At 42.2% G+C, this 42,260-nt stretch carries 33 protein-coding genes, 2 tRNA genes and 1 pseudogene; 7 read left to right on the top strand and 29 right to left on the bottom strand.

Translation table 11 applies throughout. The features are described 5' to 3' along the window. The coding region (locus tag ACJV2T_RS05830) for a hypothetical protein (RefSeq protein WP_419399399.1) at positions 1 to 239 on the top strand (239 nt) is incomplete at its 5' end. 389 nt (positions 240 to 628) lie between these two features. Continuing rightward, a complete protein-coding gene (locus tag ACJV2T_RS05825) occupies positions 629 to 1,402 on the top strand; it encodes an SIR2 family NAD-dependent protein deacylase (RefSeq protein ID WP_119527788.1) in 774 nt (257 codons plus the stop codon). 25 nt (positions 1,403 to 1,427) lie between these two features. Here ACJV2T_RS05825 and ACJV2T_RS05820 read toward each other — a convergent pair whose 3' ends face one another. From ACJV2T_RS05820 to tgt, 14 genes are all read right to left on the bottom strand, one after another. Continuing rightward, positions 1,428 to 3,371: an alpha-glucosidase gene (locus ACJV2T_RS05820; protein ID WP_419399398.1), complete on the bottom strand. Its 1,944-nt coding sequence runs from the start codon at positions 3,369 to 3,371 to the stop codon at positions 1,428 to 1,430. Between the two features lie 49 nt (positions 3,372 to 3,420). Then, complete coding sequence (locus tag ACJV2T_RS05815; protein ID WP_415683120.1) at positions 3,421 to 3,801, bottom strand: type II toxin-antitoxin system YafQ family toxin; 381 nt, start codon at positions 3,799 to 3,801, stop codon at positions 3,421 to 3,423. Further along, a complete protein-coding gene (locus ACJV2T_RS05810) occupies positions 3,791 to 4,102 on the bottom strand; it encodes a type II toxin-antitoxin system Phd/YefM family antitoxin (RefSeq protein WP_415683121.1) in 312 nt (103 codons plus the stop codon). The genes ACJV2T_RS05815 and ACJV2T_RS05810 overlap by 11 nt, the downstream gene beginning before the upstream one ends. Before the next feature lie 194 nt (positions 4,103 to 4,296). Further along, entirely contained in the window at positions 4,297 to 5,265 is a 969-nt protein-coding gene (locus ACJV2T_RS05805; protein WP_004119821.1) for a ketopantoate reductase family protein, read from the bottom strand. 242 nt (positions 5,266 to 5,507) lie between these two features. Further along, a complete protein-coding gene (locus ACJV2T_RS05800; RefSeq protein ID WP_419399400.1) occupies positions 5,508 to 6,554 on the bottom strand; it encodes a ribokinase in 1,047 nt (348 codons plus the stop codon). Between the two features lie 46 nt (positions 6,555 to 6,600). Then, the gene (rbsD, locus tag ACJV2T_RS05795) at positions 6,601 to 6,996 is read right to left on the bottom strand and encodes a D-ribose pyranase (protein WP_415683122.1); all 396 of its coding nucleotides are present in this window, start codon (positions 6,994 to 6,996) and stop codon (positions 6,601 to 6,603) included. Positions 6,997 to 7,289: 293 nt separating this feature from the next. Further along, a complete protein-coding gene (locus ACJV2T_RS05790) occupies positions 7,290 to 8,228 on the bottom strand; it encodes a D-ribose ABC transporter substrate-binding protein (protein WP_415687035.1) in 939 nt (312 codons plus the stop codon). A 264-nt stretch (positions 8,229 to 8,492) separates the two neighbouring features. Then, positions 8,493 to 9,494, bottom strand: coding sequence for an ABC transporter permease (locus ACJV2T_RS05785; protein ID WP_415683123.1), 1,002 nt, complete (start codon positions 9,492 to 9,494; stop codon positions 8,493 to 8,495). A gap of 171 nt (positions 9,495 to 9,665) precedes the next feature. Next, positions 9,666 to 11,159 (bottom strand): sugar ABC transporter ATP-binding protein, encoded by a 1,494-nt coding sequence (locus tag ACJV2T_RS05780; RefSeq protein ID WP_415687036.1) that lies wholly within the window; start codon positions 11,157 to 11,159, stop codon positions 9,666 to 9,668. A 216-nt stretch (positions 11,160 to 11,375) separates the two neighbouring features. Next, positions 11,376 to 12,386, bottom strand: a complete 1,011-nt coding sequence (locus tag ACJV2T_RS05775) for a LacI family DNA-binding transcriptional regulator (RefSeq protein WP_119527778.1) — start codon at positions 12,384 to 12,386, stop codon at positions 11,376 to 11,378. A 394-nt stretch (positions 12,387 to 12,780) separates the two neighbouring features. Next, positions 12,781 to 13,242, bottom strand: a complete 462-nt coding sequence (locus tag ACJV2T_RS05770) for a nucleoside deaminase (RefSeq protein WP_419399397.1) — start codon at positions 13,240 to 13,242, stop codon at positions 12,781 to 12,783. A 54-nt stretch (positions 13,243 to 13,296) separates the two neighbouring features. Beyond that, positions 13,297 to 14,067 (bottom strand): alpha/beta hydrolase, encoded by a 771-nt coding sequence (locus ACJV2T_RS05765; RefSeq protein ID WP_415687619.1) that lies wholly within the window; start codon positions 14,065 to 14,067, stop codon positions 13,297 to 13,299. A gap of 156 nt (positions 14,068 to 14,223) precedes the next feature. Continuing rightward, positions 14,224 to 14,306, bottom strand: a tRNA-Leu gene (locus tag ACJV2T_RS05760). Between the two features lie 75 nt (positions 14,307 to 14,381). Continuing rightward, positions 14,382 to 15,707: a tRNA guanosine(34) transglycosylase Tgt gene (gene tgt / locus ACJV2T_RS05755; protein ID WP_415683127.1), complete on the bottom strand. Its 1,326-nt coding sequence runs from the start codon at positions 15,705 to 15,707 to the stop codon at positions 14,382 to 14,384. 184 nt (positions 15,708 to 15,891) lie between these two features. Between tgt and ACJV2T_RS05750 the strand changes: the two genes are divergently transcribed. After that, positions 15,892 to 17,706 carry a S1C family serine protease gene (locus ACJV2T_RS05750; protein WP_419399396.1) on the top strand — a complete coding sequence of 605 codons (1,815 nt, stop codon included), beginning with the start codon at positions 15,892 to 15,894 and terminating at the stop codon, positions 17,704 to 17,706. A 159-nt stretch (positions 17,707 to 17,865) separates the two neighbouring features. On the opposite strand, the gene ACJV2T_RS05745 is transcribed toward ACJV2T_RS05750, so the two are convergent. Then, entirely contained in the window at positions 17,866 to 19,644 is a 1,779-nt protein-coding gene (locus tag ACJV2T_RS05745; RefSeq protein WP_419399395.1) for an ABC transporter ATP-binding protein, read from the bottom strand. Next, positions 19,641 to 20,639: a 23S rRNA (guanosine(2251)-2'-O)-methyltransferase RlmB gene (rlmB, locus tag ACJV2T_RS05740; RefSeq protein ID WP_004106172.1), complete on the bottom strand. Its 999-nt coding sequence runs from the start codon at positions 20,637 to 20,639 to the stop codon at positions 19,641 to 19,643. Before rlmB ends, ACJV2T_RS05745 begins: the two co-directional genes overlap by 4 nt. 228 nt (positions 20,640 to 20,867) lie before the next feature. On the opposite strand from rlmB, the gene ACJV2T_RS05735 reads away from it, so the two are divergent. The 3 genes from ACJV2T_RS05735 (at position 20,868) to trpB (ending at position 26,466) form a co-directional block, all read left to right on the top strand. Then, a complete protein-coding gene (locus ACJV2T_RS05735; protein ID WP_419399394.1) occupies positions 20,868 to 23,858 on the top strand; it encodes a cation-translocating P-type ATPase in 2,991 nt (996 codons plus the stop codon). A 242-nt stretch (positions 23,859 to 24,100) separates the two neighbouring features. Then, positions 24,101 to 24,682: a dCTP deaminase gene (gene dcd / locus ACJV2T_RS05730; RefSeq protein ID WP_119487447.1), complete on the top strand. Its 582-nt coding sequence runs from the start codon at positions 24,101 to 24,103 to the stop codon at positions 24,680 to 24,682. A gap of 590 nt (positions 24,683 to 25,272) precedes the next feature. Continuing rightward, the gene (gene trpB, locus ACJV2T_RS05725) at positions 25,273 to 26,466 is read left to right on the top strand and encodes a tryptophan synthase subunit beta (RefSeq protein WP_415683131.1); all 1,194 of its coding nucleotides are present in this window, start codon (positions 25,273 to 25,275) and stop codon (positions 26,464 to 26,466) included. A gap of 168 nt (positions 26,467 to 26,634) precedes the next feature. On the opposite strand, the gene ACJV2T_RS05720 is transcribed toward trpB, so the two are convergent. From ACJV2T_RS05720 to ahpC, 3 genes are all read right to left on the bottom strand, one after another. Next, complete coding sequence (locus tag ACJV2T_RS05720; protein ID WP_415683132.1) at positions 26,635 to 27,537, bottom strand: LysR substrate-binding domain-containing protein; 903 nt, start codon at positions 27,535 to 27,537, stop codon at positions 26,635 to 26,637. A gap of 42 nt (positions 27,538 to 27,579) precedes the next feature. After that, positions 27,580 to 29,253 carry an alkyl hydroperoxide reductase subunit F gene (ahpF, locus tag ACJV2T_RS05715; protein ID WP_419399393.1) on the bottom strand — a complete coding sequence of 558 codons (1,674 nt, stop codon included), beginning with the start codon at positions 29,251 to 29,253 and terminating at the stop codon, positions 27,580 to 27,582. A gap of 135 nt (positions 29,254 to 29,388) precedes the next feature. Continuing rightward, positions 29,389 to 29,952: an alkyl hydroperoxide reductase subunit C gene (ahpC, locus tag ACJV2T_RS05710; RefSeq protein WP_004119771.1), complete on the bottom strand. Its 564-nt coding sequence runs from the start codon at positions 29,950 to 29,952 to the stop codon at positions 29,389 to 29,391. 360 nt (positions 29,953 to 30,312) lie between these two features. Between ahpC and ACJV2T_RS05705 the strand changes: the two genes are divergently transcribed. Further along, positions 30,313 to 31,491, top strand: coding sequence for a lipase family protein (locus ACJV2T_RS05705; RefSeq protein ID WP_419399392.1), 1,179 nt, complete (start codon positions 30,313 to 30,315; stop codon positions 31,489 to 31,491). 282 nt (positions 31,492 to 31,773) lie between these two features. On the opposite strand, the gene ACJV2T_RS05700 is transcribed toward ACJV2T_RS05705, so the two are convergent. The 10 genes and pseudogenes from ACJV2T_RS05700 to ACJV2T_RS05655 form a co-directional block, all read right to left on the bottom strand. Then, positions 31,774 to 31,847, bottom strand: a tRNA-Gly gene (locus ACJV2T_RS05700). A gap of 128 nt (positions 31,848 to 31,975) precedes the next feature. Beyond that, the gene (locus ACJV2T_RS05695) at positions 31,976 to 32,854 is read right to left on the bottom strand and encodes a M48 family metalloprotease (RefSeq protein ID WP_419399391.1); all 879 of its coding nucleotides are present in this window, start codon (positions 32,852 to 32,854) and stop codon (positions 31,976 to 31,978) included. A gap of 105 nt (positions 32,855 to 32,959) precedes the next feature. Beyond that, the gene (locus ACJV2T_RS05690; RefSeq protein WP_419399390.1) at positions 32,960 to 34,438 is read right to left on the bottom strand and encodes an FAD-dependent oxidoreductase; all 1,479 of its coding nucleotides are present in this window, start codon (positions 34,436 to 34,438) and stop codon (positions 32,960 to 32,962) included. A 308-nt stretch (positions 34,439 to 34,746) separates the two neighbouring features. After that, on the bottom strand, positions 34,747 to 36,978 hold the full coding sequence (locus ACJV2T_RS05685; protein ID WP_419399389.1) for a heavy metal translocating P-type ATPase: 2,232 nt from the start codon (positions 36,976 to 36,978) through the stop codon (positions 34,747 to 34,749). Between the two features lie 375 nt (positions 36,979 to 37,353). Then, entirely contained in the window at positions 37,354 to 37,593 is a 240-nt protein-coding gene (locus ACJV2T_RS05680) for a hypothetical protein (RefSeq protein WP_419399388.1), read from the bottom strand. 165 nt (positions 37,594 to 37,758) lie between these two features. Then, positions 37,759 to 38,550: a hypothetical protein gene (locus ACJV2T_RS05675; protein ID WP_419399387.1), complete on the bottom strand. Its 792-nt coding sequence runs from the start codon at positions 38,548 to 38,550 to the stop codon at positions 37,759 to 37,761. Positions 38,551 to 38,560: 10 nt separating this feature from the next. Further along, on the bottom strand, positions 38,561 to 39,655 hold the full coding sequence (locus tag ACJV2T_RS05670; protein ID WP_419399386.1) for an HNH endonuclease family protein: 1,095 nt from the start codon (positions 39,653 to 39,655) through the stop codon (positions 38,561 to 38,563). 3 nt (positions 39,656 to 39,658) lie between these two features. Continuing rightward, complete coding sequence (locus tag ACJV2T_RS05665) at positions 39,659 to 40,831, bottom strand: adenine-specific methyltransferase EcoRI family protein (protein ID WP_419399385.1); 1,173 nt, start codon at positions 40,829 to 40,831, stop codon at positions 39,659 to 39,661. A gap of 6 nt (positions 40,832 to 40,837) precedes the next feature. Beyond that, positions 40,838 to 41,011, bottom strand: a complete 174-nt coding sequence (locus ACJV2T_RS05660) for a hypothetical protein (RefSeq protein WP_419399384.1) — start codon at positions 41,009 to 41,011, stop codon at positions 40,838 to 40,840. A 1,114-nt stretch (positions 41,012 to 42,125) separates the two neighbouring features. Next, positions 42,126 to 42,260, bottom strand: a pseudogene (locus ACJV2T_RS05655) (cell filamentation protein Fic); the annotation flags it as partial.

Below are 42,260 nucleotides of genomic sequence, written 5' to 3'. Positions count from 1 at the left end.
AGCAGCAAGAGATAAACTTACACCAACCCACGCTAAAACGCAAACCCACCAAAAATAAACACCCCAAAACCATTGAAAACAAGCCAAAACACCGGCGTGTCGAAAAACGCAAAAAAGCACCCAAAAACCAACACAAAACCAGGAACAATAATCAAAACCAACAAAAAATAATCAAAAATAGCCCCAAAAACCTCAAAACCGGGAGTGTCGCATCGACTTGCTTTTCGCTTAAAGCGTAGCGCGAAAAGCAACCCGATGCGGTAGCGCTTGCTTATGCAGAAAGCACAGTGTGCTTTCCGCGCAAGCGCGCAAACAATTACGCTTTCTTTAAACTAATTAAGAAAGCGTAATCTGACGACCAAAGAAGATTAACTTAAAGTGAGCTTAATGCGGTAGCGCTTGCTTTACAACGCTCGCACAAACTCAGCAGCAGTACACACAAAATATATGAGCTCTATTTATGAAATAAGAAATACCTATATAAATAGATACTTATTAAATAAACTTTTATAAAGAATACAAAGCTAATAAAAACACAAAAAGCGTAAAGCGCATAAAGAGAAAAATAAGAAAATAAGAAAATAAGAATAGGATATTAACAGACATTAATAAAAGAAGGAGCAGAAGAATGAGCAACAAGCAATCGAGCAACAAAGCACATCACATTGTTGTGCTCACAGGCGCAGGAATATCTACCAGCGCGGGTATTCCAGATTTTCGCGGTCCAGACGGCGTATGGACTAAGCACCCAGAACAAATGAGCGTTTATGACATAGACGCATTTTTAAGCAGTAAAGAGGAACGCATATATTCTTGGAGATGGCAAAAAGAGTCGCCCGTTTGGAACGCACAGCCGGGAACAGCTCACAAAGCACTTGTAAAACTCGAGAAGGCAGGCATGCTCGACCTCATAGCCACACAAAATTTTGATGCGCTTCACGAAAAAGCTGGCAATAACCCAGATATTATAGTGAATTTGCATGGAAGCATTGGAACTTCGCACTGCATGAGCTGCCACGCGAGCTATAAAACTGCCGATATTATGGCAGATTTAGACGAGCATCCAGATCCACATTGCAGGCGCGCTCTGCCGTACCGCAGCAATATGCCTTGTAACGGTCTCATAAAAACAGACGTTGTTTATTTTGGAGAGGCACTTCCTGAAGGCGCTATGGAACGCAGCGCGCAAGCAATAGTTAAAGCGGACGAGCTGTGGGTTATTGGTTCCACTCTGGAAGTATTTCCAGCTGCCAGCCTTGTGCCGTTAGCCGCGCGCGCAGGAGTGCCTATTACGATAATGAACTTGGGCTCTACACAATACGACTATTTGGCAGAGCGTATTATTCGCGAAGATATTGCGAAAGCTCTGCCAAAATTAGTAGACGAAACTATTGCAAAGTGATTATTGCAAAGTAACGCTATTAAAACTATTGCAAAGTAACAGCTATACCTTCCCAAGGCGCAAGCGTACCGTTTTTAAGCGATGTAAGCGCGTGATTCACGTCGTAAGTTGTAACCATTACGTCGTGCGTTGTAAAGCTGTTAGAAGCGCGATTTTGCAATAATTGCGCGCTCTGCGTAGGTATAGGCACGGTTGAATCAGTCATATTAACCATTACGAGCATACGTTCTGTAGATTCCGCATTAGATTCCGCATTAGATTCCGCAGAATTTGCAGTAGATTCCGCAGCAGTCTCTGCAGAATCTTCCTGCTTTGCGCAATCAGATGTAAGCTCGCGCACGAAAGCGTACACGCACTCGTCGTCCGCATCGACCAAATTCCAAGAGCCAGCAGAAACAATCGGCTCCGAATGGCGCAACGCAATCAAATACTTATAGAAAGAGTAAACGGAATCTGAATCTTCCATCTGCTCAGCCGCATTAATATCCACATAATTAGGATTCACGCTAATCCACGGCTCTGCGTTATTTTTCGATGCGACATTAAAAGGCATAAATCCCGCGTATTTAGACGCATTCCACTGCATTGGAGTTCGAGAATTATCGCGGCCGCGCTTTGCAAGCGCATCCATCATCGACTCAGCCGACTGAATATGTGCTTCTTCTACGCGCTGCTTAAACATATTCAACGCTTCCAAATCGCGATACTGCTCGAGACGCGTAAAGTGCGCGTTAGTCATACCAATTTCCTCGCCTTGATACACGTAAGGAGTACCGCGATGCATGTGAAGAAGCATTGCAATCGCCTTAGCGGAACGCACGCGCATCTCCTCGCTAGACTCACTACCCCAGCGAGAAAGCGCACGCGGCTGATCGTGATTATTAAAGAACAAACTCGCCCAGCCAGCATCCGCTACCGCTTGCTGCTGCTCAGCCATCACGCGCTTTAATGCCGTAAGCTTAAGCGGTACAGGATTCCACTTAGTTCCGTTTTCGCAATCAATATCCACATGATTGAACAGGAATAACATGTCGAGTTCACTGTGAGCAGGGTCAGTAATATAAGTATTACGGTGCGGAGAAATTCCCGGAGCTTCGCCAACAGTTAAGAAACCTTCGCGCCCTTCGAAAACTTCTGCACGCATCTCACGCAAGAATTCGTCTAAACGAGGACCGTCCGAGCAGAACGGGAATGGCGAAGAATAGCCGTCAGCACCAGCCGGCAAATCTTCAATCTGGCAGCCAGTCTCCCCAGGCAAACGTCCTTCAGAATCAACATGCTTAGAAATCTGCGTAATCACGTCCATACGGAAGCCGTCAATTCCGCGATCCATCCACCAATTCATCATTTTGTACACGGCAGCGCGAACCGCAGGATTTTCCCAATTCAAATCTGGCTGCTTTGGAGAATACTGGTGAAGATAGTATTCTCCGCGCTTCGGATCGTAAGTCCACGCGGAACCGCCGAAATACGAACCCCACTTATTAGGCTCCGCACCCGGCTCACCAGGCATACAACCTTCACGCGCAGGTCTCCACCAATACCAATCTGCGTAATCGCTCGAAGCATTCCTAGAAGCCTGGAACCAAGCATGCTCATCTGAAGTGTGATTTACTACTAAATCCATCACGACTTTAAGGCCACGCTCGTGAGCTCCAGCCAGCAGCTCGTCCATATCTTCCAAAGTGCCAAAAAGTGGATCAATATCCTGATAGTCGGAAATATCGTAACCGTTATCGTCTTGTGGAGACTTGTAAACAGGGCTGAGCCAGAGCACGTCAACACCTAAATCAGCCAAATAATCGAGGCGAGAAGTAATTCCCCTCAAATCACCAATGCCATCTCCATTAGTATCTTGGAAGCTTCGCGGATAGATCTGATACACTACTGCATTCGCCCACCAAGGGTTTGGCGTAGCGCCGTTCGTGCGCACGGATTGCGGCAAGTTTGCTCTGTCAAAAGTAGTCATTTAATCCCCATTAATTATTTTTATAATCTATATTCTATTATTTTATATTTCAGCTATCTTTGGATTTTGCAAGCAACGCTAAAGTATTACTTACCATCTCAGAATACTTGTGAATAATTTTAGAATTAGTATGAGCATTGGAGAATAATTCATCATGATTCCCCGCTCTTACCAAGACTAAAGAAACAGACAAGCCATCAACCCAATAAATAAGTAGTAAATTTTGCTGCACATGCAACTCACGGTAACCTTTCCAACTACCAGTAAGAGCATGATCACGATATTTACTCTTTAATAGCTGTTGATTATTATCTATGAGAGCCTGAAATACAGCAAGAAAATCTTCAGTATCAATATGCTTTTTACGAATCTTTTTGTAGTCATTATCAAATGACTTGATTGTAAGAAGACGTCTCTTTTCACAGACCATTTAAGTAATCCATCATATCAGAAGCGGTATGTGATTCATGAGTGAATTCGCGATTTTGAACTTGCGCGCGAGCTTCTTCGTTTTTATTTTCAATGGCTTCTTCAATATACTTTTGAAGTTGTTCCTCAAGCGATTGGTAGCGCTCAAAATCTTCGCGGTCAATAATGAAGTACATTGGTTGATTATTTTTTAAAACCGTAACTGGCATACCAGAACTCACTTTAGCAAAAGCCTGTGCAGATTTACCATTACTAAAAGCACTAATAGGAACCATAGTGCTTATTGGAGCGACTGTAACCATATTTATTACCCTAACTTTTCTACAGACAATCCACGCATATACTTAATACATGTATATTTACTATACTTTTCACAAGTGTATATGAAAGTCACTATACTTGTACAGTTAAAAGAATAAAAAAGCGGCCCGCAGTAAAAACCGCGAGCCGCGCCTCCTTCTCATTCATTGCAAGAGTTATAGGGATACTCTCTAAATTATTGCTGATTATGAAGCTTGAACGCGAGTTCCGCCAGATGAACTCCGTGCGTTAAGAATTCGTGAGTGCGGCAAACGTAATCATTTTCGCGACCGAGCTTTGCAATATATCCGTTGATGTAATCGACTTCAGTCTTTCGTCCGCGACTCATATCTTGGTACATAGAAGGATAGTGCAGAGGATTTGCAACACGACTTACGTAATCGATAGCCTCCAACTCCTGCTGACGCGTATTAACCATACGAATTCCAGCACGATCGCACACGTCGTACGCTTCGTTAATAAGCTGTCGAGCCATATCCATAGCGCCAGGATACGAAATAAACTGACCCATTTGAATCTGATACATTGTGCACAAAGTGTTAACTACAGAATTGAAAACTACCTTCGCCATGCACGTACCCTTGAAATCTTCCGTAATAGTAGGATTCAAGCCTGCAGCTTTAAAGTCGTCTCGCATAGCAAGCTCAACATCGCTCACCTGCTCGTTCAACGCGCACATGTTCATGGTGCCAACGCCAACTTTACCAATAAAATCAACGTCGCCCGGACCGTTCAAAACGGTTGCAATCATGGCAGTTCCACCATAAATATGGTCATCCGGGAAATATTGCTGCAACTTTTCAAAATGTCCCCAACCATTCATAGCAGCAAACACAACCTGATGCTCTTTAAACAAATGCTTACAACGCTCCAACATTTCCGCAAGCTGCATTTGCTTCATAAACACAATCCACACGTCTGGATCGCCATCATAATCTTCAGGCGTATACATATTAATCGGCACTAAATGACGGTTTTCATGGTCGCGGCTCACCATTACGCCGCCTTGCTCGCGAACCTTATTCACATTTTCATCCCAGGCATCAATGAAATCAACATGAATACCAGCCGTTTCCTGCAACAAAACGCCATAGCGATATCCCATAGCTCCCGAACCGATCATTGCATATTTCATGCCACTCATAGTGACACCTCCTTTTAGATAAAAATGTGCTTAGGCGAAATTCGTGTATACATGAAAATTCGTCGAAGCGACTGTAAATATAGTAAAAAGCAGTAAGGCTGATTGTAGTGACTAAAATCAGCCAACTGCTTTTTGGTTTTTATAGCATATTACACAGTTTTAGAAGAATGTCAAAATTCTGTACATCGGCAAGGCGCGAACGTCAACTGAATATACTTACAATTTATGCATGCATCACCTACTTACAACTGAAAAAATTGACGAATTTGAGCAACTGTACCGTAAGAAGCTTGTGCACCAAATCCAGTAGCAGCATATGCAGCTACATAAGAAGCGAGTGACGCTGCATCAACCAACCGCATATCCACAGACAAACACGCAAGCACAGTACCCATAAAAGCATCACCACAACCCGTAGTATCAACGGCATTGACATGCTGAGCCATAATTCGATGCACCGAATTATCAGCATAATCCAAAACCATAGACCCACGTGAGCCAAGTGTTACTATCGCCTCATTAAAGCCAAACTCATGCATTGCATGAAGCGTATGCTTCCAATCAAATGAATCCCAATCACCGCTATCTGGTTCTGAAATATGCAATAGCTGTGCCATTTCATGCTCATTAACCAGTAAGATATCTGCAGATCGTATAAGATCTTGCGGTAATGTATCCAAAAAAGGCGAATTATTAAGCAAAACTTTTACGCCATGCTCATGCGCTAAGCGAGCGCACATCGTAACCGATTCTAATGGACTTTCCAAGCAAAGCCCTAATACTTTTGCATTAGTAATAGCAGCTTGCACAGATGGCGACTGAATATAATCAATATCAACTTGCGAGTTAGATCCAGGTGCATAAACAATAGTATTTTCGCCACTTTGCTCATCCACTGTAATCACTGTTGCGCCACTGTTGCAATTGGGTACATGACGTACATACGTCGTATCAACACCAGATTCTCGCAAAGCACCAGTAAGAAAATCAGCATTAGCATCATCGCCTACAGCACCGAACATACATACGTGCGCACCAAGCTTTGCAGCAGATACTGCCTGATTACCTGACTTACCTCCAGGCAGTATTCGTATTTCGTTACCTTTAATGGTCTCACCAGGCATAGGAAGACGATTAGCAACAATAGTATAATCCGCATTCATAGAACCAACTATCGCTACAGTAGGCATCTTCATATTTCGTAACGCAGGCAATGTCTCGTGTTGCAAAGCCACGTTAACAGGCTGAATGACTTTAATCTTTTCTAAACTCTCCAACGAGTCAAGCATATGATAACTACACATAATTCTCCCTAAATATTGCGCAAAACAAAGCTTAGAATGGAACACCACAACGTAGCAACACGTTAGAATACGGAGTAGTCTCACCCGTTCGAATCACGAATTTAGCTTGCGAAACAAGAGCCTTAAATCCTTGTTCGCCATCATGCGGCACATAAGTCAATGGCACACCAAGCAAATCCTTGACCCATGTTTCTGGAACATCATCACGAGCTTCTTCCGCCATAATACCAGATTCAAGAACAAGATCATCCTTTATTGATGCAAGCACATCAGGAAATCGCGGTATCCCAAAAACCAAAGCTAAATCAATAACTTCTACGCCCGCTGGGACAGGCAAGCCACAGTCAGAAACAACAAATTGGTCCTTATGCCTCAATTTTGCAATAGCAGCTGCTAATTGTGCGTTCAAAATACCATGAGTTAACATAATTCACCCCATATCGTGGCTCATAAAAGTGACATCAACAATGATCATCACTTTTATAACAAGTGCGCCACCACGAACATATATGATAAAAATCTTATTAAGAAAACAATGGCGTTGAGAACACTAAATCATACGGTATTAATAAATTTTACTGTTGCGATTATTTTCACGAAAGCATCATGAATGCTCTCAGCGCCATATAAATTTTGCATTAGCTATATTAATCTATAAAATTACTCAACATAAACTTTAATGTTTATACACAGAATTACATAGTTTTATGCAAATATGTATTACTCAAAATCACCCACATTCTTTACTGTCACTGTTTTCACAGTAATTGGCTCAGTCTTTGGAACACTTTTCCCCTTAATAGCTTTTACAGCAGCAGCAACGGCAGCACGACCAAGTTCCTTTGGCTGCTGAGCAATTGTTCCAGCCATTGCGCCGGCCTTAATAGCTTTCATACCGTCAGCAGTTCCATCGAAACCGACTACTTTAATTTCTTTACCAGCTTTAGCTCCTAATGCTTGAATGGCACCTAATGCCATCTCGTCATTTTCGGCGTAAATGCCGGTTGCATTCGGGTGCGATTGCAATAAATTAGTAGCCACATTTAATGCTTCAGCACGGTCAAAGTTAGCAGTTTGTTCTGCTACAACTTTAATATTTGAATATTTCTTAATACGATCTTTGAATCCTTTGCCACGGTCGCGAGTAGAAGCCGCTCCAGGAATACCTTGCAAAACCAAAACTTCACCCTTTTTGCCCATACTATTAGCTAGCGTGTCAGCAGCCTGAGCACCACCAGCAACGTTATCGGAAGCAATATGCGAAGTAACTTTTTCACCAGTTACAGAACGGTCAACAGAAATCACAGGCAAGTTCGCGCTTAGCAACGGGGCAACTGCAGGACCAGCAGCATCAGAATCTACAGGGTTAATAATAACAGCTTTTGCACCTTGTGATTGAGCATTCTGCGCTTGATCCTGCTGCTTTGCAGAATCATTCTGAGCGTCGGAAACTTGCAAATCAACACCAAGTTTCTTTGCTTCAGCTTGGGCACCATCACGCAAATCCACAAAGAACGGATTGTTCAAAGTAGAAACTAGCAATGCGACTTTATCGCCACCATTAGTACTACCACATGCACTCATGCTGACAATAAGTGCAGATGCTGCTGCAAACGCGCAAGCAATCTTTACGCCTCGACGCATAATTGGATAATTCATCATATCTCCTTTGATTATTGCCCTGTGCTACCGCAAGTTTTAGTTCGATAAATCCACAATGTTGCAGTGGCATAAGGCTGATGTTTCACCATCTCTTTACCTTATTGTTACGTAGTTTTGAGTTATAAAGTTCAGTTATAATATTCCAAAATCGTTTCAATTCTTGCTGAAAATATTGATTACTCGCCACTTACGAATCAACATTTGCAAGATTCATCTCCTTCCTACGAGAAGATCAAGTTTATAAAAAGTATTAATTTGCTGTCAGTGCGTATCTTCCTTGCGGCGCAAAGTGTCAAGGCTCACAGCAAAGGCAATAACCAAACCAATAACTACTTGCTGCCAGAAGGAGGAAACATTCAAAATATTCAAGCCATTACGAATTACAGCCAACAAAATTGCTCCTACGAAAGTGCCAGAAATCTTACCTTTACCTCCCGAAAGCGAAGCACCACCGATAACAACAGAAGCAATAGCATCCATTTCATAGCCAGTGGCAGCTTGAGGCTGAGCGGAATGTAAACGACCGGCAATAACTAAACCAGCGATGGCAGCGAAAATACCGGAAAAAACAAACACCATAATTTGTGTTTTATGAATATTGATGCCAGAAAGGCGAGAAGCCTCCATATTTCCACCAACAGCATACATAGAACGACCAGTAGTGGTGAAGTTCAGTATTACTGCAGCAAAAACGCCCATGATAATCATCATCACAATTGGCATTGGAATACCTAATATGTTGGCACCAAAGAAATTCACCATGCCAGAGGTGGAAATAGGACGACCATCTGAAATAACAAGGGTAAGTCCACGCGCAACAGACATCATTGCCAATGTAGCAATAAACGACGGTAACTTAAGAAAAGCGTTTGCAACACCTGAAATAAGGCCAAAAAGCGCACCGGTTACTATGCCTACAACAACAGTTAACACTGGTGGCAAACCCATAGAAACGCCTGTATACGCAACCAACATACTAGAAATTGCAGCCACTGCACCTACTGACAAATCAATACCAGCGGACACGATAACAAAGGTTTGACCGAATGCCAAAATAGCAACTGTCGCAGCTTGAATACCCACATTGAGAATATTCACACTTGTCAAAAATGCTGGCGTGGCGCACGAAAGCGCAGCACACAAGATAATCAAGCCGATAAGAGCGCCATTGCGTGATGCAAACTTTTTCGCTGCAGGCAAAAATCCTTTATCAACTGCACCGTATCCCAAATGCTCAGATTTTGCACTACTCGTAGCAGCCATAATTTATACTCCTTTAACAAATTTTGCTATAACTCACTGCACTGCTGTGTGCAATAAATTGTTGTATGCAAGTTTTACGTTTGATTGATAACTTTAATTTTTAAGATTTCAATATGACTCATGTATCAGTTTCATATTGAAAGCAGTAAGGTTTTACTCATTCCTGTATGCTCAAATACCAGATGTATTAAGGTGAGTCACTGCAAGTTCCATCACACTTTCCTGCGTAGCCTCGCTTGCAGCTAATTCACCGCTGATTCTGCCGTTCGACATCACCAATACGCGATCTGACATGCCAAGCACTTCAGGCAAATCTGAGGATGCCATCAGCACAGCACCTCCATTTTCTACGATACTGTTAATCAACTCGTAAATTTCTACACGAGCACCAACATCAACACCACGAGTAGGCTCATCCAGCAACAGCACTTTCACGTTCGCCATAGACCATTTGCCGAACACGATTTTTTGTTGATTACCGCCAGATAGCGAACCAGCGAGTTGATCAATGTTTGCCATACGAATACGCAATTTTTTTGCAGTTTCTTCCTCGCGAGCACGCTGCCCTTTCAAATCCGCAAATCCTGCATGTGCTGTAGTAACTAATGTAGAAATTCCCAAATTTTCTGCAACAGATGCTTCAAGAATCAACCCTTGTACTCGACGATCTTCTGGGACTAAACCAAGACCAGCTGCGATGCTTCCTGCAATATTCGCTTTTGCAATAGATTTACCATCAACAGTTATTGAACCTGAATCATAACTATCTGCACCAAATATTGCACGAAGAACTTCGGTACGACCAGCACCTACCAAACCTGCAAGACCCACAACTTCGCCAGCATGAACGCTGAAGGATACATTTTCTAACGTACCTTTTCGCGTTAAGCCTTCTACTTTTAGCAGCTCTTTGCCTTGACTACGTTTGCCATGAGGGAATTGATTTGTAATATCACGACCTACCATGAGTTTTACAAGTTCCTTCTCAGGAACTTGCGCATCAACAGTATCGACGTATTTGCCATCGCGAAGTACAGTTACAACATCACCAATACGCGCAATTTCATCTAAATGATGAGAAATAAACACCATTCCAACATTTTTGGATTTTAAATCTTCCATAATGTTAAATAACTGTTCACATTCTGGTTTTGTTAGAGCAGCTGTTGGTTCATCAAGAATAAGGATAGATGCATGTTGCATAAGTGCTTTTGCTATTTCTACCATTTGTTGACGAGCTACACCAAGTTGTCCCATTGGCTTATTGACATCTTCATCTAAACCGATAACTTGCAATGCAGATTCCGCACGAGCACGCATCGTCGCCCGACTAACAAAACCAGCTTTCGTAGGAAGCATACCAAGGAACAAATTTTCCATAATAGAAAGTTCTGGCACCAAATTTAACTCTTGGTGAATCACAGCAATGCCCAATTTGCGAGCAGTATCCACATTAGGAATTCGCACTGTTTCACCATTGATCTCAATATGACCTTTATCTGGCTGATAAATGCCACTCATCATCTTAATAACTGTTGACTTGCCCGCACCATTTTCACCAAGGAGAACATGCACTTCACCTGGTTTTACTGTTACAGACACATTGTCAACTACCGTAGAATTACCGAATATTTTCGATACTCCTACTAGCGATAGTTCCGTCATGTCCTACCTCTTTCTTCGCTACAGCACCACTGCTGCCACGAAAATGCAATAAATTACGCTACATTACGCTTGTACTTTGGATGAGAATTATGCCGCACTGTGCATGCAAAAACGTAACAACAACGGTACGCTCAGGCGATTGCTGCACACGCTTACAAAATCACGGTACAAAAATCAATAACAATAGTGTCAAGCTATAGAATAACAGCCTTACAGCTACGCATTTCCTAACGATTCACGCGGAATATACATAGTTTCTACTCGCTGCGATTGAACATCAACATTATGTTCTAACATATCCAAAAAAAGTGCGGCACTAGTACGACCAATGCGCTGAACTTGTTGCGAAATAGTAGAAATACGCGGCGTTGCTAAGCGGAATATTTCAACATCATCAAACGAGATAAGTGAAATATCACTGCCTATCACTAATCCTTCACGAGCCATTACATCCATCACTCGCAGCGCATCTGGCGAATAACCGACAATAAGCGCTTTTACACCAACGCTAATCATGCGATGCAACACGCTAGCACATGAGGATTGTTCAAATCCCGTAGATTCTACAAATACATGTTCTTCGCCAAATATCTCCGAAGCCACTGTACGAAATACTTGTTCACGTTCTTGCAGTGACGGTGAAGCGATAATTGGACCAGACACGTAGCCAACTGAGCAAAAACCATGTTGTTTAACATCCAATAATGCGTCACGAATACCTTGCTCTGGATCCGAATCCACAACTGGCACATGCATCAAATCGCCAGTCCGAGGCTCCACATGTCGATCCATAAACATAAGTGGAAGATGCTGCTCCATCAACATTCTCATAGCATCAGTTTCCTCACCCTGAGGCACAATAATCGCACCATCAATGCGTTGAGAAAGAATACTTGTAATGAATGAATCTTGACGAGCTGCACTCTCAGAAGATGTTCCAATAAACGCACAATAGCCGGCATCAAACAACGAGTCTTGCACAGTATACGCAAGCTCAGCAAAATACGCATTGCGTATATCTGGCACAAGTAGCCCCACTGTCTTAGTGCGAGATGACCGCATCGCCTGAGCGCGAGAATCTGGTATATAACCTAGTTCCGCAACTGCACGCTCAACTTTCGCCTTAGTGTTTGCCGATATACGACCCGTATTATTCAATGCGCGAGAAACAGTTGATACTGATATACCAGCACGTTGCGCAACATCGCGAATCGTAATGTACGACATGACACCTCCAGCTCATCTCTTATGCTCAACCAGTGTTAACAATTTTGCACTGTTATCGATATGTTTTGATTTTAGCTTGTACTCCATGTTTTATACTACGTTTTTCCATATACTCCTCTCGTTGGAGAAAAACAGCACTATGCAACCATGCATAAGAGCCTCTGTGCAATCTTATTCTCAATGAGCAGCTTCATCAGCGCTGAATAGAATCCGCAAATTGAGATAACGTTTCCACAATTGTCGGTTTCTTCAACTTACCTCATGCGGTAACGTTACCGCAACTATAACATTTTGCTAGAATGAACACAAGGGAAACACGCTAAAAAAAAATTACTTTTCCTGCACTGCGTTATCTTGAATTAAACGCAACATTAAAAAATAATGCAACACTTATCTAACGGTGATTTTCAAAAAAGTTTCGCAAGAGTTGAGCACACTCAGATTCGCATACTGAGCCAATAACTTCCGGACGCGAACCAACATGAGGATCTCGCAAAATATCCCACACAGACCCACACGCACCAAGTTTGGCATCCCATGCGCCGAAAATCACGCGTTTAAGACGCGTTTGCAGCACAGCCCCAGCACACATAGGGCAAGGTTCAAGAGTTACTACCAAAGTGCAATCAGATAGATTCCAAGATTTGCGCGAGATAGCAGCATCTTTCATAGCAAGCACTTCAGCATGAGCCAAAGGATCAGCGCTCTGCTCGCGCATATTTGCGCCTTTGCCAATAATATTGCCGTCGCCATCAAGCACAACTGCTCCAACTGGGACTTCGTCTGCAGAAGCAGACTCTCGAGCCAAATTCAAGGCTTGATTCATTGCAAATACTATCTCATCGCGCATATTCATGAAATCACTTTACAGATTAATTTACAGATTAAGAAAAAACAAAATCGAATAAATTTACATAAGCCCAGAAGAAATATCGTGAGTTACAAACCATTTGCGAATATCGCCAATTTCGTTCATATCAACAGCATGATCCAGTCCGCGATAACGACGTTCTTCTAGCCAAGTATGCTCTTCAAGCCACGCGGCAGCAGCCGAAAATTCGTAAGGAGGAATCACGTCATCTTCTAATCCGTAGCCGAAAAATACAGGCGTATTACGTTCCGCTAAATCGTCGTCTTTCAAAGCAATTTCAGATGCAGAAGTAGGAGCATTAGGAGCTATAAACCCAGAAAGCGAAACAGCTGCACGATAACGCGCAGGATTCAAACGCAAAACGTGCACTGCGAGCGCAGCTCCTTGCGAAAAACCAAATGGCACAATGTTGCGATTTGCTGGAATATTTTCACGCACCCACTCGTCGATTGATACGGCGGCAGCATACATGTCGTAATCTAAATCTTCTCGCTGCGGCACAGCATCGTGGAACCAACTGTAAGAGCCTTCTGCCAGCTTAAGCGGAGCGCGTAAAGCAATTGCATCATTGTACGGCGCCACTACTCGCAACAAATCCAATAAATCTTCCTCGTTAGAACCCCAACCGTGAAGGAGCAAAAGCAGCGGATGCGTTGGATGAGCTGAAGCATTACCTTGCGAATACTGAGCATTCGTAACTTTTAAAGGCTCACCAAAATGGCCCGGCACAACGTGAGATTCGCGGCCAATATGCGGTTCGTAAGAATTGTTATTTACATTATTGATATTTAGTTCATCGTTAGTGTTCATTACATCACCGTCGCTTGTAATAAATAGAAGTTTGTACAACATTCGCACTTTTTGCACTGCAGTTGCAATATAGCTGCTTTATATTTGCACTATACTTGCACAAAAGGCCAGAATCGTAAGAGGCAAAACCCTTGCAATTCCAGCCTTTTTGACGAGTGCGAACGGCGGGACTTGAACCCGCACGAGCATACGCTCACTGCCACCTGAAGACAGCGCGTCTACCATTCCGCCACGTTCGCATACAAAGTGTAAGGCTATCATATTTGATATAAATTCGCAATATTTAGCCTAGCATTTTGCGCTCAAAACTACTCTCAGCCTTTTGAACCGTTTTCGTAATAATGAGCAAGAGTTTCATCGCGAAACTCTTCAAAATATCCGCCGTCAATAGAAGCTCGAATATCGTCTAGCAGCTTCACAAAGAAACGCTCATTATGAATGGTCGCAAGCGTAAATCCATTCATTTCACTAGCGCGCAACAAATGATCCACATACATTCTGGAATAATGCGTGCAAGTGTAGCAATCGCAGCCTTCTTCAAGCGGACGCTGATCATGCTTAAACTCAGCACGTTTTACGTTGTAGCGACCATGTCGAGTGAAAATTGCACCGTTCCTTCCGCAGCGAGCAGGAGCAACACAGTCGAAAGTATCTCCACCATTTTCAACACACGCAAAAATATCGTCAACTGCAGCAATACCAAGCACGTGACGAGGTCGATTTTCCGGCATAGCATCGCAAATCCATGCACAAGTATCACCAATAATTCGCTTCTCAATAGCACCGCCGATTCCGACTCCATCAAAATCTAAAGAAGCAATCTCTTCAGCTGCATGCCTACGCAAATCCTCATAATTCGCGCCCTGCACAACGCCATACAACGCTTGATAAGGCTTACCAACGCGCTCCTGCGTTAAACGCTGATGCTCAGCGACACAACGCTTAGCCCAGCGGAAAGTGCGCTCTACTGACTCCTCCTGGTAACGACGCGTATTCATCAAAGTAGTAAGCTCATCGAAAGCAAACATAATATCCGCACCAAGCTTATGCTGTATTCCCATAGAAATTTCAGCACTAAAACGGTGCTTGGCTCCGTTAAGAGGAGACTTAAAAGTTACGCCATCCTCGTCAACAAAAGCCATGCGCTCCTTACCGGCTGCAATAACGTCGTCCGACTTCATGCCAGTAACGTCCATTGCAAGCGTCTTCTTAAAACCAGCACCCAAAGAAAGAACCTGAAAACCGCCAGAATCCGTAAAGGTTGGCTTATCCCAGTTCATAAACTTTCCCAATCCGCCAGCTTCGTCAAGAACATCCGCACCCGGACGCTCATACAAGTGAAAAGCGTTTGAAAGCATGCACTGCGCGCCCAAATCCTTAATGCTTTCTGGCAATACTGCCTTCATTGCAGCTTGAGTTGCAACAGGCACAAAAGCTGGGGTCTGAATATCTCCGTGAGGAGTGTGAATTACGCCGGTGCGCCCATAGCGAGCGCCGTCACGACCTTTACCTTCAGCAGTATTGGAAAGTCGCGTTTTGGTTGTAAAAGAAAATTCTTTGCGGTCACCAGGTTTCCCCGGCTCAGCTCCGCGTGGATGTTCAAGAAGACTTGTCATAACATTTACTTTATTAGAAGGCATGACGAGCGTAAATCAAAAAACACGCACAATTTATATTTTCATGTGACAATATCCAATTAATTTGCAAATTTATGAAATTTATAAAGCAAATTATTTAAAAAATTATAAAAAAACATACTAGCTATTACATAGATAACGGCATGGTTTATTATGGTGTGTTAAGAGTCTTTTGTAAGGAGGATGAATGGCTGACGATATGTATGGTGCAAATCAGCAGGAATCCAATGAAACTGCAAATAATGGATATTACGAGCAGCAGGAACAGCCGACGCAAGCAACGCAACCAGCACAACCAACGCAAGCAGCACAAACAGCACAAACATATAGCCCAGCTCCTGAATTCGGAGCTTACGGTCCAAAAAATAACGAAAATGAAGCTGGCACAAACACTACACAGTATCCAGCTAACAATTACGCCGTAAACCAAAATAACGATGCGAATAATACAAATATCAGCAATGCTCCTACGCAATACACCGGATCGCAAAATTACTACGAAAATAATAATTCTAATAGCTTCGGAAATACGTATAATTACGGCACAGACAATAATTCTTACCCAAATAATGAAGTTGGCAATCAAACACCAGCACAACAGAATTTTGGAAATAATGCAAGTAACGAAAAAAATGAAAATATAGCAAAAACGAGCATTATTAACACAAATGCAGAAAATAAAAACGCTAAAAACAATGCGAAAAACACAAATAAGAAAGGTAACAAAAGAAAAACAAAAAGCTCTTCATCAACTGTTTTTGTTGCCATTCTATCCTCTGCAATTTCTGCAATAGTTTGCGTAGTTGTAGTTATGTTTGCAATCTCGCAAGGTCTTATTTCAATTCCACAAAGCAGTTCTTTATCAAGCATCGGATCTAATTCTTCTGGCCCTGGAACCGCAGTAGTTAAAGGCGGTCAAGCTCCAGATTGGCAAGGAGTTGCAAAAAATGTTTCTGGAGCCGTTGTTTCTATACAAACTCGTTTAGAGAAAGGCATGGGAAAGGGTTCTGGAGCAATCATTGACTCAAAAGGTTACGTTGTAACAAATAATCACGTAATTGCTGATGCAAAAGAAATTCAAGTAACGCTTTCTAACGGTCAAATTTATTCAGCCACATTAGTTGGAGCGGATAAAACTACTGATTTGGCAGTACTTAAATTGGACAATTCACCAAATAATTTAAAGGCAGTCCAATTTGCTGACTCTAATCTACTTTCCGTTGGCGAACCGGTTATGGCAATCGGAAATCCGCTTGGATATGACGATACGGCTACTACAGGCATTGTTTCTGCTCTGAATCGTCCAGTATCAGTTATGGATGACCAAAGCCGCTCTGAAGTTGTAACTAATGCTGTACAAATTGACGCAGCTATTAATCCAGGAAATTCGGGCGGTCCAACTTTTAACGCTGCCGGAAAAGTAATAGGCATTAATTCTTCTATTGCAGCAACCTCAATTCAAGGGGAAGCTACAGGATCTATCGGTATCGGCTTTGCAATTCCAGCAAATTTGGTAAAACGAGTAGTTACAGAAATTATTAAAAATGGTTCTGTAAAGCATGTAGCTCTGGGAATCATGATTAAAAGCACAGCAGTTGAGTCTGAAGGAATTACTCGCGGAGGAGCTCAAGTTGTTTCTGTAAATCAAGGAAGCCCTGCTGAAAAAGCTGGCCTCAAAGCCAATGACACTATTGTTGCATTTGACGATAAGCCTGTATCTAATAATTACGCACTTCTCGGATATGTGAGAGCAACAGCGTTCAACCAAAAAGCTACGATTACAATAGTTCGTAACGGCAACACACTTAAGTTGCAAATCACATTCAACCAAGAAGAAGCTGCTGTTAATGGCACAAATAAGCGAGAAAAGCAGTTAAAGCAAAACCAAAAGAAGCCTAGCAAAAAACGCAACAGTAAGTCGGATGATGACGACGATTTACAGCAGCGCGGAGATGACGACGGCGACGATGGTGGAATATTTGATCCATTCGGTTTCTGGTAAATAAAACCGCATGTTTTACATTAAAAAGTAAAACATTGTAATAAAAAATGCCCCTAAATAAGTTACTTAACTTACGCAGGGGCATTTTCATAGTGTAATTAAATGTAATTAAATATACTGAAATATATTTAACTGTATTTACATGTTTATATAAATGCGCTAATTATTTTTGCGCTCGTATACAATAATTCTTCCTTCTGAGGTTTTTGCTTTCCAAGATGATTTTGTTTTAGCAATAGTACGCTCAGTGTAATGGTCAATATTGTAATTTAACGAAACAAAGTAATACCAAGGTTTGCTTGATTCCGTAACGAAGAATTCTGGCTCTTTCTTTGCCTTGCAAACAGCCATCTCATTTGATGCCTGTTCTTGAGATGGCCGCTCATTTGTAATAAACGAGCTATTCTTATAACTGCAATCAATAAGATTCTTTGAGAAATAAGGATTTACTGTAATAAGCTGCCACGAGTATTGATGAATATCTTCAAATTCCGGAACAATAACATTACCTTGCTTATCGGTTTTTTCGTTTTGATGCAGCCAAGACGTTACAAATCGCTTATTTTCAGCATGATTTTGCTTAATAAATTGCGCAAGTGCACGCGAGCCTGAATAGTCGAATCGAATATCGTTAACGCAAGAATACGCGTTCCAAACTAAGCTTGGGTACAATAAAACAACAGTAATAATGCCAGTAATAACTTTGCGTCCAGCAGATTTACTTGCAGATTTACTATTGCTATTTTCGTTGCTATTTTCAGTTTTATTTGTATTTTTATTTGCGTTTTTGAATAGCCTAAAAATAATAGCCGGAATATCTTTAGATTCCAGTGGCTTACGCGCAATGCACATCCAAAGTTGAGCCACGAAGAATACAAAAACGATTCCTACGTGATGCAAAGTGAAATATTGTGTTGCAATTGCTGCAAAAGTTAAGTAAGTGAGTATCAAAGAAACAAGCATGCCTCTTCGATAAGCAATTCTTATAGCGAAAGCCCATATTAAAATCGAAATAATAACGCAAATAATCGCGGAAGGTACGCTTAGTGTGAGTCTACGTAAAGAAACATCGCCGGCAAATTGAGTGAACATGCTTTCTGATGGCATAACGAAAATAAACGACAAGAATTGCGTAAGAGACGAATTTCCGTCGAATGTTTCACGTGATGCAAAAGCGTTAGAAGCAGGCCAAATGCAAATAATGCTTGCAATTCCAACTAAAGCAAGAATTATCCAGCTTACTAATCTGTTAGCGTTAGAGAATATTTCAGCGAAAGCTTTTTTAATTCCTGCAGATTTTGCAGCTCGCCAAATCCAAGCCAAAGCAAAACCTGCTGCTAAAGCAATGCCGTACGCACTGATTGCACATAAAAGTACAAGACTTAAAGCGAGTTTCCAAGTATCAGAAGGTTTAGAATCAGATTGTTTCCAATAATGCGCAACCATGAACAAAGCCGTGCAAAGAAGAGCATACGGACGAGACGTAACGCCATATTGGAAGCACAAAAAATACGTAAACGGAAGCAAAAATACAGCTAATTTACTAAAAGGCGCGCGGAAAATAAGCCAACCGCCCAAAAGCGCAGTGCATAGAATCTGCACGCCTTTAAGACCAATTTCGTATGGCACTCCTGTTTTTGCCGGGATTGAAAGAAGCAAAGTCCAAAGAGGTGGATGGCCCTCATAATGTGGACGAAGAGTTAACAAATCGGCAAACGAAGAATCGCGCGCAATAAGCCAACTTTGAGCTTCATCGAACCAAGGCTCATGGAAGCACATCACTACTACAACAACAGCAATGTACGCAATAAAAATAAGCGCGCGCACATGCTTTACGAACCATAGCTTATTAGAAATATTTAAATTTTTAGTCGTATTCGTAGTTGCAGTTGCGTATGTAGTAATTGCATTCGCATTCGCAGTAGCATTTTCGCTCATAGTTGTTCTGTTTTCGCAGCCAAACGACGAGCGTTAGCAACAGCGTACAAACTAATGCCTGCTGCAACCGAAGCGTTAAGAGATTCAACTGCACTAGAAATTGGGATTCCAGCAATTGCATCGCACGCTTCTCGCGTAAGACGACTCATGCCCTTGCCTTCGGAGCCGAGCACAACAACTAACGGGTCAGTTTCAAAGCCAGTTTCTCCAACAAGCTTATCGCCTCCGCCATCAAGACCAATTGCATACCATCCGCGCTCACGCAAACTTTGAATTGCCTTATTTAAATTCACAACTCGAGCAACAGGCAAATGAGCTGCAGCACCGGCAGAAACCTTCCAAGCGGCAGCAGTTACGGAAGCACTTCTGCGCTCAGGCAAAATTACACCATTAGCACCAAAAGCTGCTGCAGAACGAATAACAGCACCCAAATTTTGAGGATCTGTAACGCCATCCAAAGCAATAAATAGTGGTCGGGCATTAATGCGAGCAGAATCTGAATCAGCAGCTTCCATTGCGCGCGCCTTCTTTTCAGCGCGTTCAACCAACTCTTGCAAAGAGTGATACTGGTAAGGCTGAACTTTCAAAATAATGCCCTGATGATTCGTGCTATGCGCAATACGATCCATTTCAAGGCGATCTGCTTCAAGCAAACGCAAACCCTGCATACCTGCTAACTTAACGATTTCGCGAGTGCGATCGTCGTGCTCAATGCGATTAGCTACATACAATTGCGTACTTGGAACTCCAACTCGTAAAGCCTCTAAAGCAGCATTGCGACCAATTACCAACTCGTCTGAATCGCTACCAAGCTTATCCACTCGGCGGCGCGCAGCCAAACGAGGATCCGCAAACGTGCGCTTAATAGCAGCTTTCTTAGCAAAATAAGCTTTGTGATACACGCGATCTTCAGCCTTCGGAGTAGGCCCTTTTCCGCGTAAAGCATTGCGATGTTTTCCACCCGACCCCTTGGTCGGTCCTTTTTTCGTAGTCATACTCCTATTCTCACATGCCCCCGAGGCATTGCTATTAATAGCTTTTTGAATCCGGTAAAGTTCGCAGATTCTAAGCTCGGCGCGTTGTATGGCATAATAGAACGGTACTTAATTGTTGCAAACTATTGCAATATTCCACAACCGCGCAATAGTTACAATACGAAGCGCTAAAAATAGCGTTAGCATTGCGATTATTGACTACTCCGCGGCACTCCCAAGGGGGAAGATATGGTTGATCACGCTCTTGATCAATCCAATAAAACAGCTGACTCTTCAGCTAATAGCAAAGATCCATCATTGTGTGATGTTCAACAAGTAGCTAAATCGCTTAACGTAGATATTTCATGCGGTTTAAGTTCTGAGGAAGCTGCAAAAAGACTTGATCAATTCGGTCCGAATGCGCTTGCTGCTGCTCCTAAAATTCCAGCATGGAAACGATTCCTTGATCAATTTAAAGATCCGCTCGTTTACTTGCTTATTGCAGCAACTATTATTTCTGCAATTGCGTGGTTTGTTGAGCGCGCACAACATAAAGGAAACAGCGGTGGAGAGATTCTTCCGTTTGATTCAATCGTAATTATCATTATTTTGATTGCAAACGCAGTTCTTGGCTACATTCAAGAGTCGCGCGCAGAAGAAGCAGTCGAAGCTTTAGCTAGAATGAGCGCTCCGCAAACTTCAGTTTTGCGCAATGGTAGCGTTGTGCGCATTAATACTGCAGAAGTTGTTCCTGGAGATATTCTTGTGCTTGGCGAAGGCGATGCTGTATCTGCAGACGGTCGACTTATAGCAGCAGCCTCCTTACGCGTAGCAGAAGCAAGCCTTACAGGAGAATCTGTAGCAGTAAGCAAACGTCCGAATACACTTTCGTCTGCAAAAGCTTTAGGCGATCGTACAAACATGGTTTTCAACGGAACTGCTGTTACGCAAGGAACCGGTCGCGCTGTAGTCACCTCTACAGGCATGCGCACGCAAGTTGGCAAAATTGCGGATATGCTTTCAAAATCAGATGACGAAGCAACACCTCTCGAAAAAGAAATGGTACACGTTTCCAAAGTTCTTGGAATTGCGGTGTGCATTATTGCTGCTGTTGTTCTTGCTTCCATGTGGCTGATTGAAGGCTTCCACAGCATTCAAGATATTATTGATTCCTTGCTGCTTTCTGTTTCCCTAGCTGTTGCTGCTGTTCCAGAAGGTTTAGCTGCGATTTTGACAGTAGTTCTTGCGCTTGGCGTGCAACGAATGGTGAAGCATCATGCTGTTGTAAAAAAGCTTTCATCCGTAGAAACACTTGGTTCTGCTTCTGTTATTTGCTCCGATAAAACAGGCACCTTAACTCGAAACGAGATGACTGTTGAACGCGTAATAACACCTAGCGGCGAAGTTCAGCTTACAGGAAGCGGTTACAAGCCTGAAGGACGCATGATATTAATTGGTTCTGCGGACGCAGATCTGGCAGTGCCACAAAATCTTGCTACAGAAGTATTAGGCGCATTGGGCTCCGGATGTTTAGCTAACGACGGCGATTTGCATTATGACGAAACTACTAAAAGTTGGCAGCCTGTAGGAGACCCTACAGAAGTTTCGCTAGTAGTAGCAGCGCGTAAAACAAAAGCAGACAAACGTTACGCTCATTTGACTCGAGTTGCGGAAGTACCTTTTACTTCTGAACGCAAACGTATGTCTGTAGTTGTTAAAGATGGTTCGGATTCTGGAAATCTGATTGTCTGCGCTAAAGGTGCCCCAGACGTGCTGCTTTCTTATTGCACACGTATTGCAGTAGCTGGTGCCGTGCGTCCGCTTACTGACGGCGATCGCGAAGATATTTTGGCAACTGTTGAACGTCTTTCAGGAGAAGCCTACCGAACGCTTGGAATGGCTTATAGGCCACTTGGAGTCGATAGTCTTTCAAAAGTTGATGGCATGGTTTCTAACGCTGCAGGTCAAATCGCAGACGTTGCGGAACAAAGTGACGTACTAGAATCTGATTTGATTTGGAACGGCATGGTTGGAATTATTGATCCTCCGCGAATTGAAGTTCGAGATAGTGTAGCTCAAGCTCATCGCGCTGGAATCCGCACTGTTATGATTACAGGCGATCATCCTCTTACGGCTACGCGTATTGCTCGAGATCTTGGAATTATTGGGAAAGATGAGCATGCGCTTACAGGCGACGAACTTGACGAGTTGCTCTCACGCGACGACGACAACATTGCTTTTGACGAAGCGATCAGTAAAACTAGCGTGTACGCGCGAGTAGCTCCTGAGCACAAGTTAGCTATCGTTTCTTCGCTTCAACGTCAAGGAAATATTGTTGCGATGACAGGCGATGGCGTGAACGACGCTCCTGCAGTAAAATCTGCCGATATTGGCGTCGCAATGGGCATTACTGGTACAGAAGTAACTAAAGAGTCCGCCAAGATGATTTTGGCTGACGATAACTTCTCTACAATTGTTGCAGCAGTGCGCGAGGGACGCGGAATTTTCGACAATATTCGTAAATTCTTGCGATACTTGCTCAGTTCTAACGTTGGCGAAGTTTGTACTGTTTTCGGTGGCGTTGTTTTTGCTGGCGCACTGGGAATTACACAGCCAAACTCTGTTGGCGTGACTTTGCCTTTGCTTGCAACCCAGCTTTTGTGGATTAACTTGCTTACAGATGCAGCTCCTGCACTCGCGATGGGCGTTGATCCGCAAACTGACGACGTAATGGATAGAAAACCTCGAAAACTTACCGATAGCGTTATTGACCGACGAATGTGGGGAGATATTGTATTCATTGGCATAATCATGGCTGCTATCACTTTAATCGGCATGGATATGCATTTGGCAGGCGGATTCTTTACGGACCGTTCTGTTGGAATTATGGATCACGCTGCTCAGCTTACTCACGCTCGCACAATGGGCTTCACAATTCTTGTGTTTGCGCAAATGCTGAATGCGTTAGCATCTCGTTCAGACTCACAAAGCGTATTTGTAGGCTTATTTGCAAATCGTTGGCTTTGGGGTGCTATAGCAGTTTCCGTTGTGCTCCAGTTGGCTGTAATTTACATACCGTTCTTGAACGAGCCATTTGGCACTGTTCCTTTGAGCGTAACGGAATGGTTCGAGTGCCTCGGTCTTTCAATGGTCGTGTTAATTGCTTCCGAATTGCGTAAATGCGTGCTTCGTTTCATTGCAAAACGTAAAGCAGCAAACGCCTTAACTATTGCCGCTTAATAAAATACATTATTAAGCTGTTTTACAAATGCGCGGTACAGTACGTAGTTTTTTACATAACCTACGTTTCTGTGCCGCGTTTTGTGTTTTTATTTTCTATAAAATTTTTTGCAGTCAATCACAGACCGCGGCACGCGCTACAATTGTGCGTATTGTATTTTTCGCGCAAAATAGCAATAAATATTTCGTGCGAACAATGAAGTTGCTGATGTATAAGCTTTATTGCAAGGAGATTTGACGTCATGCTGTTGTCTGATCACGACATTCTCAAAGCTCATGATGAGGGTCACATTGATTTGACCCCGTGGACCCCGGAAATGGTACAGCCAGCGTCAATTGACGTGCGCCTCGACCGTTTCTTCCGATTATTTAACAATCATGCTTACACGTATGTAGATCCTGCAGAAAATCAGGGAGAACTTACGGAACAGTTCGAGGTAGCTCCTGGCGAGCCATGGATTCTTCATCCTGGAGAGTTCGCACTCGGTGCTACGTGGGAATATGTAAAACTTGACGCTACTATTGCTGCACGTTTGGAAGGCAAAAGCTCGCTTGGTCGTCTTGGTATTTTGACACATTCCACAGCTGGCTTCATCGATCCAGGTTTCGAAGGTCATATTACTTTGGAACTTTCAAACGTTAGCACTTTACCAGTTAAACTTTGGCCTGGCATGAAAATTGGTCAAATGTGCTTCTTCCAGTTAAGCTCACCATGTGAAAACCCATACGGTTCAGCTGTTAACGGATCACACTATCAAGGTCAGCGCGGTCCAACTCCGTCGCGTTCGTATGAGCATTTCTATCGTGCTGATTTAAGCGAATAATATTTTTAGAAAAATGATTCCGTTTTCAGAAAATTAATTCCTAAAATAGCAAGATTTAGAAGAAAAGTATATAATTCTCAGGTAATTATCAGTTAGCGTTACTGTTCTGCTCAGAATAGTGTGATTATATAATATTGTCGACAAAAAGACAGGTGCAAAGCACCTAAAACTTATTCTTTTCTTCTCTCCTTTATTTCCCCGGCGCATAGACGCCGGGGTTAAATTTTTTCTGCATGAAACGCCGAATTAACACTAAAAGGTTGACATTGTCACAGCTACGGCTAAACTTGTGCAACAAGATTGGAGGTTGATGAACATGAATACTCGTTTCTGGCGCAGCTGGCGTAGTTAAAAGCGAGTTCACATATCGGTGTGGGCTTGCTGATTTTAAACAATCAACGGGGCTATGCCGGATTCATCATCAACGTTATTTGAGCTGAATGGCATATAAGCTGCCATCCAGCTTTTTTGTTATCTGAGCACACGCCCTTCAAATTTACAAAATAATCAACACAACAAATAACAAATAACAAATAACAAATAACAAACCTAATGCCGATTTTCTCGGCACACACAAGAAGGGCAAAATTATGGTAAACGCAGTTGAACAAAACATGTATTACGGCGAATTTGGCGGACAGTACGTACCAGATATGATTCGTCCAGCACTCGACGCAGTAGCAGAAGCTTACTTACAATACAAAGACGATCCAGAGTTCCGCAATGAATTAGCTGGATTATTAAAAGATTACGACGGTCGCGAAACGCCTTTATACTACGCTGAATCTTTCACAAAATATTTAGGCGGCGCAAAAGTGTATTTAAAGCGCGAAGATTTAAACCATCTCGGCGCTCATAAAATGAACAATGTTCTCGGACAAATTTTACTCGCTCAGCGCATGGGTAAAAAACGCATTATCGCTGAAACTGGAGCCGGTCAGCATGGTGTTGCCACTGCTGCTGCAGCAGCACGATTCGGCATGGAATGCGAAATTTTTATGGGCGCACTTGATTGCGAACGCCAAAAACTTAACGTTTTTAGAATGACTTTGCTCGGTGCAAAAGTTCATGCTGTTCAAGAAGGCACAAAAACTTTAAAAGATGCTGTAACTGCAGCATTTATGGATTATGCACAACACTTGGACGATACCTTCTACATCGTTGGTTCCGCAGTGGGACCTTACCCTTATCCACAAATGGTTCGCGATTTTCAAAGCGTTATTAGCAAAGAGTCAAGAAGGCAGATCCTAGAAAAAGAAGGCAGATTACCGAATGCTGTAATTGCTTGCATTGGTGGCGGTTCTAATGCAATTGGTTCTTTTGCAGCATATATTGATGATCCGTCTGTACGATTGATTGGTGCTGAAGGCGCAGGTAAAGGCGCTGATACTCCTCAAAATGCTGCTACTATGACGAATGGAAAAATTGGCATTACGGACGGCATGAAAACTTATGTTCTTATGGATGATGACGGTAACGAGCTTCCAGCCTACTCTATTTCTGCAGGATTGGATTATCCTGGAGTCGGTCCAGAACATTCATATTTAAAGGATTCTGGTCGCGCAGAATACTACGCAATCACTGATGATGAAGCAGTTCAAGCTTTCCGCGCACTTTCTAGAGTTGAAGGAATCATCCCAGCTTTGGAAAGCTCCCATGCAATAGCACAAGCTATGAAGATGGTTCCAAAGATGAGTAAGGATGACATTGTTTTAGTAACAGTTTCAGGCCGTGGAGATAAGGACGTAAATCAAGTAGCACGCTATCTTGGCATTGAATTATAAATCATTAATTTAGCAACAAATAAAACATAGCGAATAAAACGAGGCAGTAATTCTCAAAATAAAGTGAGAATAAAAGAAAAGTAAGAGAAGAAGAATATGGCACTTCTGCAGCTAACTTAGCAAACAGAAGTGCCTATTTTTATTTTTATTTTTAAGCAGAATTCCTACTTATTTTTTATGCAAATCAGAGCATGCTGAACTAATTATTTTGCACAATCCTTCCATAATTCTGTCTACTGGAGAAGCTGCGCGCCAATTCAAATATAGTGATCGATAAGGTTTAGGATTCTTAAACTCACGCAACATCAAACCAGCTGGCTGCACAATTGGAGGTACAGTTGCAAGACGCGGCAATAACGTCACATCTTTGCTACCTATAACCATATATCGCAAAGTTTCTAACGATGTTGCTCTAAATTCAGATTGCTTCGCACCTACTTTTTGGCATACGTCGAGCATGCTTCTACGCATACAATGCCCATCTTCTAATAAAAGCACTTTCTGAGTAGACAAATCTGAAAGTTCAATTGGCTTACTTTCGTGTCCTAGCAAAGAATTTGTAGAAGCCGCAAGAAGAAAATCTTCGTCAAAAACATGACACACTTTTATTGAAGGCACATTCAAACTTTCGCTTAATATAACTGCATCAACTTGCCCGCTATCTAGCAAATCAATAAGTTTTGCTGATTTTTCTTCTATAAAGCGAATAGTAAGTTTTGGTTTTAAACGTCTGAGAACAGGCATAATCCGCGGAAGTAAGTATGGTCCTAATGTTGGGAACACACCCAAAACCACTGTAGATGACCATGGATCTTCTGAGCGTCTTGCAGCTTGTCGAATACGTGACATATCTGCCTGAATACGTTTAGCGTAATAAACCACTTCCCTCCCAGCAGGAGTTAAGATTTGTTTTCCGGGTGTACGCTCAATAAGTTCTACGCCTAAAGTCTCTTCAAGTTTTTTAATTTGTGTTGAAAGAGTAGGCTGAGAGACGCGCATACGAGCAGCCGCCTTAGTAAAGCTTCCTTCTTGTGCAAAAGCTATTAGATATTCTAACGCTCTAATATTCATAAGGCGTCTCCCCCTTGTTTATTGCATAATAAATCTTACAGATTATTTATTTTGCGTGCTGCGGATAAGATAGTCAAATGCAGACAGTGCAGCATTTGCGCCCGTTCCATACGCTGTAACGATCTGCTTATACGGTTCGTCTGAACAATCTCCAGCAGCAAAAACACCCGGAGTATCAGTACATCCAGCGCGATTTGTAATAATTTCTCCCCGATTATTGAGAGGAATATTATTTGCAAGCCAACGAGTATTTGGAGCTAAACCAATTTGCACAAAAACCCCATCAGTTTCAACAATATGTTCTCTGTTTTCATCATTGTCTGCTTTATTGCGATCTATATAACGTATTGCAGTAACTTTACTACCATTACCTTCAATACTGCTTACTGCAGCACTTGTAATAACTTCAGTGTTAGGTAATTTATGCAAAGCATTAAGCAATACTTGATCCGCTTTAAGCACATCCATGAACTCAACCACCGTCACATGTTTTGCAACTCCTGCTAAATCGATAGCAGCTTCAACACCAGAATTTCCGCCTCCAACAACTACAACATTCTTATCTTTGAAAAGTGGACCGTCGCAATGAGGGCAGAATGATACGCCTCTATTCCTATACTCATCTTCTCCAGGAACGCCCAACGTACGCCAAGTCGCACCAGTTGCAATAATCACTGCACGCGCTTTCAAAGATCCGCCAGAACGCGCATGAATAGTATGCAACCCATATGGTTCCTTAGATAAATCGAGCGAGTCTGCCCAATCAGGAGTAAATACGTCAATATCGTATTGCGAAATATGCTTAGTTAAATCTGCTGCTAGTTGAGAACCAGTCGTATGTGTTTGGGAAATATGATTTTCAATACTTTCAGTTTCTACAACCTGACCGCCACGATGATCCATAATCATAGCCGTACGCAAACCCTTACGAGCAGTGTAAATTGCGGCAGCAGAAGCAGCAGGACCGCCGCCAGCAATAACAATATCGTATGGATTTTGCGAATTCATTTTTTCTGCGAGCGCAACATTTGCCGAAGAAACGCTATTATCATTATTGCCATTCTCATTCTGCTCAACAGATTTTTCTTGTGCTGCAAGAACAGATACAAGTTCGTCAATTCCTGCTCGTCCGGAGGAAATAAGTTTGCCGTTTTCAAAAACTGCTGGCACACTCATTACACCAAGTTTGTCTACTTCTTCGCGGAAAGCGCTACCTTCAACTACAGTATGCTGAATTTTAGGGTTAATAATAGAAATGGTATTAAGTGATTGCACAACTTCTGGGCAATTTAAGCAAGTTACCGACATGTATGTTGTTACATTGTGTGAACCAAGCTTTAGTATTGCGTTGCGCTGCGCATCACTAATTTTTGGCGCATATCCACTTACTTGTAGAAGCGCTAGTACTAAAGAGCTGAATTCGTGTCCTAAAGGCAATCCTGCAAAACTAACCGACACAGTAGATTCTCCATTTACTGGATTATCTAGTTTTCTGCGCAATTCAAAGCTTGGCTTACGCTTTACATTGCTAATTTCATTATTATTTACTTCAGAAATACTAATTTTGTTGCTTTGTTGAGATACTTCTTCTAACAAGGCTTTGACTTTTTGAGATGTTTCAGAATTATCAACGTAAGAAATAATTTCTATTTTAGATACCATCTTTTTTAGTAATTCTGAAAGCTGAGCAGTTAATGACGCATTCAACAAAGACATAGTTTACTTCCCTTTACAATTTTCGTCACAAGCAAAAATAAGAGAAATGCGTAGGAAACTATGAACGTAGCTCCCTACGCATTGAGATAATTCTTTAAAAAATATTCTTTACTATTTAATATTTAATTGCAAAAATCAGATTTTGCCGACTAAATCGATAGAAGGTTCCAAGGTTTCTTCGCCCTGCTCCCATTTTGCTGGGCAAACTTCGCCTGGGTGCGCTGCAATATACTGTGCTGCTTTAACTTTACGAAGCAGCTCGTCTGCGTTACGACCAATTCCGTCTGCAGTCATCTCAAAGAACTGAATCATACCTTGCGGATCCACAAGGAACGTAGCACGGTGAGCTAAACCGGATTCTTGATTCCAAGCGTCAAAATTACGCGAAAGAGCGCCTGAAGGATCGCCCAACATAGTGTACTTTACTTTTGCAATTGCTTCAGAATCGTCATGCCATGCTTTGTGTACAAAATGCGTATCCGTAGAAACTGAGTAAACTTCAACGCCTAACTTTTGCAATTCTTCATAGTGATTTGCAAGATCTTCCAACTCAGTTGGGCATACAAATGAAAAATCAGCTGGATAGAAGAAGAAAATTGCCCATTTGCCAAGAACATCAGTATCGCTTACTTCAACAAATTCGCCATTCTTATAGCCATTTACTTTGAATGGAAGAATATGCGTGTTCATTAAACTCATATCATTCTCCTAAATAGGTCATTTGCGCATTCGTTGCGCTTTTATTTTCATTATTAAGAATAGATTATGGCTATTCATAACTCTAGTTATATAGATGTTTTCTATGGTGCTTATACACATCGTCAATGATTTTAGTAAACAAAAAGAAGCAACAACATTTATTTAGAAGTATGGACTTTTGTTTATGTAGACTATACAATTGAACCGTGTAGAATAGCAACTGTGGCGGCAAAATAAATTTCGATTAATTTATATAACGCGCGTAGTTAACAAAGAGGTGCTACAAATCGTAATCATAATAAGAAACAGTCGTCCTATACATTTGTTGACTACAAAACTAAACAAAATATGGGAGGTACTATGAAACGCAATGCGGTGACAGGGTTCTTAACTAGTCTGTGCATGCTCTTGAGCCTATCTGCTTTCACAACGCCAGCAATGGCAACAACCGCAGATAATTATGCAAAAACTCCACTTACTGCTGAAACAGCTAAACAAATCGCAGATGGAACTATAGGCTTAGATTTACCTGGTGCTTTGGATATGTCTTTATATCACAAGAAGCCTCTTGACCCACAAGCTGATTTAGACGGTGACGGCTTAACTAATAGCCAGGAAATTTACACTTACACTAAAGACGGTAAGACTTATTATGGGTACAATTCTCACCCTATGATGAACGATACCGATGGCGATGGCATTCCAGATAATCAAGACAGCAATCCTCGCAGGTGGGATATTAGTCCTCGCGATATGGTTTTATTCTCTGAACTTTCTTATCGAGATGATAATTACATAAATAAGGTACTCGATTACACTAAACCACTTCACGACATTTACAAAAATCGCAATGAGTACCACCTTATGCACAACGAGCTTGCACCATTTTGGAAAGTTAAGGAAACCTACCACAAAAGTGGAGGATTTGATGCTGTTTTGTTTGAAAATGTAAGTCCATACCCATTCTTAGAACAAGGCACCGTTCAAGTACTAGCAATTCGTGGAACTTCCCAATTTAATGATTACGATGATGATTTTGCAATAGCTGTAGGTCATAACCCAGATCAAGCTAAAGATGTTGAACAGTTGATTGAGCGTTATGGTCGCGAAAATACTGTTAGCAATTTGTATATTACTGGACATTCCCTCGGAGGATATCTTGCACAGCGTGCTTTAATTCGTGCTAAAGGCAAAGGCTACAACTGGATTAAGAAAATTTACACATTCAATTCACCACAAATTTGGGGAAATATTTTCAACCGTTGGTTACGCGCAGTCGCCAATACTGGCAATAAGCTCACTCGAGAAGGTTACGCTGTTCATTACAAAGTAGACAACGACAAGGTTATTCGTTCTGTTGGCAATTTTGCTGGAGCTATAAGCGTCGGCAATTCTGCGCAAGGACATGGCTCTAGAAGCTATCTTGAGGCTCGTATGAACAATTTCCCAGGTTTCACCGTAGGTACTCGAGGAGATATTTCTGGCACTGGACGTTGGATGGAAGAACTTAACAACTTCTACGATGTTCGCACGTTCTAATTATTGCTAATTAATGATTATTAATTAGAACCAGCAATAGATAGCTATCTCGTGTAATTTATTAACAATAAGCTAAGCGCTGATTTACTGATGATTCATTAATATCATAAGTAACTCAGCGCTTTTTATGTAGCTTGTGTATAGGGACGACTGCTACGTCAAAAAGTACTTGACTACTCAAAACCGCTCAGAACTATTCTGGCTCAAACCTAGGCTAAGCTGCTGTAGTTTTTATACATCCAATGTACAAAAACTACAACTTACGCAAATTTACAATATGAATGGAGCGGATGACGGGAGTCGAACCCGCCTCTGAAGCTTGGGAAGCTTCCATTCTACCGATGAACTACATCCGCATGCTGTAACTAAGCAAACTAGTTTCAACAACCATCTAAGGGTATCATGCACAGCTTACCGCTTCAACATTTAGAAATCAGTTTATAAACTCAATAAACAAGACAATCAAGTTCAACAAATAAAATATTCATGCAGCAATGCTCATTAAACGCCCAATCCTATCCTGAACAGTAGGACGCGCAGCGCACAAACGCACAAGCGCAGAAGAATTATCATTCCATGGGCAAATAATCATCAAAGAAGCAACAGCCTGCAATCCGGCAGTAGATTTCATCTCGTGAAGCTGCATGCCGTAAGTAATTTTATTAAGTGCGGAAGCAAGAGCAGCAAAATCTCCAGTAATTTCGCCACCTCCCTTATCTGCGTCAAATTCACGCGAACCGGGAATAATTGCATTGATAATAACAGAGGCAATAGGAGCGAATAAAATATTCAAAAACTTACCGATAAATTTGCAATACTTGCGAATATCACGACGATACGTATCCCCGACATAAACAAGCCAAGAACCAAGGTACGTTAATACTGTTGCTGTAGCAGTAGCCAGCGAAGAAGCGAGAATATCATGATTATAAATATGAGTTAATTCATGACCAATAACACTACGCAACTCGCGTTCGTTAAGAATATTAATCAAACCACGAGTACAACATATGCTCGCATGACGCTCACTTCTACCAGTTGCAAAAGCATTAGGACTTTCGTAAGGAGAAACCATTACTCGCGGCATAGGTTTACCAATTCGAGCAGATAAATCTCTAACCATTGCGTAAAGCACAGGCTCTTCTTCTTCACTAACTTCTGTAGCATGCATAGCAATAATCGCAAAATTACTTGAGCACCAATAAGCAAAAATGCTAAATGCGATACCAGGAATAATGAACCATATTAGTGACGAAAGACACGAGCCAGCAAGAACCCAGCATAAGGCAAGAAAAAGCCACACAACAACAAAAAATAGTGCGGCTTTTAAGCTGCCATAGTGTATTCTCAAGCCTTTCAACATACGAGCCATCTTAATAATGCGAACTTAAATTTTTCTGAATATATACTGCGTATTTACTAACTACAAACTTAAATACTAAGTAATATTTTCAGTTTATTTAGAGCATTACTTGCTACCTAAAGCAATATTTACAAGTTCAGAAGCTGAAACAACTTTCTTTCGAGTTCTCTGCTCATTGGCTCCAAGTTCACGCTCATAAGAGTCAACTCGCTTCCAACCAGCGTAATCAATTGGTTTAATGCCCTTTTCTGCCAATAATTTATCTATAGAATTTTCATCACGATCAGGTGCGATTCGCCCAGCATCGCCAGCTTTAGATAAATCTTCAAGCATATTATTAACAATCAAAAGAGCATCAGATTTTGTAGATCCGATTAATCCTACCGGCCCACGCTTAGCCCAGCCAGTTGCATACAATCGCTCACGAACTTCGCCATTTTCTACAGACGTCACTAAGCGACCATCAATATTTGCAAGCAAAGTACGCTTTTCATCGTAAGCAATACCTGAAACTTCTGCGGGGTGGTAGCCAATGGCATGATAAACAGCTTGCACAGCGTATTCCTCGAACTCTCCAGTACGAGTCATTTTGCCATCCGCGCTTGTTACAGTTCGCTCAACTCGTATTGCCTTCACACGACCATCTTCGCCAAGAATTTCCACCGGCGCGCAGTTGAAGTGGATAATATAGCGTTTGTTGGCAGGATTCCCCTCAAAATCAACGTTTCCACCATCTTCCATATCTTCAGCCATATCACGAATAGCGAAAAGCTCCTCAACCATTTGACGAGTTAGCTTATCGTTACCGGCTACTTCAATGGTCTCATCGTCCAGCTCAAAATCATCCTCGTTAATAACAATTTGCACTCCCTGCAATTTTTCCATTTCACGCAATTCTTGAACAGAGAATTTTGCTTGAGCAACTCCACGACGAATAAATAGATGCAAGGTTTGAGTTTGATTTTTTTGCAATCCCTCATACACGTCGTCTGGAATATCCGTATGAGCGCGCAAATAATCCGGGTCGCGCAAAAGCTCACGAGCAACATCCATTGCCACATTTCCGCCGCCAATAACAGCTACTTCCTTGGCTTCAAGCGGCCACGTGCGCTTGCTAGTTGGGTATCCGTCGTACCATTCTACGAATTTTGCAGCTCCGTACACTCCGTCTAAATCAGCACCCGGCACACCTCGCAATGGCCTATCTTCCACAGCGCCGGTGGCAAACAACACTGCATCGTAGCGTTCCAACAAATCTTCTAATGCAATGTCCTTACCAAATTCAACATTCGCATACAAATGTATATTTGGATTATCAAGCGTTTTTTCAAGCGCGTCCGCAATAAATTTGATACTTGGATGGTCAGGAGCTACTCCGTAACGCACTAAACCGAAAGGCACAGGCAACTTTTCAAAAAGATCAATGCGAGCACTAGAGCCTAATCCCAATTCTTCTCCACGCTTTGCAATCTGGCGTAAGAAGATATCGGAAGAATACACTCCTGCAGGACCTGCTCCTATTACAGCAATACGCAGTTGAGATGTTTCTTGTGAAACATTTTCGTTTAAATTATTTTTTTCCATTATTATCCCCATATTGAGCTGTATTATACGGCACTTTTCGCCGTTTTCGCGCTATTTTGCGCGGCCTACAAGCATAGGTTGCCTCAATCACTCAGCAGCGTAACTGTAAAGCGTTTATATGTAATTCTTCGCTAAAAATAAGTTACGTACAAGCTTGAGCCGTTACCTTTTGCAGCTAACTCGTATGCTTTCATAATTAGACTAGCGCATTACTTCGTCTTACAACATGCTCAAACAAATAAAATACTCAAATGAATATTATTAAAGATGCCGTAATGAATATTGAAAAATATTGCCAAAAAATATTTTTATTTTCGTTCGCGCAATGCTGTTAAAGCCCACATAATAGCAACAACATCAATTGCTTCTTGCATCATTGCGCCAATAACTGCTGGGATAAAACCGAAAGCTGCAAAAATCATACTTATAATTGCCAATCCAATTCCCATCAATACTGACTGAACCATAACGCGTTTAGTATGTTTTGCTACTCTTATTGCGCTTGCAACAGAAGAAATATCGTTGTTCATAATAACTACCTGTGCGCATTCAGATGCTGCCGTATCTGTGCCATCCGTTACTGCTACGCCAATATCGGCAGCTGCAAGCACTGGAGCATCGTTTACACCATCTCCAACCATCATTGTTACAGTTGAATCTTTCTTATTTTTAGACGAATCATAAATTTCTTTTTTTACGTGCGCTAATTTATCTTGCGGAAGTAAATCTGCATATATTGTTTCAATTCCAACGCTTTTACCAATTGTTGTTGCAGCTTGCAAACTATCGCCAGTAAGAATAGATATTGAGTGAGCGCCAAGCGTGCGCAATGCGTCAATAGTTGATTTCGCGTTATCGCGCGGCACGTCTTTTAACACAATACGACCAGCTAGTACGCCGTCAAAAGAAACGTAGGTTGCCATTTCGTCTGCTGCAAGAGATTTGCCTATAGTTTGATTCGTGTTTTGCTCTGTAACGTACTTGCGTCTGCCTACACGCACTAAAATACCGTCTACAACGCCTTGAATACCCTGACCTGCAGTTTCTTTAACACTGTGCACTACAGGGTATTCTCTAACGCTAGGAAGCTGCGGAACCGAAGATGGATGCGTGCGCTCCCACAAAACTGATCCCGCTTTAGCAATACCGCCTGCAAGTATGTGCTGAGAATACGTTTCTAGCACACCTGCGAGCATCACAATACGATCAGCTTTCTGTGTAGTATCAATTACTTCTACGTTCACAACTTGTGGCTGTTTTACAGTTAACGTGCCAGTTTTATCGAAAAACACGTCTGTTACTCGGCTTAATTGCTCAAGCACATCCTGACTTTTAACAACAATTCCAAGTTTTGCTAGACGCCCAGTACCAGCCATGCACGCAACTGGCACTGCGATTAACAACGGACACGGAGTTGCCAAAACTAGCACTTGCGCAAATCTAAGAGCATCTCCAGAAAAGCCCCAAGCAAAACCAGCAATCGCAAAAGACAAAACAGTAAACGGCACAGATAGCATATCCGCAAAACGAACTACAGCTGCCCTAGAAGACCTAGCTGATTCAACCAACTGCATAATCTTCTGGTATTGAGAATGCTCAGATAGCTTAGTTACGCGCATAATAAGCACAACGCCACCATTTACGCAGCCTGAAAGCACTGCAGCTCCAGCAAACACTTCTCTAGGCACAGATTCGCCGTTAATGGCACTAGTGTCAAGAGTTGCAGAACCGCTTAGTAATTCACCGTCAACTGGCACTGTTTCACCAGGAAGCACGATAATTACGTTTCCAATATTTAATTCATCAACTGGAACCGTTTTGTAACGTTGCAAATTTGAGGCGATTGTTCCATCTGTAGTTGATTGCAAAAATGGGCAAATATCGCGTTTATATTCGCAATTTTGCTCTCCAGCATTAGATTGTGCAGAATTAGTAACATCTACTTTTCTAAATTCAGCATGCTGGCATAGGACACACGAGCTAGGCTTGCACTGATTTTCACTCAAACATGGCGGTTCGTATGATTCATCATTTGCTTGATTATGATTCATTCCATGCTCAATACCTGGCAAAGTCATAAGATGAGCAGTTTTTGGAGCTGCGCTTACTAAAAGAGACAGATTGCGCTGGGCTTTCATATGCGCAAAATCTTCAATCGCATCACCTGTAAAAACCATTACAACAATCAAATAGCTTGCCCAAAATTCGCCGATACAAAGCGTTGCAAGCAATGCAACAAAAGCTAGCAAATCAATTCCTAAAGTTCCATGCAGTAAATGTTTAATCATATTACGCAAAGAAATAACGCTCGTATATAAAACGAGAATAGCAATAATAGTTTTTCCGATACTAAGGCTTATGGAAATACTGCAATTAATTTTTAAGAAATCAAAGATTTGCTGAGAAAAATTAGAAATTTGCTCACAGAAAGTAGTTAATATAGGCAAATTATACGAGTACAAAGCCACAATAAACGGAAAAGCAAGAATTACGACTGTTAATTGTGGTGCACGACGGCAATATGCTAAAAGTTTACGCATACACTTTCCTTACGCTGATCAGGTTAACTACGCTTAAAACGCTGCTAACACACGATTTCACGCCTTGTTAACCCACTGAGCACAAATTAAATAGCGCACTCAATACACGGCGTAAAGATACTTATGTTTATTTATATGTAATTAAAGATACTTATGTTTATTTATATGTAATTATTGTACCAATAGGCCTTGATGAGAAACATTCTCATAAACGCAAGTTAAAGCAAAACGCGGTAGTAGGCAACGGTTAGGTTGTTGTCGTTAAGCTTAGCTTTCTTTGGTTTTGCCACTCAGACAATCACCTCCCTCAAAAAAGGCGTTTCAGCATCAGATATCCGAAACACCATAGAAAAACATCTTTGATTTGCTATTCGCCTACAGTGCATCTTCCAATTCTTCTTCTGAATAGCCGAAGGCGTAGTCCTCATCTTTGCCGTTTGACGCCCAAATTAGAGCGGCGTCATATACGCTCAATGATTCACCGTCCTCATCATCGCCTTCATACTCTGATGCACAATAATCACACACGTAAGTTTCGCCATCCCAATTCCCCCATAAATCAAGAACACGTCTCATCCTGTGATTACATTCAGGACACATCGCATATCTGCTCATAATTGATTGATTACTCCTTTATCGTTTTTAGTTATTTTCTCTGTGCTTCATACTTAGTCTCATATTCCTTGGCTGCTAGACGAAGAAAAGCCGATAAGGAAAGACCATGCCTTTCTGCGCATCCCTTTAATTCACCCCTCCCACTTTCAATCAATAAGTTAGCAACTAACCCAAAAGCGTCTTTATTGCCGTCTGCACGAACGGAAGTACGATAGTTGCAATTTCTGCCGAACTCTTAGCAAGAGACGCTACCTTCTCAAGCTTTTCAGCAAACTTCGTCTTATTCTTTTCTTTCATCGCTTTTTCAAGCTGCTTTACGGCATCTTGAACGTCTTCTTTCAAATTCTGCTCAATATCTAAGTCAAGAATGGCTCCCACAGTTGCGCCAATGGTCACATCTCTTATGTCTGCTTCCGCATTTGCGGTCGCGGAAATGTTATTATTTATGACCGGTGCAAAATTTATATTCTGGTTGTTCTTATCCATTTGTCCTTGAAACCACCCATTAGCATAGGTACGCCCTTTATCAGTAACTGTCACTATATACGGAGAATCATTCGCCCACTGCACGTCCAACAAGCCATGCCGAGATAGTTCCGCATAATACGTGTCCTTGTCGAAATCAACGGAGACAGATATCGGTTCATCCCCTAACTTTCGCTTACTTGCATCTTGAGCAGCAAGACGCATCATTAAGCAATCGGCTTCATCGCTTACAGGTTCAAACCATCGCCTAGCCTTTCTTGCTTCATCGTAGTGTTCGCTACCCGCTGGAAGCAATGATTGAAACAAGACAAGGGTATGACCCCAATCAGTTTGCATTTTAATCATTCCCTGATTCTTTAATGCGACAAACGCTTCTGAGATTCCTAGGTCTGTGAAATTTATCGCATCTGCATCCTGGTGCATCCACGCATAAACAAGAGCAGCTTCTTGCTCTACATTAAGCCCATTCATATTGTTTCACCTACTTATTGCTCTTCTTCAAGTTGCAATCACGGCATAGCATCTGGCAGTTCTCAGGGGTTGTGTGACCGCCTTTGCTCCAAGGCTTGATATGGTCTGCCTGCATCTCCTCAAACTCGAACTCTTCACCGCAAATAGCACACTTGTGATGCTGTTTTTCGTAAGATGCCAAGGCATCACGTCTGTCAAATGCACGAATAGACAATGCACGTTCTGAACCTGTTAGCAAGTATTCATAGATACCTGATTTCTTGGTCACGTCCTCATCACCAAGCAACCTCTGTACTTCAAGCTCAAGTTTCTTAGGGTCTAGGTCTGTTCTCTTGCCATGTTCGTTGTAGAACAAGCCCCAAGCCAAGCCCTTCATCTCCTTGCGCTTCTTAGGGAAGATGGCCTCAACCCATTCAATGACAGAGCGGAAATAGCTCCACAATGCTTGAGAGGTAGGCTCGTTTTGATGCTTTGCCATATAGCCTTCGATGGTTTCACCATCAGCGGCAGCAGCCCAGCTAATAGCAGTCTCCAAGTACTCCTGACGGATGGATGCACCCTTGAGGTAATCGCCCGCCAACGTATCAGCAGCACATCCCGTCTTCGAGAAATAACGTTTCGCATCCGAAACCCATGAACCAGCATATACCGCATTTCTCAGTTCTTGGTCGGTAAGACGCTCGCCAGCGATGTTGATTATCTTGAACCAATCCAGCTTCTCCGAGTCTGTGCCGTCGCACACATAGACAAACAGCTCGTAATCGAGAATTTTGTCTTGCTGATCAGAAGGCAAGTTATAGAAATACTTATCGTCAACCGAAAAAGTACCATCGACGTATTCACACAGCGAAATTGTCCTTTGCTGTCCGTCTAGCACTTCATAAGTATCCTCGCCTGTACGGCACCAATACATCACATTCAAGGGCAATCCCCGCATAACGGTACGGATGACCTCATCTCTTTGGTTGTCCTTATAGACAAACTCACGCTGATACTTCGGACGAATATCTAAGCGATCGTCGTAACCAGTAACACCTTCTTCGGCATCATTAAAATATCCCTCTGTGACCTCTCTAACAGTCACTTTTCTTTGTTCTATCTGCACGATTTACATCTCCCTTGGAGCTTCTGGATGTTTATTCCGCACAAGCACACGAGCGTAAAGTTGAACATAACTTTTCCCATCCACCATGTAGTACGTTTTCCCTACTGGTGGAACCTCGACTTCTAACGATGGCCCATCGTTAAGTTTTGAGACCTCAGACTTTTTTCCGTTCTTATCAATCTGAATCTGCTTTGGGTATGTCTTACTTGCAACACCGAACCACGTCTTTGTTATTCCGAGAATTTCAAACTGGTCAGGACTGTATTTGTCGAGGAACGTAATAGGAACGCCCATAATGCCCGCATAGTCACACGGAATATCAGATGTGGCATCTACATTGATTCCATCGTAATTGTCGTAGCTACTGTAGTTTTCGGGACTGTACTTCTTAACCAGAATCAACTCTTCATGGCGCTGTCTGTAGTCGAGGTTCGTCCACCAACGAACGCCCTTTACGCGAATGAATTTACGACCGTCCGCATCAATTCCACAGCCGGAAGCATTGAGCGGGTAGTCATCTGGGACATAGAATGCCCTATCCCCAGAATGGATGCTTGCTCCAATCCAGATTTCATTATTCATAATCAGCGGAAATACCTCTTTATACGTGATGGCGTTCACGTTTCCAATGATGATAAACTTCTTCCTATGCTCCATCAGCGTTGTCACATAGTCCCTGAACAATGAGAACGGCGGATTTGTTACGACGATGTCTGCCTCGTCCAAAAACTCAAGACATTCCTTAGAACGGAAATCTCCGTCTCCTGCAAGCTCAGTCAGCTCGTTCTCACCAGACTTGAAAAGCTCTGCCACATCAAACATATCAACGCCGCCATCACCTGTCTTGTCATAGACCTTAGTAACAACCGCCTTATATGGCTTGTCCCTGTTCTCCTCTTCGTCGCCGATGACATCAAACAGAGTCAGTTGCTGGTTTGCTATGGGGGAGGTTGCATAGCATGTGGCTATGAGCTTCTTCAGCCCGAGCTTGTTGAAGTTAAGAACGAAGTACTTGAAGAAGTTGGATTCGAATGGGTCATCGCAGTTGCAGAACACCGTCTTTCCCTTGAAATGTGCCCTGTAGTAGCGCATCTCTTTTTCAATGTCTGTCAGCTGGGTGTAAAACTCGTCTTTTTTCGCTTTTGTGGCATTACTAAGACCAGAATTTCCTGCCATTTATGCCTACACCTCCTCTGAGTGTTCCTTCACCCACTCATGAATGATTGCCGCAATGTAGGTTTCCTGCTGTGCCGCCATCACCTTGAGCTTCTTCTTATCACCAACCGTCAAAGACAAGGTCAGCGTCGTTTTCTTCTCATCATCCTGCCCTGGGCGCTTCTGTACATCATTAGCCATAGGTTCCCCCACTTTCTTAATCATATACGCATGTAATTATATATGCTTCTCCCTCATAAATTAATCTATTTAGACCTCCAGCAAGACCGTCTGAAGACAGTCGAGATTGCACGGAACAAAGGAGGATTCACATGAATTTCAACGATTACATCAAGACTTACGAAGACCTATCGAAGCAAGTGGGAGGGATGGTTCTCGTCAATGAGATTGCAATCCGTCCGATAGAGCTAATAAACGGCGATTTGGAGGACGAGATTTCCAGTACTACGTCATCTCTGACCACTGCTTTTCCATCGCATTTCAACTCGTGAAAGTATTTAGTTTTCATGTTCGTTATACCCCAAACGAGGTCAGATTTTCAGCATTCAAATTCACAAAAGCACAGGTGGGGAGAGGGAAATGACCAATTATTACATTTTACCAATTCCGTTTTTTCATTTTTTGTCATGCGTTTCAGCTCGTTTATGAATTGATTTTCCCAAAATGACCAAATGACCAACTTTTTTCCACTTCATTTTAGAATTACTACGCGCGTGAACAGAATATACGGTAGTTAAAAAATAATTGGTCATTTGGTCAAATAATTGGTCAAATTTTCAAATCAAATCCTCATTTATGGGAAACGGTATCCTGTACCATATCCCCGCTCCTTACATGTGTCCAGCTCACCTTCTTCGTACGGCGAGCGGCGCATTAGCGCCGTGAGGTACACGTCTTTCTTTGCTCTTGAAATCAAAAGAGCGAGGCAGCCGTCTGACTAACCTCGCTCTTTCTTACTTGTGTTCGAAAGCCGCTAGGCAATGCTCTCAAATCTATATACAAGCGCCAAATCATTTCTAACGAATGAGAAACGTTCTCACAAACACAAGTTAAAGCAAAACTAAAAACACGCTCTCAAAAACCGCGCCAAGCCAGCCTAAAGCCGCCACTCATTAAACCTTTTACCGTTTGCGCTTACAACCGCATTTCTAAACATAGCCAATCGTTGTATCAATATCTCACCAATCGTCGGAATGAAAGTTCGCCAATCGTAAGAATAATACTCCAATCAAGCTTTACAACACAAATTACTCAATCCGCAGAGATTCCAACCCCATAGCAACGACCGTCGCGTTTAATGCTTCCAACAATATTCCCTCATAAACGAAGCAATCACCTGCAAATCTTCACCCTCATAATATTCAACAAGCAACTTCTTAAACTCAGGAACCTTATTTTCTGGAATAACCAACAAGCCCCTGCCATGAGA

The sequence above is a fragment of the Gardnerella phocaeensis genome (assembly GCF_048545075.1).
Lineage (GTDB): Bacteria > Actinomycetota > Actinomycetes > Actinomycetales > Bifidobacteriaceae > Bifidobacterium > Bifidobacterium vaginale_J.
This window is presented reverse-complemented; position numbering and strand designations above follow the sequence as displayed.

Coding starts and splice junctions, on each gene's coding strand:
- ACJV2T_RS05825 (WP_119527788.1), top strand. CDS start 629: ATGAGCAACAAGCAATCGAGCAACAAAGCACATCACATTGTTGTGCTC.
- ACJV2T_RS05820 (WP_419399398.1), bottom strand. CDS start 3,371: ATGACTACTTTTGACAGAGCAAACTTGCCGCAATCCGTGCGCACGAAC.
- ACJV2T_RS05815 (WP_415683120.1), bottom strand. CDS start 3,801: ATGGTCTGTGAAAAGAGACGTCTTCTTACAATCAAGTCATTTGATAAT.
- ACJV2T_RS05810 (WP_415683121.1), bottom strand. CDS start 4,102: ATGGTTACAGTCGCTCCAATAAGCACTATGGTTCCTATTAGTGCTTTT.
- ACJV2T_RS05805 (WP_004119821.1), bottom strand. CDS start 5,265: ATGAGTGGCATGAAATATGCAATGATCGGTTCGGGAGCTATGGGATAT.
- ACJV2T_RS05800 (WP_419399400.1), bottom strand. CDS start 6,554: ATGCTTGACTCGTTGGAGAGTTTAGAAAAGATTAAAGTCATTCAGCCT.
- rbsD (WP_415683122.1), bottom strand. CDS start 6,996: ATGTTAACTCATGGTATTTTGAACGCACAATTAGCAGCTGCTATTGCA.
- ACJV2T_RS05790 (WP_415687035.1), bottom strand. CDS start 8,228: ATGAATTATCCAATTATGCGTCGAGGCGTAAAGATTGCTTGCGCGTTT.
- ACJV2T_RS05785 (WP_415683123.1), bottom strand. CDS start 9,494: ATGGCTGCTACGAGTAGTGCAAAATCTGAGCATTTGGGATACGGTGCA.
- ACJV2T_RS05780 (WP_415687036.1), bottom strand. CDS start 11,159: ATGACGGAACTATCGCTAGTAGGAGTATCGAAAATATTCGGTAATTCT.
- ACJV2T_RS05775 (WP_119527778.1), bottom strand. CDS start 12,386: ATGTCGTACATTACGATTCGCGATGTTGCGCAACGTGCTGGTATATCA.
- ACJV2T_RS05770 (WP_419399397.1), bottom strand. CDS start 13,242: ATGAATATGCGCGATGAGATAGTATTTGCAATGAATCAAGCCTTGAAT.
- ACJV2T_RS05765 (WP_415687619.1), bottom strand. CDS start 14,067: ATGAACACTAACGATGAACTAAATATCAATAATGTAAATAACAATTCT.
- tgt (WP_415683127.1), bottom strand. CDS start 15,707: ATGCCTTCTAATAAAGTAAATGTTATGACAAGTCTTCTTGAACATCCA.
- ACJV2T_RS05750 (WP_419399396.1), top strand. CDS start 15,892: ATGGCTGACGATATGTATGGTGCAAATCAGCAGGAATCCAATGAAACT.
- ACJV2T_RS05745 (WP_419399395.1), bottom strand. CDS start 19,644: ATGAGCGAAAATGCTACTGCGAATGCGAATGCAATTACTACATACGCA.
- rlmB (WP_004106172.1), bottom strand. CDS start 20,639: ATGACTACGAAAAAAGGACCGACCAAGGGGTCGGGTGGAAAACATCGC.
- ACJV2T_RS05735 (WP_419399394.1), top strand. CDS start 20,868: ATGGTTGATCACGCTCTTGATCAATCCAATAAAACAGCTGACTCTTCA.
- dcd (WP_119487447.1), top strand. CDS start 24,101: ATGCTGTTGTCTGATCACGACATTCTCAAAGCTCATGATGAGGGTCAC.
- trpB (WP_415683131.1), top strand. CDS start 25,273: ATGGTAAACGCAGTTGAACAAAACATGTATTACGGCGAATTTGGCGGA.
- ACJV2T_RS05720 (WP_415683132.1), bottom strand. CDS start 27,537: ATGAATATTAGAGCGTTAGAATATCTAATAGCTTTTGCACAAGAAGGA.
- ahpF (WP_419399393.1), bottom strand. CDS start 29,253: ATGTCTTTGTTGAATGCGTCATTAACTGCTCAGCTTTCAGAATTACTA.
- ahpC (WP_004119771.1), bottom strand. CDS start 29,952: ATGAGTTTAATGAACACGCATATTCTTCCATTCAAAGTAAATGGCTAT.
- ACJV2T_RS05705 (WP_419399392.1), top strand. CDS start 30,313: ATGAAACGCAATGCGGTGACAGGGTTCTTAACTAGTCTGTGCATGCTC.
- ACJV2T_RS05695 (WP_419399391.1), bottom strand. CDS start 32,854: ATGTTGAAAGGCTTGAGAATACACTATGGCAGCTTAAAAGCCGCACTA.
- ACJV2T_RS05690 (WP_419399390.1), bottom strand. CDS start 34,438: ATGGAAAAAAATAATTTAAACGAAAATGTTTCACAAGAAACATCTCAA.
- ACJV2T_RS05685 (WP_419399389.1), bottom strand. CDS start 36,978: ATGCGTAAACTTTTAGCATATTGCCGTCGTGCACCACAATTAACAGTC.
- ACJV2T_RS05680 (WP_419399388.1), bottom strand. CDS start 37,593: ATGAGCAGATATGCGATGTGTCCTGAATGTAATCACAGGATGAGACGT.
- ACJV2T_RS05675 (WP_419399387.1), bottom strand. CDS start 38,550: ATGAATGGGCTTAATGTAGAGCAAGAAGCTGCTCTTGTTTATGCGTGG.
- ACJV2T_RS05665 (WP_419399385.1), bottom strand. CDS start 40,831: ATGGCAGGAAATTCTGGTCTTAGTAATGCCACAAAAGCGAAAAAAGAC.
- ACJV2T_RS05660 (WP_419399384.1), bottom strand. CDS start 41,011: ATGGCTAATGATGTACAGAAGCGCCCAGGGCAGGATGATGAGAAGAAA.